Raw genomic sequence first — 53,682 nt, forward strand, 5'->3', positions numbered from 1 at the left:
GCTCGACGATTCCATGAACTACGCCGAAATCGACGTACTTGACCTCAATCAGGACTATGTGGGCACGGTGGCCTTTACGAACAACATCGACTTGGAGGCGCAAAAACGCTTGCCATTAGCGGCCGGGCCGATCAAGTTCGAGAAGCTCGATGGCAGCTATTATTTGGACGGAGAAGAAGATGAATACGGCTATGATATTGTCCGTCAACTGCCGGAAGGCCAATACATTATTTTGATGCTCGTTGCCCATCTGAATGAAATGAATGAAGTGGAAAACATCCAAAAGATGGGTTCGATGGTATATGTGCAAAATGATGTGAACGACGACGGGTCTGATAACCCGGGCAACCCGGGCAACCCAGGCAACCCAGGCAACCCAGGCAACCCAGGCAATCCGGGTCAAGGCGGAGGAGCTCCTTCGTCTGGCGGAATGGACCAGGGTGGCTCCTTGACCACGGACATGCTCGCGACCGTCGCATGGGCGGATCAGAAGGTCATCACTTTGACGGGCAAAGTCTCCAACGACGGTGGAAAAACGGTTGTTACCGTTACGGACGACGCGCTCTCGAAGGCGTTGGAGCAAGCGCAAGGCAAGCCTGCGGTCTTCGGCATTACGGCTGAAGGCGGCTCGGCAAGCGGAGCGGCTGCGCGCCTGACGCTGACCGCGGAGCAGACGAAACAGCTCGCGTCCGCACCGGCCGCAAGCTCTGTCGCATTCACTTGGAACGGAGCATCGGTTGCGATTCCGCTTGCGGCGCTGAAGAGCGAGGCCGGCCTTGCGGTCGACATCGCGCCAAATGCGAACGGCCAATCGCTGTACACCGTCGACTATCCGAAAGCAACCATCCTTGGTACGCCTTACGCGTTCGCCGCGTATACGCTCGTGGATGGCAAGGAGACACCGCTGAAGACGACTGCAGAGCAGCTGGTTCGCAAGGCGTTTGAACTGAATATGGGTATTGACGCCAGCCATGCCGGTGCGCTGTATGCAGACGGTAGTCATGCTTATCCGGTTCCAGCCGCATTCAAGAAATTATCGGATGGACACACGATTGTGACGATCGCGAATCCGGGCTTCTCGACGTATGCCGCCGCTGAACGGCAAATCTCGTTCACGGACACGAAGACGTCTTGGGCGAACGAGCAGATTCAGGCGCTCGAGGATAAATTCCTGCTGAACGGAACCTCCGCGACGACGTTTAGTCCGAAGAATAACGTCACACGTGCGGAGCTTGCGGCAATGCTGGTCAACGCGGTTGGCCTGGACAAGGTCGCGTCTAAGGCGCCGTTCACCGACGTCAAAGGCAACGAATGGTTTGCACAGGATGTTGCTGCGGCATATGAAGCCGGCCTGATTAAAGGTAACGGCGGCGCATTCCATCCGAATGATCCGATTTCGCGTCAAGACTTGACGGTGATGCTGGAGAGAGCGATGAAGCTGCTTCATGTAGAGCCGGCTGGCAACTCCACGTCCCGTCCTTATGCAGATGCTCAATCGTTCGGCTCGTATGCGCAAGCGAGCATTGAAAGTGTAACCGAAGCAGGCCTGATGCAGGGCAGCAAGCGGCAGGGCCGTTTCTACTTCGACCCTGCTAAGCCGACCACGCGCGAAGCGGCAGCGAAGGTGCTGTTCCAATTGCTTTCGGCTGCGAAGCTGATATAGCGCAAGGCTTGCCTTAACGCTGATAATGGCAAACTTTAAGCCAAACAAAAGCCCTCTATCCGTAAATCCGGATAGAGGGCTTTTCGCTATTATTCCAGCCTTGTTGGCGACCTTATTTCACTGAGGAAGTAAAGGCGTAGATATTGCCGTCAAAGGCGCCTACAACAAGCGCGTTGCCTGAGATCGCAGGTGAGGAAGCAACCCATGCCCCAATCTTGTACGACCACTGGATCTCGCCGTTTTGCTTATTCAGTGCATACAGATTGCCGTCGTTGGAGCCGATGTAGACCGTGTCGCCGGAAACGGCTGCGGACGAGATAATGCCGCCGTCTGTCGCTCTGCTCCAAAGCTTCTCGCCGGTATCGGCTTTCAAGGCTTCTGCGCTGCCGTTCGGGAAGCCCATATAGACCACGCCGTTGACGACGGCTGGCGAAGAGCCCGTTGCATCGCCTGGAATAAGCGATGGTCCGGCTTTGCTTTGGTATCGCCATACCTCGGCTCCGGTGTCCGCATCGAGCGCAACGATCAATCCGCCGCCGTAGCCCATAAACACTTTGCCGTCCGCTGCTGCCGGCATAGAGTGCATCCATCCGCCTGCAGGCTGCTTGCGCCAGAGCTCCTTGCCGTCTTTTGCATCCAGCGCGATCAAGTATCCGCCGTCTGAACCGACGTACACTTTGCCGTCCTTCACAACCGGAGAGCTCTCGGCAATCCAGCCGCCTGCGAGTTTGGCGGTCCATACTGTTTCGCCTGTCTTGGCGTTTAACGCCATGATCTCTCCGCCGTTCTTCGAGCTGTAAGCCTGATAGACGATACCGTCAGCAACAGTTGGCGAATAGTACATCCAGGCCCGATTTACGTCTTTCTCGCCAATGGTTTTCACCCACAGCTTGTTGCCTTTCTTGGCATCAAGCGCATACAGTGTGCCGCGAATGGAGGATGCATAAACGATGTTGTTCTCGACTGCAGGGGAAGCCTGGATTTGCGCATCCGGCTTGAACTCCCACTTCTTGTCGCCTGACGTAAGGTCCAGAGCCAGCACACGGTTCTGATCCGTGCCATTCTCATCTCTAGTACCGATGTACACGTTGCCGTTCACAACGGCTGGCGACGAGGTAAGGATGGTGCCATCGGTCAAATGGCTCCACGCCAGCTTCAGATCAGGCGCCAAGGCGTCAATCGCTTCACCGGTATGCTGCGCATTGCCGTGGAACATCGGCCAGTCAGCACCTTGAACAGGCAGGGCCGCTTCGCTTGCTTTAACGAGCGTAAAGGAGCTGCTCTCCGACCAGGTCTGCTTCCCGTCATCCGTCACGCGGACTTCAATGGTATGTTTGCCAAGCTTTTCTTTTCCAGCTTTCCAATCCGCCGACCAGGTCATTTCGCCGCTTTGCTTCAGCGTATGCCATTGTCCCCCGTCGATTCGATATTTTGCTTCGGTTACGCGGCTTGTCGTGTTATACGCATTCACCTGCAGCTGTACGTTGCCTTGCGGCACGCTGCTGCCCGGAGCCGGATTTACGATAACGAGATTTTTGTCCACGCCATACATTTTGTACGGATGTGTCTCCTTGCTGCCTTTGAACGAGATGACGCGGAAGCCGTTTGGCGTCTGGTCGATCGTGTAGGAGCTGGAGTTGGTCACGACATGATCAGCCGATTCGATTGTGTCGGTTGCTACGTCATTGACGTGCGTATGACCCATCAGGACGAGGCGGGTATTGTACTTGCCAAGCAAGTCGATGTACTTCTGAGCCTCGGCTGCGTCCGGCGTTTGCGGATTGTTGAATGGGCGATGGGTGATCACGACGATTTCTTTATGCTTGCCGGTCTGCTTCAAATCTTCGGTCAGCCAGGCCATCTGATCGGCTTCACGCATCCCCATATTATTTTCGAGCACGATAAAATGTTTATCCGCATAGTCGAAGGAATACCATTCCGGGCCAAGGTACGTCCGGTAACGGTCGATGCGGGCCGAGAAATCCGCGCCGCCTGTAAAGTCGTGATTTCCTACGGCAGGGTAAACGGGAAGCTTGGAAGTCGCCGAGCTCGCCAGAAAATCTTTGAATTCCGCATCCGAGGCGCCGTTCGTAATATCTCCGCTGATCGTGATAAAAGCGGGCGAACCGGTCAATGCGTTAAGCTCAGCCAATTGGCCTGTCAGCCGTTCACGGTTATTCGTTGTCCCGGCTTGAACGTGCACGTCGGCAATGCCTGCAAATTCAAAGTTTGGATTTTTGGATTGCGGAGCAGGCTGCAGCGCAAAGTTGGCTGTACGGCTTTCATTTTGCGTGAGCTGACCCAGATTTTGATAGAATTGCGGAATCTTGTTGTCGCTTTCTTGCGCCTTGTATCCGCTTGGTACGGTGACGAAGACGATGTCCGTCAAGCGTCTGTCGGGATTGACTACCAATCTGTACTTGCCTTGCTTGTCCGTAATGGAAATCGTCGCGCCATCGGATACGCTGACCCCGGAGAGGCCCTTCTCGTTCTTGTCTTGAATGCCGTTTCCGTTCTGATCGGCGAACACAACTCCCGTGACCGTCGTTTGGGGAATCTCCGCCATCGCGGGCTTGATCACGGCGGCAAGTGCGAGACCGGCCATGGTGAACGTCGTCAATCCTTGAATGGTTTTCTTGCTGCGAAGAAATTTGCGCTTGAAAGACATATTATTTTCCTCCTTCTTCCTATCTAAAATATAGATCCAGCAATCCTTATGGCGGTGGGCATCACTCCTTTCAATAACTTGGGGATAGGGCTAAAGAAAAAAGAACTTACATCATCATCCGCTCCATATACCAGTAGATACCGGAGACGAATACGAAGGCCACTGCGGCAATTTGCACCGGCCTGGACCAGCTGTACCGGCGAATATAGAGCAGGAGCGGGAACAGCAGGGAGATGATGAGCAGCTGTCCGCCTTCCACGCCGATATTAAAAGCAGCCAGTGAAAGCATTGAGCTGGCATTAATGGCACCGGTCATTTCGAGTGCACCGGCAAAGCCGATTCCATGCACGAGTCCAAAGCCGAAGACAACGAACGGCCGGGCTTTGCTGTCGCTAAGGAAGGAGGCCTCCAAAGCGACATAAGCGATGCTGAGCGCGATTAAAGGCTCGACAATTTCCGAAGGCACGGACAAAACATGGAAGGCGGACAGCCCCAGCGTCACGCTGTGGGCGAGTGTGAACACTGTTGCAATTCTGAATATGGAACGGAAGCTTTTCGACGTTAACACGAGCGCAATGACGAACAAAATATGGTCAAGACCAATCATGATATGGTGAAAGCCAAGCTGGATGAACCGCCAGGCCTGTCCGATATAGCTTGGATTGCCCAGCCCCATGTGCCGTTCTCCGCTGTTGAAGACAAATTGGCCTTCTCTGCCTTCCCATGAGTAGGCCGCAATATTGCGATGCATGGAGTCGTTATCGTCGAAGAAAATCGTGTAATCGACCTCTACGCCTTTGGCATTCGAGGGATTGGGATAGTTGAGGCTCAGATCGGCATAGTAGCGTCCCAGCTTGGATGTGATCTTCGTCTCTGCAAGCATGCCGTCAACCGCTTCTCCGTTGATATAGATTTTAAGATGAGCGTTCACGTAGTCGAGTACAGCCTGCTTGTTCTGGTCCAGCAGCGCCAGCAGCTCCGCCTCCGATTGGTCGGGACGGGCATCCAGCATAACAACACGTCCGAATTCAAAATAATCGAGCATGAGTTCATAGTTCAGCTGGCGGGATGCGGCGGATATTTTAGAGAAGCCCTCACTATTATCTGTATGGGCTGACACCTGCGACACCGGCATTAGGGCAAAGATAAGCAGGAACATAGCGATTAAAGACAGGGACCATTTTACGCGCAATTTTGACATCCTCCACACCATATGACATTTTCTAAGATTGGTATTCATATTGTGGCGGTTATGTTTGCGCATGATTAAAATCCAGTTAATATCAGGTAAATTTGGATAATCGATAGAATAGTCCTGCGTCATTCATCGTAGAGAGAGGTCTAATGATATGGATTTGGAACATGAGCGAATGAATAATTGATAGGTGAATTGGCCTGCTGGCATGTTGCTTGTCGGGAAATACTCGGGAGGGTGCTCGGGAGGCGTGAAGGTGGCGGCATACCGGTAAGGGGTAGTGGAATTCATCTCCAGCGACAATAAGTGCCCCGCCTTGCTTTTAGAGCAAGGCGGGGCACTTTATTGATGACACGCATCAATCCTGCGGTCATTTAGCTGGTTAGAGATCCGATTGGACTCTTAATGTTAAAGCAGGCGCCGTTTCCATAAGGAGAGGGCGCCTGCTTAGTTACTATCGCGATAACGGATTAGAAAGGCAGCTCAATGGCAACTTCGCGTTTAGCGGCGGAGGAGCGCAGCACGCCGTCAATAATGGCTTGCTGAATGACGATCTGCGAGCCCGGAATAGGGGCAGGACGTCCTTCGCGCACGGCTTCGGAGAAATCCCGAACCTTCTCGTTGAAGAGGTTAAGATCGGTATTCGTAACCGGAACCGGCGTTTCGGTCTGCTTGCCCATAAAGTCGTGGAACAGCTTCATCTCGCCGACGCGGCCATCCCAAACGCCGGACCAGTTGCCCGTACCGTAAGGGTTTACTTTCAGGCCGCCTTCTGTTCCTAGGAACATGGTGGAACCAAGCGTATCCATGTGCATTGCCCAAGAGATCTTGAATTGAAGCACCAGATCATTCTCGAAGCGCACAAGCGCTACTCCAAAATCCTCAACCTCGAATTTGCTCGCTTCCGGATGATGAATGGGATTAGTGCCGAAATAATTGGACGTATAAGCCGATACCGTAAGGGGCTTCGGATAACCAAGTGCATTTAGCGCCATATCGAGCGAGTAACAGCCGATATCCGCCATTGCGCCGGCCCCGGCGAGCTGCTTGCTGATAAACGTGCCCCCAGGCATGCCGCGTCTGCGGCCGCCGCCGGTCTCAACGTAATAGACCTTGCCGAGCTTGCCGGATTGGACGATTTCGTTAACGACCTTCATGTTTGGATCATAACGGGGCTGGAAACCGATCGTCAGCATATTTCCCGTTTCGCTGGCGACTTGAACCATATCAATCGCTTCTTCCAAGGTAACGGACATCGGCTTTTCGAGCAGGACATTTTTGCCTGCGCGCAGCGCGTCAACGGTTGTTACGTGATGGGAGGCATTTGGCGTACAGATGCTGACTCCATCCAGATCAAGCTCAAGGAGCCTGCGATGATCATCGAAACCGATGGCTCCCGGCAATTGCTCGCGCGTAACGAATTGATCCGCTTTGCCCGGAATCACATCGGCAACGGCGACAATCTCAACGTCCTGAAGCTGTTTGTAGGCTCTTACGTGAGCAGAAGCGATACCGCCGCTGCCGATAATTCCAATACGTTGCATTTTTGACATGAAACAAATCCCTGCCTTCTCATGAACTGTGGTCATTGGAAGCCGATCTTACTGCAGATTGATTTTTCTGATCTTCTCCATAGCAATCTTTGGCTCCCGGTTGATCGTAAGCAAGCCGTTAACCTCCTGCTGCACATCCGTAATTTGCGTGTAGCAGAATCCGCTTACATAATCGAGATTCTTGATTGCTTGTGTAATTCCTTCATAACGGGCCAAAAAATCTTCTTCGTTTTTTACTTGGTTGCCGTAGCCCCAACCGGATTCGCTTGTAAACGCGATGCCGCCGTATTCGCTAATGATAACCGGCTGGCCTTTGTAGCTGTATCCGTTAGCGAACGGATAGCGGTATTTATCATGCGCGAAGTCGTTGCTGAGCAAGGCGTCCTTATCCTTATAACGTGCCTCGAGCACAGAGCCGAGCTCCTCGTAGTCATGCAGCGTAATGATATCCGAGATCGTATGCTCCCAGCCGTCATTTACAACAACGGGTCTCATCTGGTCATACGATTTGGTCAGATGATAGATCGATTCGGTGAACTGCTGCTGCTTGCGATCCGTGAAGATTTGTCCGATTCCCCATGATTCATTGAACGGTACCCATGTCACAATGGAAGGGTGGTTATAATGCTGGCGGACAACCTCCATCCATTCTTTCGTGAACCGCTCTACGGCGTCATCCCCAAATTCGTAGGTGGCGGGGATCTCCGACCAGACAAGAAGGCCTTTGCGGTCCGCCCAGTAAAGGTATCTCGGATCCTCCAGCTTCTGATGCTTGCGCACTCCGTTGAAGCCAAGCGCTAATGTCTTATCAATATCTTCGATAATCGCTTCCTCGGATGGAGGCGTCAGATGCGTATCTTCCCAGTACCCTTGATCGAGCAGAAGGCGTTGGTACAGCGGCTGCTTGTTCAGCAGGATGCGGTCGCCTTTAATTTGAATGCGGCGCATGCCGAAGTAGCTGTATACGGTGTCGACCGGCTGGCCGTCTTTTTTCAGCACAACCTCAACATCGTACAAATTCGGATGATTCGGATGCCAGGAATGAATTTTCCATTCATTTACGTCGTTCATGACGCTTAACTCCGTCTTCAGGAACATCCGGTCTACATTCGTTTCCGAAGAACGGATCAGCTTCCCGTCATATCGGATAATCGTCTGCAGGGTCAAGCCTTCGAAGGAACGAATGGTGCTGCCCAGCTCGTATTCGAACGTAACCGACGCTTCTTCCAGCTTAGGCGTAATCTTGGCTTTGTTCACATGGAAGGTATCGACGTATTCCAGCCATACGGACTGCCAGATGCCCGTCGTCTGCACGTACCAGCATCCATAATTCTTGTCCGTCCAGCGCTGTTTGCCCCGGGGCTGCATCGTGCTGTTGCCATCCTCGGCCCGGACGGTGATGCGGTTGTCTCCGCCTGGCTGCACAGCATCCGTAATATCAAGGGAGAATGCGGCATATCCGCCTTCATGAGAGCCGATATAAACACCGTTTACCCACACCTTAGCCAAATAATCGACGGCTTGGAAGTGAAGCACCACGCGCTTGTCACCAGTCTCCTCCGGAATCGCGACATTCTGCTCGTACCAGACGCACGGATGGAATTTCTCCTCGCCGATGCCGCTTGCCTTTGTTTCGTAGGTGAACGGAACCTGAATCGAACGGTCCGCATCCAGCTGGCTGTACCATTTATTCCGCTCTCCTTCAAAGGAATCATCAAAGCGGAAGCTCCATTCACCGTTCAATAATTGCCACTCATCGCGTACCCATTGCGGGCGCGGATAATCCTTCACGTACTTGTGCGTACTGGTCATGTCTTTTCATTCTCCTTTTAGTTAACTGTTAGGTTAATATAAAGATTAAAAAGTTCATTATTCTCGTACATATTATGCTAAATATAATCCCTTACGTCAATACATAGGTTAATTAATAAATCATTTGGTTAATTGAATGTGCATTTGGCATTATTTGCACGCGAATCGGAAAGTCTAAGTTTAAGAAAATTCGGAGGTTAACCCGCAAATGATCCGATTCGAGAACGTGAGAAAAATATACGATGATGGTTTTGAAGCGTTAAAAAAGATTAATTTGGAGATAAAAGAAGGCGAATTAACGGTATTGATTGGTCCCAGCGGCTGCGGAAAGTCCACGCTTATGAAGCATATTAACCGATTGAACAATCCGACAAGCGGCAAAATATTTATCCGCGGCAAGGACATCTCGAGTATAGATCCTACCCAGCTTCGGAGAAGCATCGGTTATGTGATTCAGAACGTGGGTCTATTCCCGCATATGAATATTGCCAGGAACGTTGCCGTTGTCCCGAAATTGCTGAAATGGGATAAAGAGAATACGGCCCATAAAGTCGATGAGCTGCTTCGGATGGTGAATCTGGACCCTGATGTTTATCGGTACCGTTATCCCTCGGAGCTTAGCGGCGGACAGCAGCAGCGAATTGGCGTTATTCGAGCGCTTGCTGCCGATCCGGACGTGATTCTTCTGGATGAGCCATTTAGCGCGCTGGATCCTATCAGCCGGGAACAATTGCAGGATGAGCTGATCCGCCTTCAACAGGAGCTGAAGAAGACGATCGTATTCGTCACCCATGACATGGATGAAGCGATCAAGATCGCGGATACGATCGTTCTCATGAAGAGTGGGGAAATTGTACAGACCGGCTCTCCTGAGCATATTTTGCGGCATCCGGCAAATGAATTCGTTACGAGCTTTATCGGCAAGAAGCATCTGACAACCGATACACTTGATCCTGGTTTAACCGTTGATGACGTTATGTCGGTCAATCCGGTTACTGCCTCTCCAGAACGCGGGATGGCGGCGGCGATCCAATTCATGGAAAGACATCGAGTCGATTCCTTGATCATAGTCGGTAAAAAAAGAGAGCTGCTCGGTTATGTCTCTGTATTCAACGTTCTAAAAGGGTACAGACATGAAGACAGTCGTTTGGGGGACATCATGAAGCCATTTGTCCATGTCGTGGAATCCGGCTCGTCTGTCGCTCTTGCTTTAACGCTGATGAATGAGCACGGTTTGCCTTATGTACCTGTTGTTCGGGATGGACATCTTGTAGGACTGGTTACGAGGGGCAGCGTGGTAAGGCATATGGCAGAGATCTATAATCCCGACGATATGAGCTTGGAGGAGCTTACAGCGGAAGCGGAGAAGCTGAAGGAGGAGACGCCGCTTGAGCCTGCGGAGGAAGAGGAAGAGGAAGAAGGGGGAGAGCACGCATGATGGACTGGCTGTCTGAATATGGAGTTTTCCTAACGAGCAGACAAGGAGATATTCTGATTGCTCTTCGCGATCATATTTATATTTCCGCTCTTTCCATTATCTTCGGAGCGATTGTGGCTATCCCGGTCGGCATATGGCTGGCGGGAAGCCGGATTGGCTGGCTTAACCATTTTGTATTTACCATTGCCAATGTGCTGCAGACGATTCCGAGCCTGGCGCTGCTCGCCATTCTGATACCGCTGCTTGGAATTGGCCGTACACCGGCTGTCTTCGCGCTGTTTCTCTACTCGATTATGCCGATTATGCGCAACACGTACTCCGGCTTCAAGGCCGTTGATCCAAACGTGATGGAAGCGGCCCGCGGGATGGGCTACAGCCGCATGCAGCGATTGCTCCGCATTCAGTTGCCCCTGTCGTTCCCATACATCATGTCGGGGCTGCGCGTTACGACGGTTTATATTATTAGCTGGGCAACGCTTGCGACATTAATCGGAGCTGGCGGTCTAGGCCAGCTTATCTTCTCCGGACTAGGCGTCAATAAGAAGGAGCTGATTGTAACCGGCGCCGTTCTTGCCGTTGTTTTGGCGCTTGCGGCGGATTATCTGCTGGGACTCGCGGAGAAATGGGTAACGGCCAAGACGAAGAGCACGCCGGCATCCGGTACTGTATGACGGCAGGGGGGATTGGAATGAAAAGGCGCGTAAGACTCGCACTGCTTGTCGTTACGATCATCTCTGTCTGCAGCTTGCTGCCTGGCTGCGGCAATGGGAACACCATTATCATCGGGACGCAGACCTTCTCTGAGCCCAAGATTATCGCTAATATGTACAAATTCCTCATTGAGGACCGGACGGATATGAGGGTGAAGGTGTTGCCCGATCTGGCAACCAGCACGGTTGTTCTGGATGCCTTAACGAAGGATGACATTCAGATGGCGTCGCTCTATTCGGGAATTATACTTGATAACTACTTCCCAATTGAGCGCACGAATGATCGCGCCAGTATTTTGAAGCAGGCACAAGAGGGGTTCGATAAGCATTACGGGCTCAAATGGTTCGATTCCTATGGCTTCGAGAATACGTATGCGTTTACGGTTCGCAAGGATTTGGCGGCGAAGGAGCAGCTTCAACGAATATCCGACGTGAAGGATAAAGCACAGTCGATGAGACTTGGAGTCGATACGTCGTGGCTGGAGCGTGCGGGTGACGGCTATGAGGATTTTAAGAAAGCCTATGGCATTTCGTTCGGCAAGGTATATCCGATGGAGGTTGCGCTTGTTTACAACGCGGTGGCAACGAATAAAATGGACATCGTCGTTGCCTATTCCACAGACGCGCGATTGAAGGAATACGATCTGGTAACGCTTGCGGACGATAAGCATTTCTTCCCGCCTTACGATGCTTCACCTGTTATTCGGAAGGAAGTATTGGAGAAGCACCCGGAGCTTCAGGAGATTATTGACCTGCTTATCGGCAAGCTGGATGCAAAGACGATTATTGATCTGAACTACGAGGTTGACGTGAATAAACGCAATGAGAAGAAGGTAGCCGAGGAGTATTTAAAGAAGGTCGGATTGCTGAAATAATGGAGTGAGTCGAGATGGAATTGTTTCTCCGCTATGTTAGAGAAAATTGGGCTGATCTGCTTGTTTTCACGGGGCAGCATATTATGATGGTGCTAATCGGGCTGCTGCTAGCGCTAGTGGTTGGCATACCGCTCGGAATATTGGCTTCGCGAAACCGGGTGAGCGCGCGGATCATTCTTACGTTGGCGAATATTATCCAGGTATTCCCGAGCCTCGCGCTGCTGGTGCTCTTGATGGTGGTCTTCGGCCTTGGGACAACAACTGTTGTTGCGGGATTGTTCCTATACTCGCTGCTGCCGGTTATTCGGAATACGTATGTGGGGCTGACCCAAGTGGATAAGTCTATTATGGAAGCGGGCAAAGGCGTCGGAATGAGCCCGCTGCAGATTATGCTGAATGTGCAGCTGCCGCTGGCCCTGCCATTTATGCTGACGGGAATACGGATCGCGGCGGTTATTGCGATTGGGGTTGCTACCATTGCCCCGCTTGTAGGCGGGGACGGACTGGGGCGAGAAATTTATTCCGGAATCAATATGAATAACTCTGCTCGTCTGTACGCAGGAGCTATTCCTGCCGCGATTCTGGCTCTGCTGGCTGACTTTGCGCTGGAACGGCTGCAGAATGGAACAAGAGTTGCCGGGAGGTAGACTCCGATCGGAAGAACCATCGTCTATTTTGGCGATGGTTTTTTGTTGTATGATGGGAGGAGCAGTCAAAGAGAGGGGAAAAAACAGTGATGGATCAGCCTTTAGTAATCGTCATTAATGGATTTCCCGGCGCGGGTAAAACGACGTTAGCGAAGCGGTTATCATCGGATTTACGGCTGCCTCTTTTGTCCCGGGACGGTATATATGAAACCCTGTTTGATGCTTTAGACTGCGAGACGCACGGATCGCCGCCTATGCTGGCACCGGCGGCATTTACGGTTTTATATTCGTTCGCCGGAACATTGCTGGCTGCGGGACAATCGTTCCTTATAGAAGGCTTCTTCGGCCGGCCGGAATTAAGAAGCGCCGAATTTCTTCGATTGAAGCGGGAGCATGAGTTTGAGCCTTTTCAGATCATGTGCAGAGCAGACGGAGAAGTGCTTGTGGAGCGTTACTATGCCCGCATGGGATCAGAGGGGCGCCATGTCGGACATAACGATCGGGAATGGATTGAGCAAGAGGGGAACAAACGGCGGCTGTTACAGGAAGAGCTTGCGCCGTTATCGATTGGCGGGACGCTCGTTGAGGTGGATACAACTAACGGGTTTGACTATGAGGAGTTGCTGAGGAGCATAAATAAACCATGACGATCCCTTTGTTATTATTTCTGCACCGCCGGCAGCAAGGCTACCCGGTAATGCGGGATAACTTCGATCCGGTGGAAGACCGCGATCTCAACGCCTTCGAACCGCTCAACCTGCGCTTGGTTGACGAACGTGTGAACGGTACCTTTGCGAAGCGGGGTAATGGTCAGACGCAGCGTGGATTGCTCCAGCTCGTTGTAGAAGTCTTTTAGCCCGATGCTCCATGTCTGGCCGCAATAAATGTGGTCGGTCAGCAACCGGCTGTTCAGGAACGCCTGGGCAACGCCGCCGTCATAATCAATCTTGAGCCATACATCCTCTACATGCGAAGGCCAATTACCGGCGAATTGCACCAGTGCCGTTGTGTCCGAGGTCTGCGTTACGGTAATCTCCGGCGTATAGGCGGGTACCTCGAGCGAACACGTGTGGAACACGCCTTGCTGCTGAAAAGGTACAATCTGACTGTTATTGCTGATAAGCTCCGTCTTTGGCGCCGGGAACAGGGAAACGGTGAATGCCGGGCTTCCCGGTGATGTGCATACCAGCCGGTTATGATGAGCCACGACAGGACTGCCGCTGATCGCGACGGTTGACTGCCCCCAAAGCTCGAAACGGTAAGTCTGAAGCGCTTCGGACGTTACCCTTTCGGGGTATTCCGGAACTGAGTAGGGGATACGCCCATGTATTTCTTGAACAGCCGCGAGAAATAGTAGGGATCGGAGATGCCGAACTCGGCGCAAATTTCCTTGATGCTCAGATTGGTCAGCGCAAGCATCTGGCCGGCCCGCTGCATCTTCATGCGAAGGAAGAACTCGATGGGCGGACAGCCCGTCTCCTTATTAAACAGATAGATAAGATGCTGCTTGGACAAGCCGGTATGCCCGGCTAATTCGGGGAGGGTGATGGAGTCAGTCAGCCGATCGGTCATGTAACGGATCGCCTGCTCCATGTAATCCTCTCTTTTTTTGTCTTGAATGGTTGTCGTTAAGCCGACGTGGCTGAGAAGATGCCTGATGCTCTGGGAGACATGAATCTGCGCGGGCATGGAGTACGGCTTGTCCGACAAGAGGGAATAGCATTGCTGGAAATCCTCCAGCCATCTTGCATGCGTGGCAACAGGGAGCAGCAGGCCGGTGTCCAGCCCATAGGTTTGGATAAGCTCCAGCACATGCCGGCCATGCAGATGCATCCAATAAATCGTCCAGGGGTTGTCCTTGGACGCGCCGTAACGGTGAGGTGTTCCCGCCGGGATGACAACAAGCTGCCGGGGCGATATCTTCATCTGGCTCCCCGTTTCAAGCCAGCCCTCGCCATCCGCGCAATAAATAAGAATGTGGGAATCACAGCCCTCCATTCTCTCCCGGTAATGAAACTGAGCCTTTGGAAAACAGCCGATATCGCTGACGTACAGCGTGCTGGTCAGTTCATTGGCGGCAAGTTCCCCCAATATATAATCAGGTTGAATAAATAGCTTCTGCGATTCAAAACCGTCTTTTTTCCGGGTCTCATCCATTTGTAGTTTCCTCCATCGGTTATAAGAATATCATCCATCAAGAGCCGAGTTTCGTCAATTGGATTCAAGGCTCATCAGCTGTAAATTGGAGGTAAGTGATAAAGGAGGAGAAAATAAATGAATATACAGCAAGCCGCGTCATCCGCTGAAACAGCCGTTCGGGTGTGGGAAGAAGCCGTTGACATTCCGACGTACGGTACCGGTGAACCGGATAAGAATCCAATGTTCCTGGAGAAGCGCGTATATCAAGGAAGCTCGGGCCGCGTGTATCCGCATCCTGTTATTGATAAAATTTTGGACGAAAAAGAAGCGAAGACTTACCGGATGGTTATCCTGGAGAATGAATATGTGCGCATCGAGATCATGCCGGAGATTGGCGGCCGGATTTACCGGGCACTGGATAAAACGAACAATTATGACTTTGTCTATTATAATCGCGTTATTAAGCCCGCGCTGGTAGGGTTGGCAGGACCTTGGATCTCCGGCGGAATCGAGTTCAACTGGCCGCAGCATCACCGTCCGAACACCTACGGGCCTGTCGAGCATCTGTTCACGCAAAATGACGACGGCAGCGCGACGGTCTGGGTCAGCGAGATCGACCGGATGTACGGCACCAAAGTGACAACCGGCTTCACCTTGTATCCGGGCAAAGCTTATCTGGAAATCTCCGCCCAGCTGTACAACCGCACGCCTGAGCCTCAAACCTTCCTCTGGTGGGCAAATCCGGCGGTTGCGGTTAACGATCATACTCAATCGGTGTTTCCTCCGGACGTAACGGCCGTATTTGACCACGGCAAGCGCGACGTATCGCGGTTCCCGATCGCAACGGGCACTTACTATAAAATGGACTATTCCGAAGGCGTCGATATTTCGCGCTACAAGAATATCCCGGTTCCAACCTCTTATATGGCTTACAAGTCGGACTATAACTTCGTAGGCGGCTACGATCACGGCGTTCAAGCGGGATTATTGCATGTCGCGAACCATCATGTATCTCCGGGCAAGAAGCAGTGGACATGGGGCAACGGGGAATTCGGCCAAGCCTGGGACCGCAATCTGACGGATGAGGACGGTCCGTACATCGAGCTGATGACGGGCGTCTTTACGGATAACCAGCCGGACTTTACGTGGCTTCAGCCCTATGAAGAGAAGACGTTTAAGCAATATTTCATGCCTTATAAAAACATCGGCGTCGTAAAGAACGCTTCCATCGACGCAGCCGTGAACCTGGAGGTTGACGAGGCTGCCCGCACGGCGGTTGTGATGGCTTATGCCACATCGGTCTTTGTGGATGCGGTGATTGAGCTGAAAGGCTCGAGACGCACTTACATTCAGGAGACGATTAACCTGTCGCCGGAATCGACGTTCAAAACCGTCATTACTCTGGACGAGGACGATCAGCCGCATCATCTGCAGGTTGCCGTATACGACTCGGCTGGTCGCAGCCTCATTTCCTACCGTCCGGCCGAGCCGTCCATTGAACAGGTTCCGGATGCGGCTAAGCCTCTTCCGTTGCCGGAGGAGCTTAACACAAACGAACAGTTGTATCTGGCTGGATTGCATCTTGAGCAATACCGTCATGCAACGTTTGAGCCGGAAGCGTATTATCTCGAAGGTCTGAAGCGCGACAGCTCGGATATTCGCATCAACGTGGCTTACGGAACGTTGTTATTGCGCAGAGGACAGTTCCAGGAAGCGGAGGCCCTTTTCCGTGCGGCAGTCAAATCGTTGACCTGGCGCAATCCGAACCCATACGACAGCGAAGCTTATTACCAGCTTGGCGTAGCATTGAAGCTGCAGGAGAAGAACAAGGAAGCCTTCGCGGCCTTTTATAAGTCGGTATGGTCGGCAGCCTGGCAGGACAGCGGATACTTCTCCCTGGCTCAGATCGCAGCAGGTCAAGGGGGATGGCTTGAGGCATTGGAGCTTGTTGAACGTTCGCTGATCCGCAATGGCCGCAACTATAAGGCGAGACATTTGAAGGCAGCGCTGCTGCGGAAGGCAGGCAGACTGAACGAAGCGCTGGCTTTTGCGGAAGAGACCCTGAAGCTGGATGTTGCGGATTTCGGAGCAGCTTACGAGCTTGGCTTGATTCTAACCGGGCTGGGCAGAGAAAAGGAAGGGGCAGAGGCGTTGAATAACGTGGCGCGTTTGCTGCGCGGCGATGTTCATAACTATATGAATCTGGCAGCGGATTACGCGGGAAGCGGTCTCTATGCGGAGGCAGGCGATGTGCTGGAGCAAGCGATTCTGAGCCAAAGCAATCAAGCTTACCCGTTAGTCCACTACGCGCTGGCGTATGTTTACGAGCAGGAAGGAAGAAGCGAAGAGGCTGCCGCCCAGCGCCAGGCGGGTCAAGCCGCACCTTCGGATTACTGCTTCCCGAACAGCCTGTTCGAGCTGCAGATTCTGACAAGCGCGCAAGCTATTCATCCAGCGGATGATAAAGCCCATTACTATCTGGGCAATCTGCTCTACGATAAGAAACGCCATGAAGAAGCGATCCGGCATTGGGAGATTTCAGCGTCTCTGCAGGATAAGTTCCCAACGGTCCATCGGAATCTTGCGCTGGCCTACTTCAACAAACAGAACAAACCGGAGGCTGCCCGTAAGTCCCTGGAGAAGGCTTTCGCTAACAACGGGGCAGACGCGCGCGTCTTCTATGAGCTGGATCAGCTGTACAAGAAGATCGGCATGTCCGCTCAGGAACGCTTGTCGCGTCTTGAACAGTATAAGGAGCTTGTCGATAAACGGGATGATTTGTATCTGGAATTCGTGACGCTGCTCAATCTTCTCGGACGGCATGAAGAGGCGCTCGAAGCCTTGCTCTCCCGTCAGTTCCATCCATGGGAAGGCGGCGAAGGAAAAGTAACCGGTCAGTATGTGCTTGCTCTTGTGGAGCTTGGCAAGCATAATTTACAGCAAGGAAACGGCAAAGAGGCGGTTGCGCTATTCAACCGGGCATTGAAATATCCGGAGAACCTGGGAGAAGGCAAGCTTGACGGCGCCCAGGAAAACAACGTTCATTACGGTCTTGGCCGTGCCTATAATCAACTTGGCGATGAAGCAAAAGCCGCCTACCATTGGGCGATTGCTTCGCAAGGGCTTGAGGAGCCGGCAAGCGCCATGTATTACAATGATCAGCCGCCGGATATGATCTTCTATCAGGGCAAGGCATGGCTTGAACTGGGCAATGAGAAGGAAGCAAAGCGCAGATTCAACAAGCTGATCGACTATGCGGAGAAGCATCTGTTCGATGAAGTGAAGATTGATTATTTTGCCGTATCGCTGCCGGATTTCCTCGTATTCGAGGATGACCTGAACAAGCGCAACCGGATTCACTGCCTGTATATGATGGGGCTTGGTCTGCTTGGACTTGGCCGAACGGCCGAAGCGAATGAACGGCTTGCGGAAGTGCTGCAATCGGAACCGAATCACCAGGGAGCTCTTCTTCATCAAAAAGGGTAAGGGAGGAGCTTATGTCCAGAACGTTGTGGAGCATTGCGGAAGAGCAGGGATATACCGTGCTGCAGGGAGAGAACGATCTCCTTCTAGTACGTCTCGTCCCCGAGCGCGGCGGCAAAGTAATCTCGCTGATCAATAAGAGAAGCGGGAAGGATTGGATTCACCGGACGGAACGTCCCTGGACGGCGCTGCATTACGGGATGAACTGGGAAGAAGGCGATCAAGGCGGCTGGGATGAGATGTTCCCGACGATTGAAGCCTGCGCTTGTCCGGATGAGCCCTGGCAAGAGAGGTCTTATCCCGATCATGGCGAGGTCTGGTGTATTCCTTGGACGTACGCGATTGAAGGCGAAAGCTTGCGCTTAATCGTCGAAGGCAGACAGGTACCTTATCGTTTCAGCAAAAAGGTATCCTTAGCAGGCAGTGAGCTGCTTCTTGATTATGAAGTGGTTAACCCCACGACGCACGCGTTCTCTTATTTGTGGGCAGCCCATCCTCTGCTCAATATCCGCGCAGGGATGAAGCTGAACGTTTCCCCTTCATTAAGCGAGATCGAGATCGCTTATTCGCAAGACGAGAGGCTAGGACGGATGCGGGATACCAATACGTTCCCGATAGCGTCCGGTCGGGATGGCGTTGCCGTGGATTTGTCCGTGCTGGAGGATAAGGACAAGAACGCAGCCGAGAAATATTACTTCACTGCACCGCTGCAGGAAGGCGACGTGCAATTAACGGATCCTTCGTCGGGCGACAGCATGCGGTTCCGGTTCTCCCCCGAGGACGTGCCGTACTTGGCGATGTGGGCCAATTACGGCGGCTATGGCGATTACACCTTCGCCGTAGAACCGGCAACCGGCTACATGGACAGCGTTTATCGCGCGCATGAGCTTGGCAAAACGAAGCAGGCGCAGCCTGGATCGACCAACGCGTGGACGCTTCGCGTAGAGATTTCCTAATGAAAAGTGCTCAGCACAGCTAAGCTGCGTTGAGCACTTTTTTTTGATTCGCGAGCAGGAAAAACGGGCTGTATTGAGAAAAGAAGGGGATGGATATTTATTTCCCGTATGCCCTAAAGGAGACATGGATGAAGAAAAACATAGTCGCGCTTGGAGCAATCATCTCTGCCGCGGTTCCGGTGCTCCATTGGCTGTTTCTTGAATGGTGGAGCATAGCAGATAGCAACGAAGGAAACGACCAGGAGGCTGCTGTTTTTGGATTTGCTCTGGATGACGGAGAGGGCTCCGGAGAAGCGACATTATTCTGGTATGATTTTGGACTTGTTGCTTTTTTGTTTGAGTTTGTCATTTGTTTTCTGTGTTTTACAGGTATCAGCATAATCATCAGTAAGTATAGAGGCAGAAAGAAGACAAACGGTGAGACTTCTCTTTAGATCTGTTACAATAACGACTAAAGAGGTGAGACCATGCTGGATTCGATCGATAATCATATTCTACTGAAGCTGTCTCAGAACAGCCGGATTTCATATACCGATTTAGCTAAGGAAGTGGGCTTGTCGGGGGTTGCGGTGAAGGAGCGGATCGACAGGCTCGTGAATCAAGGCATTATTGAGCAGTTCTCCATCGTGATTAATGCCGAGAAGCTGGGGAAGAAAATATCCGCCTATCTGGAGCTTGAGGTGGAGCCCGCGCATTTGGATGAAATTCTGGAGTCGCTTAAGGCGAATGAACGCGTCGTTGTTCTCTATGAAATGACAGGGCCATGTCTGCTTCACGTCCATTACCTGGTGGAGGATATGGATGAGGTGGACCGGTTCATGCACGAATCGATCTATTCGCTGAAAGGGATCCTGCGCGTCGAGAACCAGATTCTGCTGAAACGGCATAAGAATCAGGATGGCTTGAATATTTAAAGGAACCGCCGGGGCTTGAAATCCGGCGGTTCTTTTTTTAGAAAATAAGCAATGAGTGCCGATATTATTTATTGGTCTTCGATAATACGGATTTGTAGAAGCTTGCAAAGTAGTCGCTTACTACGGCTTTTTCATTCGCCAGCTGAACAGGAGCGATGAGCTTGATGTTTTCTCCGTTGTACGATGCGGTTGTTTCTCCGAGCTTGATCTCCAGCTTGTTGCCGTTATAGCTGATGATGACCGATTGCTTGGCGTTATTCCAGCCAACCTTGCCGCCAAAGCTTTCAAAGCTGCTTCGCAGTCCTACCGTCTTTTGCTCCGACTCGCCAAACTGTTCCTTGCCGATGACGGCATGAACGCCCCAGTTGCCGTCGACAACCTGCGTAATGCCAAAGTCCGTGGAGACCGACATGAGGGAGTAGGCTTCGTCTTCGGTCAAATTCATGCCTTTCATCAGGAAATCCTTCGTTTTATGCGCGGCGTCCTTCATCGCTTTATCAATAGAAGAGTTGTTGTAGATGTCCTTCTGCGCATTGTCTCCAAGCTCTGCCAGGTGGTTGGCGTAGCTGAAGCCGTGCACGACCCACTCATTCTCATTCTCGAGCAGCGGGTAATTGAGATCGCTCAGCTTTTTGTCCAAGTCCGCCTTCTTATGAAGAATAACTTGAATATCCCCAGTGACCGATGTCTCGATCGCCGTTCCGTTAATCTCCGAATCGCCTTGGCCGGCATGCGGATCACCCACGGAAAGCAGAGCGCCCGGCACGGACACCGGGTAGTACATGCTTGCGCCTTCGGTAACGCGCCAATCGTCGACATTGCCGCCGAAGTAGGATGGAGGGACGGAGTCCACGATATCCGCTTCCTTCGGAGCGACGCCCATTGTGCCAAAATGCAGCCTTACCGGAACCTTCACGCCTTTAAGCACATTGAAATTCTCTTCAACCGTATCATGGTCCACGATGACGCCCGGATAATCGATGGTCGGATGGACTTTGCCGTCCGGATCGGTTTGCGGTGTCCACTTGAAGCTGTATAAGGCCGTAGCATAATCCGTTACGCCGTCCGACTCCATCTCGTAGATGGTGACGACTTCCCGTTTCTTTGGTTCCTCTACCATGTCACCATACAAGTAACCCCAATTGGCGGCTGCGTTGACGCCATAGGTTTTGCCCGCATATTTCTCATTGCCGTTAGGCCGAAGCTTCATGTCCAGAATCTTGACCTCCAGCACGTCACCCGGCTCGGCTCCTTCGACAGCGATAGGTCCGGTCATAATATGTACGCCGGGTCCGCGCAAATCCTCGTTCTTCTCTACGCTGTCCCAGTGGAAAATATCCTCTACGCCGGCATCGCCTTCAATCATTCTCTCGTAATCATCGCCGGAATGATGGGTGATGGCTTCGACCGTTACGATGTCCCCGGAGTTGACCGTAAGCACCGGATCTCCCTTGCCGATATTCCCCCAACGGACATTGTCCGCATTAGCGGCGAGATAATGGGTTTTTGGCAGTGATTCCGTGTTAGCATTCGCAACATAGAGTGGCGATCCAAGCACCGTAAATGCGGATAAAGCTAGGCCAACCTTCCATGACATACGTTTCCCCATACTGAAATCTCCCTCTCTCTTGTTTGTGTGTGAGTTTTCCTAACATGTTAGTGAGACCGAGTATAGCAGAAGAATATGGAATTAACAATATAAAGTTTTCAATACTTTTTTGTTTGATATTTAAAGTTTAGATCGCTTAATTGTTTGGAAAGTTAGTTTTCTGTAGTGTGTTGCATGACGGACACGTTGCGGGAGGTCTGCGAAAAAAAAGCACGATAGGTCAATTCCTAGCATAATAAGGGCTTATCAAACGGCCGCTCTTACCGGATAATTGAAGCTGGAGAGCATTTCTTTTTAGGAGGAAGACAACATGTCATTGGATTATAAAGCTTATCTTTTTGTGCATTTTACCGGTGAGCATGAGGATGGAGAGCAGGTCTATTTCTCTGTCAGCCGGGATGGACTGCACTGGAATGATCTGAATGAGGGTAAGCCCGTCTTGCAATCCGGGATTGGGGAAAAGGGAGTGCGCGACCCATTTGTCATCCGTTCTCCGCTTGATAACAAGTTTTATATCATTGCGACCGATTTGCGGATTGCGAGCGACAAGGGCTGGGATGCTGCGCAGCACCGCGGCAGCCGCTCCATAATCGTTTGGGAATCTTTTGATCTCGTGCATTGGTCGAAGGAGAGAAGCGCGGAGATTGCTCTTCCGTATGCGGGCTGCGTCTGGGCGCCGGAGAGCATCTTTGACGAGGAAGCCGGGGAGCATCTGATGTTCTGGGCCTCTATGGTGAAAGAGGGAGACAACGAACCTAAGCAGATTATATATAGCTCGAGGACGAAGGATTTTACGGCCTTCACGAAGCCCGAGAAATACATCGAGCGGGGCAATCATGTGATCGATACGACGATTATCCGCGAAGGGGATGCGTATTACCGTTATTCGAAGGATGAAACAACAAAATGCATTACGGTTGAGAGCAGCGGCTCGCTGTCTCCGTCGACATTCTCGGAGCTGCATTCTCCTGTATTGGACAACCTGTTTGGGGTAGAAGGGCCCGAAGTATTCAAATTCAACGACCGCAACGAGTGGTGTCTGATGGTTGATCAATACGCAACGGGCAAAGGGTATCTGCCGCTTATTACCGAGGATTTGTCGAGCGGACAGTTCCGTATTCTGAATCCGGAAGAGTATAACCTTGGCGCAACGAAGAAGAGACATGGCTCCTTCCTGAATCTGACCGAAACGGAATATAACGCGTTAACCGAGGCTTGGGGCACAACGGGCAGATAAGACAAAAGCTTGGCATGGAGTCATCCATGCCAAGCTTTTTTTTCGTCCAGCCTTTAGCCGGCCGCAACGATTACCTTAATCTCGTATTCGGTGCATATTTTGCGGAATGGAGCGGGAGGCTCGGCATCGGTGATCAGAATATCAATGTCGTCAAACGGGCATACGCGGTGGAACAGCGTTTTCTCAAACTTGGCGGAGTCGGCCAGCAGAATGACCTGATTCGCCCGTTTGATCATTTCCCGTTTCAGGTATGCTTCTTCTACCGTAGGGGTAAATAACCCTTCGGCCGAAATGCCGCATGTACCCAGAAAGAGCTTGTCTACGCGGATGTCGCTTAGCATCTCAATCGTGCGCGGGCCATAGGCGTACCGATGCCAGGCATGAAGCATGCCGCCAAGCAAATGCGTGGTTGTCTGCGGCTTGTCGCAGAGGATCGCGGCAATATCGATCGAATTGGTCACCACAACGTTGCCCGTGGTGGACATGAACTCGGCGATGAATTGCGTCGTTGTGCCCGTATCCAGCATCATGTAATCGCCGTTCTGGATAAGTCCTGCGGCAGTCAGGGCGATGGAACGCTTGCTCCCGGCATCGGCGAGCCGCTCCTTGTAGCTGTTAATATGCTTGGTCATCGTAGGCAGTATGGCGCCGCCGCGCACGCGGACGATTAAGCCGTCGGCTTCCATCCTGACCAGATCGCGTCTTGCTGTATCATAAGAGACCTCGTACTTCGTACAAATGTCTTCCATGCTTATATTCTGATTCCGTTTCAAATAATCGACGATCGATTGGATCCGTTCCTCTTGCGTCATCTTATGCCCACCTTATAAGCGCATTCTTATCCCATTATAAGCATCAGGGGAATGGGGATACAAGAAAAACATGACCTGTTATAAGTTTTATGCTTGTTAACTTAAGTTTAATAATTACAAATGATTGTAACTATGCATGCCATCGCTTATACTGATTAAAGAATTGGCGGAGAAGGAGTGCTCGAAACAATGAATAAAGTAAACGTGGGTTTAGTCGGATTCGGATTATCGGGACAAGTTTTTCATGCTCCAATCGTTCAGTCCATAGATGGAATGGAAATCGTGAAGGTAGTATCAAGCAACCCTGGGAAAGTGGGGCAATACTTGCCGGACGCCGCTGTTGTAGACAAGCTGGACGATTTGCTTTCCGACGAAAGCATCGAGCTTGTCATCATTACGTCGCCTAATCAGACGCATTATCCCTATGCCAAGCAGGCCTTGCTGGCCGGCAAGCATGTTGTAGTCGAGAAACCTTTTGTCATCTCTTCGGAAGAGGCGGAGGATCTGATTGCGACAGCCGAGCGGCAGAACAGAAAGCTCAGCGTGTATCAGAACCGGAGATGGGATAATGATTTTCTTACCGTAAAGGGCCTTATTCAATCCGGCAAACTCGGGGATATCGCCTCCTACGAAACGCATTATGACCGTTACCGGCCGCAGGTATCGGACAGATGGAGAGAACAGGCGGGTCCCGGCTCCGGCATGCTGTACGATCTGGGATCGCATTTGATCGATCAGGCCTTGCATTTGTTCGGGAAGCCGTCCAGCGTATACGCGGATCTTCTCCAGCAAAGAGCGGGCTCCGAGGTCGTTGATTATTTCCATCTGATCTTGACGTACGAGAACATGCGGGTCATTCTGCACAGCGGATCGCTTGTCCTGCAGCATGGTCCAAGGTTCCAGGTGCACGGCAGTCTGGGCAGCTTTGTCAAGTACGGTCTCGATTCGCAAGAAGAAACGTTGAGACAAGGCGGCTTGCCGGGACAATCCGATTGGGGCAAAGACCGCGAAGAATGGCACGGCGAGCTTACCCTAATGGATGACGGCCAAGCGGTTGCTAGCAAGGTGGCAACCGAGCAAGGCAGCTACGAACGCTTCTATGAAGGCATGCATCAAGCGATAACGGAAGATAAGCCTGTACCGGTGGATGCGGCCGATGCCAGAAATACGATTAGAGTAATTGAGCTTGCGATGCTAAGCAGCGCGGAGAAACGAGCGTTACCCTTCGCGTAAGCTGTAAGCATAATGCTTATGGACTGTTCCGAAAGCCTGCCGGCGCGGACAGTCTTTTTTTTTATTCTAACGAACAGAACGCAGTTGCCTTTAACGGGTTTATCGCTTAAGATACTGAATAAATGTTCAGTATGGTGACCGGAGCTTAAGCGGGGTGAGACGAAGTGAATAAAAAAAAGCAGCAAACCGAGCAGACAAAGAGAAAAATAGCAGACGCCGCGCGGGCTTTATTCGTGCAGAAGGGCTATAAAGGGACATCGATCGAAGATATCGTGAAAGCAACAGGCTGCAGTGCCGGCAACATCTATTATCACTTCAAGAGCAAGGAAGGGCTGTTCCTGCATCTGATCGAGGACTGGAATACGGAGTGGGAAGAGACCTGGCTGGCGAAGGAGCCTCAATATACGACCACGGTCGATAAGCTGTACGGCATGGCGGAGCATCTTGCGCATGATCAGCTTAATCACCCGCTTACGAAGGCCGTTGACGAGTTTTTCTACAATGCGGAGAAAAATCCGGAAGTGGAAGAGCGCATTAATGAGATGGTAAAGGGTTATATTGACTTTAACCGGAATTTGCTGCAGCGGGGCATCGACAACGGCGAATTCGAATCCGCGAATGTGACCGGACTCGCCATTATTCTGGACAGTCTGATGTATGGCCTTAATCAGCATACGCGAAGAATGGAACGGGATGAAGCTCTGGCGGCTTACCGGCTGGCTATGGACGTGTTCCTGCATGGCATTGCCAAACCGGCCCGCTAGGCCTTTTTTTCTGCAATAATCTAGAATGAATATTCAGTATTATCACAGCATGGGAATCGGGGGAATAAGGAATGACTTTATTGCTTAAGAATCGGGGAGCTCTGCTCATCCTGATGTTTAATTTATTGCTAGTGTTCACGGGGATCGGGCTTGTTATCCCGATTATGCCAAAGTTCATGGAGACGCTCGGCATTACCGGAGGGGTTGTTGGCCTGCTTGTTGCGGCCTTCTCGCTGACGCAGCTTCTGTTCTCGCCGCTTGCCGGCCGGTTATCCGATAAGTTCGGCAGGAAAAGGATGATCGTCATCGGCATGATCGTGTTTGCCGGATCCGAGGCGCTGTTTGGGGTCGCGGAATCTTCCGTCTTATTATTTGTATCCAGGCTGCTTGGCGGCATTAGCGCCGCCATGATTATGCCGGCCGTTATGGCGTATGCGGCAGACATTACAACCAAGGAAGAACGGGCTGCGGGCATGGGGTTTATTAACGCGGCCATTACCACCGGCTTTATTATTGGTCCCGGCATTGGCGGATATATCGCCGAGTTCGGGATCCGGGTGCCCTTCTATGCGGCTGGCGTAGCGGGATTGATTGCCGCTCTTATCAATTTGTTTGTGCTTCCCGAATCGAAGCCGGCGCAGGAGGAAGAAGCAGCTGCAGCTCCGGCGGCAGCCAAAGAGAGAAGCGGGCTTCTTACGCAGCTGCGGTATGCGTACCGTGAGCCCTACTTCCTAAGCTTGATCATCGTGTTTGTCATGTCCTTCGGGCTGGCGAATTTCGAAACGGTATTCGGATTGTTCGTCGATCACAAGTTTGGCTATGAGCCTAAGGATATCGCCTTTATTATCACGTTTGGCTCCATTGCCGGCGCCGTCGTTCAGCTCACCATCTTCAGCTGGATCCTCAGGACCTTCGGAGAACGGAACGTGATCTCGGTCTGCCTTCTGTTCGCGGGTATATTTATTGTGCTTACCCTGTTTGTCCATCAATTCTGGATGGTGTTCGCCGTTACGTTTATTATCTTCCTCGCGATTGACATATTGCGTCCGGCGATCAGCACTCAGATGTCGATGGTGGCCAAGGACCAGCAGGGCTATGTGGCGGGCCTCAACTCGGCGTTCACCAGTCTTGGGAACATTGCAGGTCCAATTATCGCCGGATTTCTGTTCGATGTGGATATTAATTATCCGTATACGCTGGCCTTCCTCGTTCTGGTCGTATGCTTCGGTTTGACATTAAGCGATCGCAAACGCAGTCTGCAGGAAGCGCGATCCTAAGCTCGTTGATATTCTTCCATAAAGCTGATGTCGTTTTTTTAAAACCGATGTCAGCTTTTTAAATTTAATGTCGTTATCAAAAAAAAAGAGGAACTTATCTAAAAAAATGAGGCGCTTACCGCTCAAGAGACCGCATTTGCCTTTGACGGCAGTGCGGTTTTCTTTTGCCCTATCAGTCAAAAGTAATTAAGCAATCATTGAAAAAGATGGGCCGCTTCGGCAGAATTAGAGCATCTGCTGTATGGCAGTGCAGTTTGGAAGGAGCAGCCCATGAATCGAATTAGGAAGATTATTAAAAGCAAAGCGTTTATTTTGCTTGTTTTATTCGTAGTTTTGGTATTTTTGAATAATACCTCCTTGTTCAGCAAACCGTCAGGCAGCGGTCCGGCTTTACTTGCCCACCGCGGACTGGCGCAAACCTTTACGATGGAAAACATTCAGAACGATACTTGCACGGCGGAGCGAATCTATGAACCGGAGTACCCCTACCTGGAAAATACGATAGACTCCATGGAGGCTGCTTTTGATGCCGGCGCTGATATCGTTGAATTTGACGTACATATCACGAAAGATGACCAATTTGCCGTCTTTCATGACTGGACCCTGGACTGCCGAACCAACGCGAAAGGCGTCACCCGGGATTATACGATGGAGGAATTGAAGCAATTCGATATTGGCTACGGTTATACGGCTGACGGAGGCAAAAGTTATCCGTTCCGAGGTAAAGGCGTTGGCCTGATGCCTTCGTTAACAGAGGTATTAACTCATTTTCCGGATAAGTCGCTGCTTATCGATGTAAAGAGCAATGATCCCGAAGAAGGGAAACTCCTGGCTCGCTATTTGTCCGAGCTTCCGGAAGAACGCAGAAGCAAGCTGGCCGTCTATGGAGGCGACGAACCGATCGCTGCTCTGAAAGAAGAGCTTCCGGATATGCGGGTGATGTCAAAGGCTACGATGAAGAAATGCTTAATTCCTTATCTGGCCGTTGGATGGACGGGATACATGCCCGCTGCGTGCAAAAACACGGAATTGCATATTCCCGAGAAGATTGCACCTTTCCTATGGGGATGGCCGGACAAGTTTATAGATCGGATGGAAAAAGCGGATACCCGGGTTGTTATAGTCGGAGGGGACGGCAGCGATTTTTCAAGCGGCTTTGATACATTGGAAGATCTGAAGCGCTTGCCAGACGGATATTCGGGCGTCATCTGGACGAATCGGATAGACCGGATTGCTCCGGCTTACAATCGGTGATTAATCAAATTAAGATAGGAAGCTCTGTTCGCAAGTTGAACGGGGCTTTTTCTTTTGGAATAAATCCGATTAAAAGGGTTGGAGAAAGAGAACAACTTTAGCCCGGCTACATATGCTGAGGATAAGCAACACATTGTGGCAGCACGAGAGGAGCATGCGTACAGATGGGCAGAGAGTTTACGGCACTGTTTGACGAATGGTCGGAGTCCTATGATCGCACGGTTGCCGGAGAAGATGTGGAATATCGGGAAGTATTCGAAGGGTATGACCGCATTCTTGAAGCGGTAGCGGAGAGAGTCAGCGGCACAGTGGTTGAGTTTGGCGTTGGCACGGGCAATTTGACGGAAAAATTGCTTAAGCGGAGCGATAAAGTATACGGAATCGAACCCTCGGAAGGGATGCGCCGGGAGGTATCGAAGCGGGGGCTGCCGGTTGAGGTTTTGGACGGCGACTTTCTGGAATTTCCTCAGCTGCCGGTTCAGGTTGATGCGATCGTCAGCACGTATGCTTTTCACCATTTGACCGATGCGGAGAAAGAACGGGCTGCTGCGTTATACAGCGAATTGCTCGCGCCCGGCGGGCGTGTTGTATTTGCGGATACGTCCTTTGCAAGCGCGGAGGAACGGCAGGAGATTGAACAGAATGCTCTTGATGTGGGCTTCCTAAATTTATATCGGGATTTGCGCACGGAATATTATACGTCTCTCGAAGTTTTGAATAAGCTGTTTACGGAGCATGGCTTTACCGTCAGCTTCACCCGGCTCAATCGTTATGTATGGCTGCTCGAAGCGGTCAAGCTGGCCTAAATCAAAACCTCTAGACGGGAACAGCAGAGGAGAGATGTTTACATGGCTGTATATCGCAATGTGCATGAGCTGATCGGAAATACGCCAATCGTTGAACTGACTCGTTTTGCATTGCCTGCAGGCGTACGCTTATTCGCCAAGCTGGAGCTGATGAATCCCGGAGGAAGCGTGAAGGACCGTCTGGGACTCGCCCTGCTGAGGGATGCAGCGGAGAGCGGTGCGCTGAAGCAGGGAGGAACCATTATTGAGCCGACGGCAGGCAATACCGGAATTGGTCTTGCGCTTGCTGCTATCGGATTAGGCTATAAAGTGATGTTTGTTGTACCGGAGAAATTCAGCATGGAGAAGCAGACGCTTATGCGCGCGCTTGGAGCGGAGGTCGTGAATACCCGAACGGAGGAGGGAATGCTTGGTGCCATCCGCAAAGCGGAAGAGCTTGTGCAGTCTATTCCGGGAGCGTATACACCGGCGCAATTCTCGAATCCGGCTAACCCTTCCGCTTATTATTACACGCTTGGTCCGGAGCTTTGGCAGGAGCTGGACGGGAGAATCGATATCTTTGTGGCGGGTGCGGGAACGGGCGGCACTTTTATGGGGACGGCGCGTTATTTGAAGGAACAGAACCTTTCCGTTAAGACGGTAATCGTGGAACCGGAGGGCTCGATATTGGCGGGCGGCAAGTCCGGTCCCCACCGGACGGAGGGAATTGGCGTGGAAAAGCTGGCCCCGTTTATGGATGCCTCTTATTTCGATGCGATCCATACGATTACGGATGATATTGCGTTTGCCCGCGTGAAGGAGCTCGCTCGGCTGGAAGGACTGCTGGTCGGAAGCTCCTCCGGTGCTGCGCTTGAAGCGGCGCTGAGGGAAGCGGAGCTTGCACCGTCCGGCAGCCATATCGTTACGGTATTTCCGGACGGAAGCGAGCGCTACCTCAGCAAGCAGATATATGGGGAGTAGAGGAGGCGCTTGGGTTGAAGCGATTAACGAAGCTGATTCACGGCGGTACGCCGATGGACCCGCATACGGGTGCGGTAAACGTGCCGATCTACCAGACGAGCACGTATAAGCAGGACGATATAGGCGTTCACCGCGGCTACGAATATTCCCGTACGGGCAATCCGACAAGGCATGCGCTAGAGGAGTTGATCAAGGAACTGGAAGGGGGAGCTCGCGGGCTTGCCTTCAGCTCGGGCATGGCGGCTATTCATACGGTGCTGTCCCGATTGGACAGCGGGGACCATCTGCTTGTCACCGATGATGTTTATGGCGGAACGTTCCGGATCGTCACCCGGGTACTGTCGCGCCTTGGCATTGAAGCAACCTTTGTGGATACGGCCGATCTGGATGCATTGGGGCAGGCGGTACAACCTAATACGAAAGCATTGCTGGTGGAGACGCCAACCAATCCGCTGCTGAAGCTTACGGATATCGCTGCCGTATCAAGTTGGGCCAAAGCGCATAGCCTGCTGTTTATCGTTGACAATACATTTGGCACGCCGTATTGGCAGACGCCGCTAGAGCTCGGCGCAGATGTGGTTGTCCATTCGGCAACCAAATATTTGGGCGGACATAGCGATGTTGTTGCCGGTCTGGTTGTAACGGCAGATGAGAAGCTGGGCGAAGAGCTGCATTATATTCAGAACGCGGTCGGGGGAGTACTTGGCCCGCATGATTCCTGGCTGCTGATGCGCGGGATGAAGACTCTGGGACTGCGCATGCAAGCGCATGAGTCAAATGCCCGCGCGATTGCGGGATTTCTGGCGGAGCATCCGGCTGTCCGGAAGGTATACTACCCCGGCTCGCCGGAGCATCCCCAGCATGAGCTGGCGAAGCGGCAGGCGCTTGGCTTCGGCGGGATGATCTCCTTCGACGTCGGAAGCGAGGAGCGGGCGGCGCAGGTGCTGCGGAAGGTTCGGTATTTCACGCTCGCCGAAAGCCTAGGCGCCGTCGAAAGCCTGATCTCCGTTCCGGCGCGCATGACGCATGCGTCCATACCGAAGGAGCGGAGAGAGCTGCTTGGCATCACCGAAGGCTTGATCCGCATCTCGGTCGGAATCGAGGACCAAGAGGATCTGATCGCCGATTTGGCGCAGAGCTTGGAATAGCAGTAGCGAAGCTGCCGAGGGTATCCCGGCAGCTTTTAAGCCTACGCCTTCATTCGCCGCAATCATCTCGGCACCGATAAGGGCCAGATACGAATAATTCCGACAAGTCAAGTGGTATTTAGCAAAATAATAATTACGCTTTATGCATTTCCCTGAACTGAAGCGGTGTCATTCCCTCCAGATCCCGGAAGCACTTGCTGAAATAGCTGGTTTGGGAGAAGCCGGTTTCGAGGGCAATAAGCTTGATGGACAAGCTGGTTGAAGCCAGCAGCCTCTTTGCCTGAAGAATACGGGATTCGACGAGGAAATCCGAAAAAGATTTGCCAAACGTCTTATTGAACCTCCGGCTGAAATAATGCGGGCTGTACCCGGCGATAGCTGCGGCCTGCTCCAATGTGAAGGGCTGATTGCAGTGGGCTCGAACATAATTGGCCGCCGCGCGGATCTTGTCCGCCGCTTGATGAACGGAAACATTAAGCTGGCTGGCGGTTGTCTGAATCCTTGTGAGCAGCTCGTAGAGAGTGGATGCGGCAGCAAATTCATCATCCACTTCATAGCTTCTGCCAAGCTCCAGCAGCCGCTCCAATAAGGGCTCGACCGGAGCGAGATCCGGCAGCTGAAACAGCCAAGGCTCATCAAGTCCTTTTCCATCGAGCAGCTCCTCCGGCCTTGCGCCGAAAAAATGCACCCATCTTATATTCCAAGGATCCCTCGCATCGGAATGATAGGTTTGCCTAAGACCCGGCCCGTACAGAAAACCTTGTCCCTGCGTGAGCTCATAGGTCATATTATCCGTTTGCAGGTAACCTTTGCCGCTAAGCACGATATGCAGATTGTAATAGCGGTCAAGGTTATTTTCTGTGGTCGCATACTCCCGGTTAACGGCATGCTCGGCGAAGCCGCTGTAGCCTCCGATAAAGTCCGGGAAGCAGGTGTGCCTCTGGAATAGCGGCTTGGGGAGGAAAATATGTTCTTTCATCGGGCACCTCTATATAACGCAATATTTTCACACGGTAATGATAAATAAGAGTAAATACAGCAATTCGCTGTAATAGATATGACAATATTTTAATACAGTTCGCATCTTTTTGTCATATCATTGGGCAGAATCGTCAACTAGAATGGAGGTAGATAAAACATAAGTCGGGAGGCTGTCAGAATGGCAAAATCAATTCGCATGGACGAGTTAACTTTAGGGGTGTGTTATTATCCGGAGCATTGGCCGGAAGGGCTGTGGGAAGATGATTTCCGGCGCATGAGAGAGATGAATATATCCGTCATTCGGATGGCGGAATTCTCATGGGCGATGCTTGAACCGCAGGAAGGCGTATTTGATTTCAGCTTTTTCGCGCGGGTAATGGACCTGGCGCACAGCTATGGCTTAAAGGTGATTCTGGGTACTCCAACCGCAACGCCGCCCGCATGGCTGACGCATAAATATCCGGAAGTGTTAAATGCCCGTCAGAACGGTGAGCTCATCAAGCATGGCATGAGACGTCATTACAATTATTCCAGTCCCAAATACCGGGAGCTTTGCGAGCGTATTGTGCGCAATATGGTTAGCGCTTACAAGGACCATCCATCGGTTATTGGCTGGCAGCTGGATAACGAGTTTAACTGCGAGAAGAACGTGTTCTACGCGGAAGCCGATCATGCCAAGTTCCGGGTATGGCTGAAGGAAAAGTATGGTACGCTGGACAATTTGAATAAAGCGTGGGGAACGGTCTTCTGGAGCCAGACCTATACGGAATGGGAGCAATTGCATCTGTCCCAGACGGATTCGCCGAATCCGCATCTGGCTTTGGATGAGAAGCGGTTTATTTCGGATAATGTCATTTCATTTGCCAGGCTTCAAGCTGACATCATCCGCGAGCTGGCGCCGCAGCACTGGGTAACGACAAACGGATTGTTCGGCCATCTGGAGAATCACGAGATGACAGATGAGCTGCTCGATTTCTTCTCGTATGATTCGTACCCGCAGTTCAGCACGATTTTCTACAAGGAAGACGAGATTAATCCGCTGCAGGACCGGCAATCCAGCATTAATCTGACGAATGTCAGGTCGATATCTCCTAACTTCTGTGTCATGGAGCAGCAATCCGGGCCGGGAGGCTGGGTGGACCGGATTGAGATGGGAACGCCAAGACCGGGTCAAATTCGGTTATGGTCCTATCAATCCGTCCTTCACGGAACGGATCTGCTCGTCTACTTCCGCTGGCGCACAGCGACGTTTGGCACCGAAATTTATTGGCATGGCATCAATGACTACCACAATCAGCCGAATCGAAGAGTCCGGGAAGTAGCGCAGGTTGGCGGCGAGTTCGCGAAGATCGGCTCTTTGATCGCGGGGACGACCTACCGGGCGGAAGTAGCTTTTCTGCAGGATTACCCTAATAACTGGGATGCGGAGCTGGACGTGTGGCATGGACCGCTTCAGTGGCAAAGCATGCGCTCCTGGTTCAAGCAGCTGCAATACCGGCATATCCCGGTTGACTCTCTTTTCTTGCGTTCCCATACAAGTCTCGAGGATTTAGCCAAGTACAAAGTGATCGTGTATCCGCATCCGGCGATTATGACCGATGAAACGGCGGAGCTTCTGACCCGTTATGTGGAACAAGGCGGCCAGCTGTTCTTTGGTGCCCGTACAGGATATAAGGATTTGAACGGGCAATGCTACATGCGTCCATTCCCTGGTCCGGTAGCCGGACTGTGCGGCATTACGGTTGAGGACTTCACGCTCGTTAAAGGTAAAATCAAGGCTGCGGAACTGAACTGGGAAGGCAGATTGTCCGAAGGAACAAAGACGGTTGGATTCAACGAGATCCTAAGCGTTCAGAATCCGGAAGCGGAGGTTGTAGCCCGGTATTCCTCCGAGTATTACAAAGATGCTCCAGCCTTAACCCGTCGTACCTACGGCGAAGGTCAGGTGTGGTATTACGGCGCAGCTTACAGCGAGCCGGTAGTCGATGCGCTGCTGGATGAGATCGGCCTGATTTCTCCGCTTGCTGGCCGGATCGAGGCACCTGCTGAGGTTGAGATGGGTATCCGTGCCTCCGAGGATGCGGCTTACGCTTTCCTGCTGAATTACATGGAACACCCGGTAACGGTTATAGTGAAGCAAAGCGCGACAGAGCTGCTGACTGGAGCAACGGTTGAAAATGAAGTGGAAATGCCGGCATACGGCGTTATGATTGTAAAGCTCTAAGCTTAAAATGAAAGCCCCCGCGAGACTTGTAATGCAGGGGCTTTCCGCATAAAAACAAAAAGGCCTGCGGCAATCAGCCGCAGGCTACAATAGAGAATATATAAAGGGGGGTCTTGTCCTTTATTATAGGAGCCGATAATGAAGGGAACCTGAGCGGAATATTACAGGAAGGTTACAATTTGAATTCTTGATAAGTCTAGGGAATGCTGCTGATGAGGGAAAATAAAGTTCTTTAATTGAAAATAAAGTTGTTTAATGAAAAATAAAGTTCTTTAATCGATAGGGAATAGCTAATTGTCTGTGAAAATAAAGTTCTTTAATACTGCTTATAGGTGGAAATTTCCCGCGCTCACGGGTACAGAGTGAGCTTGGAAAACAAGAACATCTACATACCACGGGAGTCGCATAAAATGCGACTTTTTATTTTTTTATGTATGATCGTGGAGATCGTTTCTTAGTAAAAAATTCCTGTAGAGTTGCACGAATTATTAAGCTAACGGGAGGATAGCGCAACTACAGCCCACAATGAGCGTATATATTGGAATAATAAGTAAGTATTATATATGTGATTATGGGAGTGCGTAGCAGATGAAAAAGTGGATCATATCGTTCAGCCTAATTGTGTTCATCATTGGTGCAGCTTGGGTAATATATCTAAAGTACCCCCGAACCATTGATTTAGAACTGATAGGCGTTAAATATCAATTAGGTTCCGAAGGTGCAAAGTCGGCAACGGAGCCAGCTACGGTTGTCATTAAGGGGAAGTTACATAAGAGCTTAAAAGGTGAGCGTGTATTCAAGGGTTACATTACGATAGTCGGGGAAGTGATTCCAGTACCGAAAGACCAGAGGAAGCTGGCAATTCATTTTTCAAGCGACGGTTGGGGAGTGATGAATTACCCCTACGGTATTTTTGACAAGTATGGAGAGCAGGGATCCAGAGCAAAACCTGGAATTTACCAGTCACATATTATATTTGCAAACAAAGATTTCAGACAAGTCACGTTGCTTCTAAAAACACCTGACCAACAGTCCGAATATGAAAATGGAGATTCTCAAAGTGTATGGAACGCTGAGAATGGAAAGATGTTATCTGCCCCCGCAACAACACGTGAAGAAGCTTTGACATTATCCAATAAGTTAATGCGTGAATTCCTGAAACTATATGGGAAACCCTTACAATAACTTGTCCATTATATGATTAAGCTAAACAATCCTGTAGAGCTTAAGAAATGAGCTTTGTAAAAAAAGGAGCTCCTCGGTATGATGGGTTTGTCGAGAACACATCAGGGAGGAGCTCTTACTATGAAGTTTAAGGAAATAGACGCACAAAATCAACGGGTTGAACAAATTACTACCTCGCATCTTGTAATAGGGATCGATATGGCGAAAGAAATACATGTCGCACAAGCTACAAATTTCCGCGGGATAGTGGTTTCCAAACGCCATCTCTCATTTTCCAATAGTATTGAAGGGTTTGAAAAACTGAACCGCTGGATGAGTGAATTACAGCAGAAACATCGATTGAATAGGCTCATCATCGGCATGGAACCAACCGGGCATTACTGGTTTAACCTGGCCAACTGGCTAGCAGATAAAAGCGTGCATGTAGTCATGGTTAATCCAGCAACGACGAAGAGAAATAAAGAAAACCGAGATAATAGCCCGTCAAAGAATGACCCGAAAGATGCACTGACCATTGCAGATTCCGTCAGCCGAGGTTTCTACTACGAGTACACGCGTCAGTCACATGAGTTCCAGCGCTTGAAGACCTTGATGAGTGACCGAGAATTTTGGGTGACGAATAGTGTACGGCTGCAGAATCGAATCGTCCGCTGGCTGGACATTCGTTTCCCGGAATATCCTTCGGTGTTCAAAGACTGGACCTGTAATCGTTCAATGGCGACTCTCAAGACCTTCCCTTGTCCACAGGATCTTGAGAAGTATACGGTATCGGATATCCTTAGTGCATGGCGAGTCCATATGCAGCGTGCTGGAGGCACTACGGGAACCGAGAAGGCCGCGCAACTGATCGCACAAGCAAAACGAAGTATTGGAGAACGGGTTGCTGTTGACGAAGCGAAAGCAGATTTAAAACGGCTCATTGAAGAGTTTGAGCGTGTAACCTCCATGCTAGAACAGATCGAAAAGGACATCGAAGCGCTGCTTTCGGAGATTCCAATGGCGCAGCAGCTTCGCACCATAAAAGGGTTAGGGAAGATTTTTACCGCGGCCATATTGGCTGGTACAGGGGATCTAAGGCAATACGCGCACGGACGCCAGGTTTTACGGAAGGCAGGCCTTAATTTGGCCCAAAGCACGTCCGGAAAGCGCAAAGGACAGATTGTTCTTTCAAAACGAGGAGACTCTGCCTTGCGAAAATATCTCTATCTAGCGACCGTTCAGCTTGTTTGGAATAACCCTGTTTTTCGCCATCTGCATGAACATAATGTGCAGGAAAAGAAGATGAAAAAGCAGCAGTCCATCTTTAAGTTAATTGGAAAACTAGCACGGATCTTGGTTGGTATTGTTCAAAGAGGAGAAGAGTTTACGCCAGAGAAAACGGTTATGAATTGGACTGAAGCAGCTTAAGTTTTTATGAAGATACATCACGTATATTGACTCGTTCGCGGGATTTCACAAAGAAAGCACGGAGAACCGAGTTCGTTCCTCTTAAGGGCTAAGACCCATCCGCTAAACGCGATCGGTATCCACACCTTGGACAAGTATAACGAAGGATTGTAAGGGCAATGACCCGTTGAGTCATGGGAGGGTGAACGCCAAGGGATCAGTGGAGTATGTGTGCAGTAGAAACTGATTGGGGAATATTTCCTAATAGTCCTCTATTTCCACATGCCCAGCCCGCCATCTCAATCCGGTTCATCTGTTCACTATCCTAAGATTGATCTGATCTAAGGTGTTGAAATCCTGCGAATGAGTGAGTATATGTGAGATAAACCCTTAAAACCGAGGGACGAGGAACTATAGCGTAACAATGGGACAGCAGCCGGCGTACAACGATCGGTTGCTAAAGGGCAGTTCACTTCCACAGAACGGATGAATTGGTGGTAAAATTAATATTAAAAGAAGTAACAGTTATAACGAAATGAGTTGATTATCCTGCTCGATTTTATTGTTCGAGGTAAACAAGGTTCTTTTATACGAATCACTTTAGATGAGATATTCGGTTTTCCGACAACGACAAGCCATTTTGGTGGTTATGATGTTAAAGGATCCACAGAAATCAAAAGCGGGAGCTATTATGTTAATGGCGAAGTATGGTTTTCAACTGGTGATACATACGAGTTCTACAATCAAATAGTTCGTTGTTATACGGAATTAGACGGAACAGCTATATTTTGTTCAACTGAAGAAAACCTCAAATTTGAAGTTAAATTTTACAATCGAGGGCAAGTCGTTATAGAAGGGTGCTTTCAGGAATTTGCACACGAGGACAATGAACTGAAGTTTGAGTTTGAAAGCAATCAAAGTTTTTTTGTGGAAACACTCGATGGATTAAAAAAAGTGGTTAACCAGTATGGGGGACTAAAGGGAGTTCGTTCTGATTGACTCTTTGTTAAGCTATAGGGAGACGTTAGTTGAGAACAACAAAACGGCAGCTGATCCCGATGATCAGTTGCTATTTTTGTTGAAGTAAAGGGCAGGATAGTTGAATGACTTCGCGAATAAATTTAAGTACGAAGTTCGCAGTAAAGACGTTGTAAGAAATTCCCGCAAAGTCGATACAATTATTTTTGAGGTGATAATTTGAATAAGAACATAAATATAAAAACAATTAAATCTACCCTAATTCCTATAAGTCTTATTTTAATTATTTGTTGGTATCTATTTGATACTACAACTGGGGAGAGAGTTACTTTATTAGTAGCTGGTAGCCATAATATACTTATACAAGATAAAGATAATCATATTAGCGAAATATCTATAAGTATTGATCTTTCTGATTTAATAACTGAAAGAAAAAAACTATTTGACATAGAATATAAAGAGAGATTATTTCAACGTCCACGTCTTATTTCAATTAAACCAGTAAACTAAAAAATTGATCGTAACACCATAACTCCATTGGGCATTCGACAAAGTTCATTATGCTAACGGGAAACGCTAGTTTAATACAACATGCAGATTAAAACCTCTCCTTAGAAGCAAACTAGATTTAATAGCTTCTAAAGGGAGGTTTTATTTATTAACTTAAGTGACTTATGGAAGTTGTATGAAGCGGATAAACGTATTCAAGGATTCAGTCCAAAAACACTGAAAGCATACTCGCTTCAGCACAAAATGTTGATATTGGAATTAGGCGACCTGGCTATAACAGAAGTAACGTTAACAATGCTGAAGGAGTACTTAGCAAAACAAGCAGACAGATTGAAACCAAGCAGCCTAGGCCATCGAATCCGGTTTGTTCGATCTCTTTTCCGTTACGCTTATGAAGAAACATATCTGACTTCGAATCCCTCTCTCAAACTAAGAGAACCAAAATTAGATAAGCGTATCCCTAAGTTCTTAATTGAGGAAGATGTTATACACTTGAAGATTTCATGCCAGTCGCTAAGGGAAAGAGCACTGCTTGAGTTCCTTTACTGTACCGGTTGCCGTGTCGGGGAGATGGAGAAGATCAACATCGAGGATCTGAACTGGGAGAACAGCTCAGCAATCGTTAATGGCAAGGGATCGAAACAGAGAGAAGTTTACTTTACGACAGAGTGCAAGGTATGGTTAAAGAAGTATCTGGCCACCCGGAAGGACTCCTGTAAAGCCTTATTTGTAACAGATACTCGTCCAACTAAACGAATGTCAATACCTACAATAGGATGGGCATTAAAACGCCTTGCAGACCGTGGAGAGATTGAAGCAAATGTATACCCCCATCGTTTTCGGCATACCTATGCGTGCCAACTACTTGATAATGGAGCCCCTCTGGATTTCATCCAAGGTATGCTCGGCCATGAGAAGGCATCAACCACGCAAATCTACGCACAGCTCCGCGGAGAGCGTAGGAGAGAGCTTTATAAACGCTTTTTTTAATGCTTGGCGGCGGATCCAATAATCACTCCGCCGCTATTCAACGAAAGGGCAGTTTAGCGTAAGAACTAAGGTTAGATAAAAGGAGTTTGAAAGTATTAGGCGAAACCTTTTCTATAATAACTTTAACTGATTTTCAGTAACTGAGAGCTTGGTGAAAAGATTATGTCGATGACAGATGACCAATTCGATGAATATTTGGATTATTGTTACGAGAACTTAGAGGAAAAACAAGAAATACTAAATAAAGAGTACGGAATTGGGGACTTTCAAGAGTATTGGTATGACCAAGAAACAAGTAAGATTCAGTTTAAAAATGATGGTAAAGTATTGCTTGAATTTAGCGTTGTGTTTATTGGTTCATGGTCAAACAAAAGTAATACTTGGTTGTGGGCATGGGCAAACAATAGCATGACAGATGAAGTAAAAGAACAGTCCTCAATTTTGAAAGAATTAAAATCCATTACAGGGTTCGATATCTTTACGAAGGAATATTTTGACTGTGACGAAGCAATGGCACACGAATTAACTGCTTTCGCTGTCGAACATTTAAGAGCAAAAGGAATGTATATATCTCCAGATGATAAAAGAAAATTATTCATGGCTTTAATACATCCATTACCCTAACTGGGAACTTTAATTCAACAACACTAAAGTAGCCGCATGACCGGCTGCGGTAGTATTCTATATCTCATGTAACTGAAGATGGGGGAATTATGGAAGACGAATGGTTTTGTCCGGCGGTAAAAAAGGTTATAGCTCATGGTTTATGTTGGGAATATTTCTTCGCTGGGCGTGGTGGTCCCACAGATACTGCGGAAGAATTACGAGAATGGATTAAACGAACGGGTGCTTTCAAGGATTTAGATGAGTTCCAAATTGTTTGTGAAACATGCGGATATAAACATGGATGACTCGGCAAGCTTTTTCAGCTAACGTAAGAACGTTAGTGAAATAAATATTTATCAGAACGGAGGACAGTTTGATGCTATTCTCTTACGATTTAGAACCTGTCGGCTGGGCAAGTGTACAGCTGGAAATTAATAGTCAACGACTTTTTATTAATCCCAGCTATCTTTCTGAACCACTAATTGATCTAATGAATGGCGTTATGTCTCTTCTGCCTGAATGTGTACCAGAAGATGAAGTTAAGAAACAATCTGTATTTGAGTGGGATTCGGAACCAGCGATACATAAGTGGATTCTCACCAGGCAGAGTGACACTAACCTAGGTATAAAAGTATGGCTTTATAAGGATGGTAAAATTGGCGAAGAGGGTAAGGTTGTTTTTGATCAAGTATGTGCATTGAATGATTTCATAAACCTATTGGTTGTTTCTCTCGAAAATATGCTTTGCAAATATGGAATTGTTGGATATAAGGCAAATTGGCTTGCTGCTGATTTTCCTCTAAGTGGTTACTTGAAATTAAAGTTTTACGTCAAACAGAAATGTGCGTTTCCTATTCAGCAATTAAACAAAGAAGAATGGAATGAATATTGGCATAGTAACCTTGATCAAGAATTTGAGATGTTGAAAAATTTATTGAGCTAACGTAAGAACTATAGCTCAACAACAACACGACAGTAGCCGGTATATAAAGATCGGCTGCTTTTTGCTGAATGAATGGGCAGGATAACTAAATTGGACTAACGAATAAGTTTCATAAACAAGGAGAGGAAGAAGAAATTGCCTTCTTACTTACCAGATTACGAAAAGTTATACGAATGTTCAGATGTTTACTCAACAAGACCTTTTAAGGCAGGTATTGAAGCCGATTTTGAATATTCCTGCGCTTTGTTACGTGGTGATATAAAGCCTTCTGAAACAATTGAAGTTAGACATATGAGGGGAACACACACACCAGCGCTTGCTATCCATACCGGATTTTCCTTATTGCTGCACGATTCGATTATTGAGGCGTTCATCCAAAACCAGATTACTGGCTGGGAAACGTTCCGAATAGCTCTCTACGGAAAAAATGATGAAATCATTCCTAATTATTCAGGAGTTTCCATTACAGGCAGATGCAATCCGCTCGACTATTCCCGCAGCGAAATTGTGTACAGGGAATATCCTGGGGGGATTTTTCCTAGATTTAAAGGTAGCTATTTTAAGGATGATTTTTGGGATGGGACGGATTTGTTCATGGATAATCCTGATACAAGAGGATATACCCTGAATAAGTATGTTTCAGAAAGGGTAAAGAATATTTTTGACAACCTTAAAACTAAAAATTTGGAGTTTACGAATCTCACAGGGACCGAGATTGATGTAATGATGATTGCAAAAGAAAGAAGACCGGAACACTTGAGATAATATCTGTACAAGAGGCAAACTTAAGCGAGGAACGATTTTCGATAGACCGAAGGCTTACGCTATCGGAGAACTATAGCTCAATAAACAAAGCGGAAGCGGATCAAGGATCTGCTGCCGTTTTATTAATGTAAAGGGCAGCGATTCTCGATAGAGGGAGGATAGTTTATTGGATCGTCCCTGAGACTGGATTTATAATGACAGGTAATAGTACTAAATATGAGGTGCTTTAATGTCCGAATATTCTCAAATACAAACTTATATCAAGAGTGTGCCGGAAAATTTCAAAGACATAATAAGGCAGTATGCAGATTGTTAGATTCTCTTGGATTAGAATCTAAATACTTTACATCTGAGCAGAAATGGGGACTCTTACACACTTTGTGGTTAGGTGGTGATGCAGAGGAACAGCTATTCAATAATGGCTGGTGCCAACTTCATATACGTCCATATGTGACGGGCTGGATCCCTGAGGAAAGAGATGAACCCCAAGATACTTGGTTAGAAGTTAGTTTATTATTTTTAACAGTAGAAATTGAAAATCCAAAAGATGAGATCAAGTCTCTCTTATGGGGAATTATGAAAAAGTTTTCGGATAAGTTTCCTGATAGTAGTGGAGTGTATCTCACAAACGAAGTAACGGATGGAAAACCGTGGGAAGTATTAACTTATGGGGAAGAAGGCATATGGGAGTTTGATGCTGCCATTCTGCCTAAATATTTGTCTTTTGATTATAAGGATTATCCTGCTGATGAAATGTTCACTAAAATTAATGAACATTCAATCTTTGTTGCAAGGAATGCTATCTGGCAAACTGAGCCTTGGTTGATAATTGATTGAGCTAACGAGGAACATTAGTTTCAAAGCATGCATAATACGGCTGTAGATTAGAGATCCGCTGCCGTTTTTTATGGAGTAAAAGAGGTTAACTCAACAAATTATGGAGGAGAAGGTATGACCATAATAAGTATCGAAGGTGCTAGTGCTGTAGGAAAAACAAGCACATCCTCTGAACTGGCTGCCATTCATGGGGCTTTTCATATCCCTGAAATTAATACCTGGTGGAAAGAACGACCTAACCCTGAATATAGAGAATGGTGGTTTGAACGTCAGGCAGATCGATGGAGAATAGCCTTGGAAAACAGGAATAAGCACTCATTTGTTGTTATAGACATCGATTTATTTCAACCCTTTTGGTATAACTGGGCGTATGATTTTACTTTATTTGATAATCAGTCGTTAGAGTTTATAGCCGATTACTATCGGAATCTGATTCTAGACCAAAAAATCGGATTCCCTGACAGATATTATCTACTCAGCTGCAGTAAGGATGAACTAATTAAACGGAAAGAATCGGATTCTTCGAGGAAACGAGGGGGCTTTGATATGAATTTACAGTTCATCAAGCCACAAAAAAATTACTTCGAAGCGCTTAATAAAGAGGTTCCCGGTCTAGTCCATTTTATAGATTCCGTGAGCGTTGATAGAAATATTGGGGAAATTATTACATCGATTCCGAGTACCCAAAATAAGCATACTTACTCAATCGAGTTGTTTGATTTTATGGTGGACTGGCTATCTCGAAATAAAGCTGATCAGTTCAGATGAGCCGTTACGCTAACGGAGAACTTTAGTTCAACATTTGAAGAAGCAGCACTCGACTCACAATAGTTTCTTTTTGTTAAGTTATAGTGCGATTTGAGGTGATTATTTGGCTGAATTTATTTGGGATTCAATAGAAAATATTTATTCTCCTCTAGAAGAACAACTTCAAAATGGGATGACACTAGAGATTATAATGATATGTAATGAATCACTTGAAGGACTTAACGCTACTATTCTTAATGATCTATTTCGCACATGGACATATGGTTATAATGGAAGGTATATCAATCCATTTAAATTACTTGAATTTAAGAGCTTTGAGAATTACATCAAAGCGCAGGTTAAAATAAAGAATAAAAATAAAGAAGTAGATGAGCTTAGGCTCTTTATCCAAGATCTGCTCCACTTTCTTAATTCCGACGACATTCATATTACAAACTTAGGACTAAAAATTATGCAAGAGTGATACAGTCCCGTTCTTTAATCTACCCCGAAAATTACTCTTAGCACAGACCCAAAAATGGCAGCACGAAACTAAGCCCAGCTTTTATGTTTTTTAAAAACTGTGCTTCTTCGAAAATAGGAGAGATTAGGACTTGTTAAGAGGCTTCTGAGGCAGAAAGAGCAACCTGAAAACCAAGACTCTCAAGCCTGCGAACAGCTTGCTTCATAATGGTTTCTTGCTGTCGCTTGTTCAAAGTAATGACTGCCTAAATCTCTGTAGTCCTCTTTGCGTGTGAGAAGGTAATACACAATAGCCATGATGGAGTGGGCGACAGCGACAGCTGCTCGGTGTCGGCCTTTACGTGCGGCGATACGCCGGTACTGAGCTCCCAAGTAATTATCGGATCTGCATACGGAGTGGGCGACTTCAATGAGTGCCGCTCGGAGATACTTATTGCCTTTGCGAGTTTTCGAGGATTTTCGTTTTCCGGCACTTTCATTTTGCCCTGGCACAAGGCCAGCCCATGAGCAGAGATGAGCGGCAGAAGGGAAGCGAGAACCAACATCGGTTCCAACCTCAGCCAAGATTTGTTCCGCCGTACGTCGGCCAATTCCCGGGATGGTATCTAATCGCTCAATGTCTTGTTGAAAAGGGTCGAGCCGTTTGGCTACCTCCGTGTCCAACTCAAGGATTTGTTCATTCAGAAAGTCAACGTGAGTAAGCATCGTTTTCAGCATGATCCGCTGGTGTGCACTCATGTTACCCCGTAAGGCTAATTCTAGCTCTTCTTTCTTTTTCTTTAAGGTTCGTCTTGCGAAGGCAGCCAGCTTTTCCGGATCTTCTTCACCCTCGATCATGGCCCCCATCATATCGCGGCTGCTCACGCCCATAATGTCGGAGACAACAGCAGCGAGCTTAATATTGGCGCCTTCCAGAACCTTCTGGACTCGGTTGTGTTCACGAGATCGTTCCTGAATCAGACTGCGACGGTAACGAACCAATTCACGAAGTTCGCGTTGGTTACGGTCAGGAATATAACTCGGCTTAAGCAGCCCGTGACGCAGCAAGTTGCAAATCCATTCTGCATCTTTCACGTCTGTCTTCCTGCCGGGGACGGCCTTGATATGCTGGGCGTTAACGACAAGAAAATGAATCTCCTCGGCTTCAAGCAGATTGACGATGGGTTTCCAGTAGACACCGGTACTCTCCATGGCCACATGTGTACAGCGATGCTGCTTGATCCAGTCGATCAAGTCGAGCAAGAAAACCGTGTGCGTACGAAACGTCTTAATCTCCTTTCCTTCGGGAGTCACGATGCAAGCGGTGATGGACTTCTTGTGAACATCCAAACCGCAAGCGCGTTCGATGAGGACAACCATAACATTCACCTTTCTACGGCAATTAGAGTTGAGGACTGGGCAACAACCAGAAAAGGATTAATCTACCCCGCGTGCTTCCAAAAAGGAGCGACATACCGTGGTGCACCATGATCGTTGGAGTCAGACTAACGGGTGGGTTCGCGACACCATAGCTTAACGACCTTCCTCACCAGCCGTAAGAATAGTATAAAACGCCGCATCAAAATTTTCATTACTCTGTGGTGCCCCGAGAGGGGCATGGATGGCTAACGGGAAACAACAAGCTGCCGGGTAACGATCGGCAGCTTTGTTACGTTAACGGGAGTTTAGCGCAACAAGTCATGGGATTTTCACTTAAAATGTATGGTGAAAACTAAAAGAAGGGGGAGCTCTTGTGAAAGTAAAATATACATTAGTATCTCTTATCCTGCTAGTCGCAATAGTTGTTGTTTACATTACAGTACTTACTCATGCCAGATCAATAAATACGACGATTCGTGGAGTAAACTTTCAACTAGGAACTAAACATATCGATAACGTGCAACCAGAGGTAGTAAGTATTAAAGGTTCTTTGTCTAGAAGTTTGAATGGCTTACGAACATTTAAAGGCTCGATAACGTTCGAACATGATACGATTCCCATCCCGAAAGAGAATCGGGATACCACCATTCATTTTGACAAAAACGGATATGGTTCGATCGTTTACGGTTATATCGAGAATTCAGGAACAAAAGATGCCCAAACCAAAAACTTTTTCCAACGGTGTTTTATTTGCGAACTCTGATTTCAGCTCAATTACGTATCTACCGCGTGGTGGATGGGATGGTGAAGATGGCCTGATGTTTGCAGGACCCGCTATTACCAGGGAGCAAGCTCTAATCATTTCTAATGAAGTTATGAAAAAATTCATTAAAAACAGTCGATACTGGCGATGGTCCCTATGTCTTAAACTAACAGATGGCCACCTCAATCGGCTGCCGTTGTTCATTGAAGTAACAGGCAGTTTAGTGACAAAATGTGGTATATTGTTGGGGAATTAATATTTGGGGGGAAGTCCATGAAAATAATAAACATTTCGGATACAGAATACTCCATCGAAGGATTAAGCGTAAGTGATTTATTAAGTAAAAGGTATTGTGCATTTGATTTAGAAGCTACAGGTCCCAATCAAGAGGAAGAACATATTACGCAGATGGGTGCAGTAATTATTGAGAATAATCAAATTGTAATAAATAAATCATTCAACTCTCTTGTGAAATCACCTAAACAAATACCTCAATTAATTGAAAAACTTACTGGAATTATGAATGATGAAATGAAAAGAGCGCCTGTTTTTTCAAGCGTTTATCAAAGGTTTAATGAGTTTATAAATGGTTGCGTACTTGTAACTCAAGCTGGATATGAATTCGATTACCCGCTATTAATTAAAGAATGTCAACGTAATAATTTGCCAATGATTGATAACGTTGCATTAGATACGAAAGTTGTGTTCTCTTTTTTGCATCCTGAGGTCCAAGAGAGAATTACTACAAATTACCTAATAGATTTTTATAATATAAATGATTCTGACATCAAAAGACATGATGCCTTGGGTGATAGTATATTGATAGCTAGAATTTTTATAAAGTTACTTGAAGAATTAAAAGTAAGGAACATTAATGAAGTCATTATAAACAAGCCAATTATCATTAAGAAAGTACAGCTTGCTCCGTTAACATAGATTAATGTAACGGGAAACTATAGTTCAATCAACTAAGCTGCAGCGGATCGGAGGATCTACTGCAGCTTTGTTGAAGTAAAGGGCAGGTTTCCTTAAATGGGAGGCGAAATCCTTGTTCAAAGAAAATAAAGTATTAGACTGGCACACGTTGATTAAAGGGCAGAAGAGTTCAATAAGAACAATAAGAAAGCTCTCAATCGGCTGAGGAGGATTTCCATTTTTTGTTTGAATCTGGATTTACAAGGACCTCTTTATACGTGTCGATTTTGTAATCAATCATCCTTTGCGTCTCCAGTAAGCTCTCGATCTCGTTCTGAATTCTATTCTTGTGTTCGATCAGAAGAGAGACTCTCTCGGGGAGCGTGACTTCACCCCTTTCGTAAAGCTTACGGAAACGCTTCATTTCTTCAAGCGTCATTCCGGTCGCTTTAAGTCTCGTTAAAAAGACCATGCCATCCAATTGATGTTTACTGTACGTTCTGTGTCCGCTTGTTTTGCGGTCGGCATATGGAAGCAAGCCGATTTTCTCGTAATAGCGGATCGTATCTTCCGACAGGCCCGTGAATTCAGCCGCCTGTTTAATCGAGCTTGCGGTTTCGGGAATGTCCATCGCTTTGCCGCACCTCCAGACGTATTACCATGGTATCACGCCGTTCTCATCAAAGAAACCGCCGTTCGGTCCATCGCTCGGAAGGGTGGTGAGTTTCACGACGATGAAAGCGCCCTGTTCAACGGTACGATAACCCGTATGCCCATTCAAATCCGTAGCCGTGTACCCTGGATCGGCTGAATTTACCTTGATCGGTGTATCTTTTAATTCTTTGGCAAACAAGACGGTTAGCGCATTGACGGCCGTTTTCGAACTCATGTAGGCGAGCAAATTCAATCCGTATTTTTCGGCATCTGAGTCCGGGGTATTGTACTCGGTCAAGGAAGCCAAGCCGCTTGAAAGGTTTGCGATTCTGCCGGCAGGCGATTTTTTAATCAAAGGGAGCATGGCCTTCATGACAGAAAAACTGCCGAAAACATTTGTCTCGTACGTATTCCTTAGAACCGTTAATTCCAGTTGGCTCGGAGGAAGAACTCCTTCAAAGCACACGCCAGCGTTATTGATCAGAACATCAAGCGCTCCATACTGATCGTCAATTTGCTCTACTGTGGATTGTATGGTATTCAAGTCTGTTATGTCCAGAGTAATTGCCTTTGCATGTATGTTCTCGGCCGTCAGGGTAGCCGTCGCTTCCCGCCCGCTTGCTTCATCTCTTGAACCGAGCAATATCGTGAATCCTAGCTTGCCCAATTGCCTAGCAGTCTCAAGGCCGATCCCTTTGTTTCCGCCAGTGATCAAAACGATTTTTGATGTGCTCATGATTACGCCTCCTATAAGTGATAGTTACTTGACTCACGATCACTCTACAACTTGGAGTTCACTCCAAGTCAAGAGCAACATGCAAGATTAGAATGTCTTGTTATTGGACTATTGTAGGGAGTTCAATAAAACAGCAGCAGTCTAGGAACGATCGGTTGCCGCCATTGAAGTAACGGGCAGGATAGCGTGGAAAAATCAGCACGGTGGTAGGTAATTTGATTTATCTGATGAACTAATATGAATGATTATTTTTCACGAGGAGACATGAGCTATTGAAGCTTTTTACAAAGGAAGTTAAGAAGATTATAGTCAACGATTACGAGTTTCTTTGCGTAATTGACCAAAGATCTGAAAGGGAATTTATTAGTTTTAAAATATACCCGTCCAACACGAAAACGTCATGCTTTTCAATAATGTTCTCTTGGAAGGCCAATTGGGAAACCAATCTTTGTCGACCAATGGTTTGTGCAAAGTTAATTCAACATGCCATAAACAATGGCTGGAACTATAATATTAAAAATGCTGTAGCTAAGATCCAAGATAGAGACAACTTAATTCCGAACTTAAGTTTAGATGAGTTAGAATAATGTCTTTAATCGGTTAAACGGAGAACGTTAATTAGAAAACACCTACGGCAGTAAGCTTTACAGTAAACAAACTATATTCGGAGGTGAAAAATGTCTATTTTGAGAGCAATAAAAAAAATCGTAGAACCCCAAATATCAGAGTTGCATTTTAAATATGCAGGTAAAACTGATTCTATAAGCTGGATGTTTTCCCGTAAGTATGGGGATGTCGAACAGTATATAACATTTGAAAAAATTCATAATGAGTATATGAGGTTTATTCTTAAAACTTCAGTGAATTTGAAGACTATTGATCATAGAATAGGTATGGATTTAGAACAGTACCCATTTGGAATTAAGTTTACAAATGAGGATTCATTACTTCAAGCACTAGAGGTTTTATCGGATATTATTATGAATAAGGGGATTGAATGGCTTAATTTTATGAGCATCCCTGACATAGTACCAAAGCAAGAGGAATACAATCCGTTTATTAAATATGTCTCCGATCCAACAAATAACTCATCAAAGTGGGACCTTACTAACGATCAATTTATTGAGGAACTGGAAAAAGATATAATTAATCGTTCTAATAATGGTGTTGAAAAACCAGATTGGCACTACATTATGGAATCGGCAAAAGCAATTGGTGATTTTATTAATTTGAAGTTAGGAGGAAGATGGATAATAGACGACTCCGGTATAGCAAAACCGCTTGTTTCGCAGATAGGTGGTAGACCGACTGTTAGTGCAAATCCTTTTTTTGCTGTATCTCGCTACTGGGGAAGACCTTATCATGAAACGTACTCATTAGTAAGGTGGTTTAACTTAATTAAAAAGAGAACATGTAATTAACCACTTATAAATGCTGAAATATTAGACTAATTTATTGCGCTAACGAAAAACGCTAGTTGAATACAAGCAGTTTAAAACCTTCTATCTGAAGCAAACTAGAATTAATTGCTTCAGTAGGAGGTTTTGTTATGATTATAAGCGAGCTTTGGCGTCACTATGAATCGGATAAGCGAATTCAATGGTTTAGTCCCAACACTCTAAAAGCATATGCCTTACAGCTTAGAATGCTGGTTAGAGACCTCGGAGATTTAGAAATTTCTGAAATTCCTCGTGAGGGCAAAATAATCTGTTCACGATACTCTGCAAAGAAAAGATACAACTTTTACTTTTAAACCTCTTGCACCTTACGAAACGTAATGTTTTACACTAATTACACCGGTGATCAGCTAGCGCCAAAGTAAGGAGTGGATTATGCACCCGCACTGGAAAGTGGGAGATCTAGCGAAAATGACTGGACTTACAGTCCGTACCCTACTATATGAACAGATTGGATTATTTTCCCTGTTTGGGCATTTCGAAATCGGACATCGGTTGTATAACGAAGCCGGTATCGGACGGCTGCAACAAATCTTGTCTCTAAAAGATTTGGGCTTATCGCTTGAAGAAATTTAGTCGGTGCTTAAAGGACATAGGTATACGCCTTCTGCCATCGTGGATATTCAAATTGAACGGAATTCGTAAAAATATAATTACTCAGCAGAAACTTCTGGCTGAACTTGAACGTGTTGCTGAACTGATGAACCGTCAGGAGCCGCCTTCCGTCGATGAATTTATTTCATTACCGGAAACAATGAAGATGAGCCAAGAAAATTTTATCATTGCACATCGGCTGAACTGGGAAAAACATCATCTTGATTAGCTTGGGGATTTTCTAAACAATAATTGTGTTCGGGAGGATTCTTCTTATGAAAACACGATTTACAACTCACGCTACATTTCAGATTGAACGCATTTACTATGCTTCTCCTGAACGCGTTTTTGCGGCATGGTCGGGCCGAAATGCCAAAGCGCGCTGGTACCAGCCTGCTGAAGTATTCGACTTCCGCATCGGAGGTCAAGAGTTTAGTCAGGGTGGTCCTAAAGGTGGACCTGTCTTTACCTTTGAAGCTTATTACCAGGAAATCGTCCCTAATAAACGGCTGGTGTATTCTTACAGTCTGGACCAAGGCAATACTCGGATATCGGCTTCCATCTCAACCATTGAATTGATGCCAACCAGCGAGGGTACGAAGCTGGTGTTTACAGAGCAGGGAACGTTTTTCGACGGTCATGATACGTCGGAACAGCGTGAGCAGGGGACCAAAGAATTGCTGGACCTTCTGGGAAAATCTCTTGGGGAAAGTAACCCCGATACCTTTGAACTTGTGTCTCGTCGAAAGCTTGACGCCCCTCGGAACTTGGTCTACCGCGCTTGGACGGAACCGGAACTGCTTGCACAGTGGTGGGGACCGCACGGTTTCACGAATACGTTCCATACATTCAATTTAAGGCCCGAAGGCGTCTGGGAGTATACGATGCATGGCCCGGATGGAAAAGACTATCCGAACCGCAACGTTTTTCAAAAAATCGGGCCTGAACGTATTGTGCTAAGACATGAAACTTTTCATCATTTTACTGTGACTGCTACATTCGAGGAGGTTGACGGTGGGACGGAAATTACTTTCCGACAGACGCTCGCATCGAAGGAAGATTACGATAATCTCAAACCCATTTGTGAAGAAGGGAATGAACAAAATTTAGACAGGTTAGGATCGCTCTTAAAGAGACTTCTCGAGCAATAACGTCTTTTAATTTTAATACGTATACTCTGTTTGAAGGGTATAAAATCGTATTTGAAAGCAAGGACAGGAGCTGTCTAATGTTCAACCGAGGGAGGGACGGGAAACTATAGCTCAATTAGAACAGCACAGAAGCCGGTCATTATTGACCGGCTTCTGACATTTCTTAACTAATGGGTAGGTTAGTTCCAATATGTGTTAAAATGAAGGGGGCTAAAATTAGGAGTTGAATCAATGACAATTAGCAATAAGGGGTCAAGAAAGATTGTTGTAGACCAAGAATCATACAGATGGGTAATCACTGCATTATCAAAAGGTATTATTACGTTAACCGTTCAGCATGATGAAGTGAAAGGGCAATTGCTAAGGGTAGATATAGAGTCAGACATCAATGAATTTTGGGTAGAATTTCCTCATGTTGAGTCACTCAATAACAAGATCGTGACGCCTGCTGAGATAGCATTAATCATTACTGAATCAATTAGACAAGGATGGAAATCTAGAGAAAAAGGCGCGGTATTAAGTTTTAAACTATCTGAAAGCAAGCTTGTATCATTAAATTAACGGGAGACATTAGTTCAATCAATAAAGCTGCAGCAGATCAGAGAATCAGCTGCAGCTTTCGTTGAAGTAAAGGGCAGATAGTTCCAATATGTGGTATTTTCCCGCCGCGGCAGTTGCTCCATGCCAATTACCCGTTAATCAAAAATTTAGTAGATAGGAAGATTGTATTAAATGATGAAGCAAACTAAACTCACTGTGCTAACTCTAACACTAGCCGCAGCTTTAACGATTCCAGCAATAATTAACGCTGATTCTGCCGAGGTAATACAGACAGAATCCATTCTTCCATTTGTAACTCCAGCCACTTCGACAGAATCACCTAACGATTTCATTGTTATTGTTCCACTGACAAACTATAGCAGTACTGATACTAGCGCTGGCTCTGCTTTCGTAGTGACAGGTGGTTTCGGCTATGGAAAACTTCACTTTCACAACGTAGGTAAAGGCGCGGTAACTGTTACGGTACAACACGTTGCTACAGGCTTAGAATATGTAGCAGTAACTATAGCTCCAGGAGCAGAGTATACGTGGAGAAGCACTACCAATTATCCGCAAGGTATGCGCTCTGGTGATTATAACGTCCAATTTCACTCTTCCACCGCTGCTGTAAGCGTGGATTTTGATGGATACGCATCCAATAGTGTAACTTGAAGGAACTACACTGAATGAAGCTCTGGGGTTTATAAGGGGATGTCGGATGAATTGGTATCTTCACTTTTTATCGTTAGACGAGGAACGATAGCATTCCTGTAGAGCGTTAAATTTCCGCTTTGCAAAAAAACGAGCGCCTCGGTACGATGGAAGTACGCAACGGGTCATAGCCCTAAAAATTCCATCATCCTGGAGGACGCTCTACTATGAAGTTTAAATCGCAGGACAAACAAAATCAACTCATTGAAAAAATTACCGCACAGCATCTTGTCGTGGGGATCGACATTGCACAACAAACACATGTCGCACGTGCAGTTAACTTCCGTGGAATCGTTATCGGTAATCCAATATCTTTCTCAAATGATGAAGAGGGCTTTCAACTCCTTCTTCGGTGGGTTCATTCGCTGCAAGCACACCATAACCTTAGCTCGGCTATTGTTGGCATGGAACCTACCGGTCATTACTGGCTTAACGTCTCTAGGTGGCTCTCTGAACATCAATTTGAAGTGGTTCTCGTCAATCCTCATCTCGTGAAAAAGAATAAAGAAAACCGCGATAATACGCCATCTAAGAGCGACAAAAAGGACGCTCTCGTCATTGCGGACATGGTCAAAAACGGTTATTACTCTTTCGTTCGCAGCACGCCTGAGGCATTTGAGGAGCTGCGTGTCTTCCTCTCAAATCGCGATTCTGTTGTGACGAGACTTGTTAGTGCGAAGAACCAAATTCATCGCTGGGTTGATGTCGTGTTCCCTGAGCTTAGGCAAGTCTTTAAGGACCCTGTGTGCAGAGGATCATTGGCCACACTACGTCTTTTCCCGACACCAGAAGAACTCAGTAAGTTGGAACCCCAAGATGTGGTACACGGGTGGAAGTCCCTAATGAAGCGTCAACCGGGCGAGAGAAAAGCTAAAATCCTTATAGCTCTTGCTAGTCATTCTGTTGGTTCCAAACAGGCTACGCACGCGTACAAGCTCCATTTAAAGCAGCTACTTGCTGAATATGACCTTGCTTGCCAACAGTTGCAAGTAGTAGAAGCAGAGATTATTGCTG

At 47.9% G+C, this 53,682-nt stretch carries 51 protein-coding genes and 1 pseudogene (1 of these 52 only partly in view); 40 read left to right on the forward strand and 12 right to left on the reverse strand.

From position 1 onward, the window contains the following. Positions 1 to 1,663, forward strand: partial view of a S8 family serine peptidase gene (locus M3194_RS24715; RefSeq protein ID WP_251656759.1) — the final stretch only. It extends 2,624 nt beyond the left edge of the window; only the last 1,663 of its 4,287 coding nucleotides appear in the window; the start codon falls outside the window, past its left edge; it ends in the stop codon at positions 1,661 to 1,663. A gap of 112 nt (positions 1,664 to 1,775) precedes the next feature. On the opposite strand, the gene M3194_RS24720 is transcribed toward M3194_RS24715, so the two are convergent. The 4 genes from M3194_RS24720 to M3194_RS24735 form a co-directional block, all read right to left on the reverse strand. Continuing rightward, positions 1,776 to 4,331, reverse strand: a complete 2,556-nt coding sequence (locus M3194_RS24720) for an outer membrane protein assembly factor BamB family protein (protein WP_251656760.1) — start codon at positions 4,329 to 4,331, stop codon at positions 1,776 to 1,778. A gap of 106 nt (positions 4,332 to 4,437) precedes the next feature. Next, positions 4,438 to 5,523: a HupE/UreJ family protein gene (locus M3194_RS24725; protein ID WP_251656761.1), complete on the reverse strand. Its 1,086-nt coding sequence runs from the start codon at positions 5,521 to 5,523 to the stop codon at positions 4,438 to 4,440. A 473-nt stretch (positions 5,524 to 5,996) separates the two neighbouring features. Then, a complete protein-coding gene (locus tag M3194_RS24730) occupies positions 5,997 to 7,079 on the reverse strand; it encodes a Gfo/Idh/MocA family protein (RefSeq protein WP_251656762.1) in 1,083 nt (360 codons plus the stop codon). A 48-nt stretch (positions 7,080 to 7,127) separates the two neighbouring features. After that, positions 7,128 to 8,891: a glycoside hydrolase family 2 protein gene (locus M3194_RS24735; RefSeq protein ID WP_251656763.1), complete on the reverse strand. Its 1,764-nt coding sequence runs from the start codon at positions 8,889 to 8,891 to the stop codon at positions 7,128 to 7,130. Between the two features lie 208 nt (positions 8,892 to 9,099). Between M3194_RS24735 and M3194_RS24740 the strand changes: the two genes are divergently transcribed. The 5 genes from M3194_RS24740 (at position 9,100) to M3194_RS24760 (ending at position 13,208) form a co-directional block, all read left to right on the forward strand. Then, positions 9,100 to 10,329, forward strand: a complete 1,230-nt coding sequence (locus tag M3194_RS24740; RefSeq protein WP_251656764.1) for an ABC transporter ATP-binding protein — start codon at positions 9,100 to 9,102, stop codon at positions 10,327 to 10,329. After that, a complete protein-coding gene (locus M3194_RS24745; RefSeq protein ID WP_251656765.1) occupies positions 10,326 to 11,000 on the forward strand; it encodes an ABC transporter permease in 675 nt (224 codons plus the stop codon). The genes M3194_RS24740 and M3194_RS24745 overlap by 4 nt, the downstream gene beginning before the upstream one ends. Before the next feature lie 17 nt (positions 11,001 to 11,017). Continuing rightward, positions 11,018 to 11,914: a glycine betaine ABC transporter substrate-binding protein gene (locus M3194_RS24750; protein ID WP_251656766.1), complete on the forward strand. Its 897-nt coding sequence runs from the start codon at positions 11,018 to 11,020 to the stop codon at positions 11,912 to 11,914. 14 nt (positions 11,915 to 11,928) lie between these two features. After that, a complete protein-coding gene (locus M3194_RS24755; protein ID WP_251656767.1) occupies positions 11,929 to 12,561 on the forward strand; it encodes an ABC transporter permease in 633 nt (210 codons plus the stop codon). 89 nt (positions 12,562 to 12,650) lie between these two features. Further along, a complete protein-coding gene (locus tag M3194_RS24760) occupies positions 12,651 to 13,208 on the forward strand; it encodes a P-loop nucleotide/nucleoside kinase family protein (protein ID WP_251656768.1) in 558 nt (185 codons plus the stop codon). A 14-nt stretch (positions 13,209 to 13,222) separates the two neighbouring features. Here M3194_RS24760 and M3194_RS24765 read toward each other — a convergent pair whose 3' ends face one another. Together M3194_RS24765 and M3194_RS24770 are read right to left on the reverse strand one after the other, a co-directional pair. Beyond that, the gene (locus M3194_RS24765) at positions 13,223 to 13,768 is read right to left on the reverse strand and encodes a hypothetical protein (protein WP_251656769.1); all 546 of its coding nucleotides are present in this window, start codon (positions 13,766 to 13,768) and stop codon (positions 13,223 to 13,225) included. Positions 13,769 to 13,842: 74 nt separating this feature from the next. Further along, entirely contained in the window at positions 13,843 to 14,718 is an 876-nt protein-coding gene (locus M3194_RS24770; RefSeq protein WP_251656770.1) for an AraC family transcriptional regulator, read from the reverse strand. Between the two features lie 117 nt (positions 14,719 to 14,835). On the opposite strand from M3194_RS24770, the gene M3194_RS24775 reads away from it, so the two are divergent. From M3194_RS24775 to M3194_RS24790, 4 genes are all read left to right on the forward strand, one after another. Next, complete coding sequence (locus M3194_RS24775; RefSeq protein WP_251656771.1) at positions 14,836 to 18,186, forward strand: DUF5107 domain-containing protein; 3,351 nt, start codon at positions 14,836 to 14,838, stop codon at positions 18,184 to 18,186. 11 nt (positions 18,187 to 18,197) lie between these two features. After that, on the forward strand, positions 18,198 to 19,139 hold the full coding sequence (locus M3194_RS24780; RefSeq protein ID WP_251656772.1) for a DUF5107 domain-containing protein: 942 nt from the start codon (positions 18,198 to 18,200) through the stop codon (positions 19,137 to 19,139). A 128-nt stretch (positions 19,140 to 19,267) separates the two neighbouring features. After that, positions 19,268 to 19,573 (forward strand): hypothetical protein, encoded by a 306-nt coding sequence (locus M3194_RS24785; protein ID WP_251656773.1) that lies wholly within the window; start codon positions 19,268 to 19,270, stop codon positions 19,571 to 19,573. Between the two features lie 33 nt (positions 19,574 to 19,606). After that, positions 19,607 to 20,053, forward strand: coding sequence for an Lrp/AsnC family transcriptional regulator (locus M3194_RS24790; RefSeq protein ID WP_251656774.1), 447 nt, complete (start codon positions 19,607 to 19,609; stop codon positions 20,051 to 20,053). A 64-nt stretch (positions 20,054 to 20,117) separates the two neighbouring features. Here M3194_RS24790 and M3194_RS24795 read toward each other — a convergent pair whose 3' ends face one another. Beyond that, positions 20,118 to 21,662, reverse strand: coding sequence for an acetamidase/formamidase family protein (locus M3194_RS24795; protein WP_251656775.1), 1,545 nt, complete (start codon positions 21,660 to 21,662; stop codon positions 20,118 to 20,120). A 310-nt stretch (positions 21,663 to 21,972) separates the two neighbouring features. Between M3194_RS24795 and M3194_RS24800 the strand changes: the two genes are divergently transcribed. Beyond that, a complete protein-coding gene (locus M3194_RS24800) occupies positions 21,973 to 22,899 on the forward strand; it encodes a glycoside hydrolase family 43 protein (RefSeq protein ID WP_251656776.1) in 927 nt (308 codons plus the stop codon). A gap of 53 nt (positions 22,900 to 22,952) precedes the next feature. On the opposite strand, the gene M3194_RS24805 is transcribed toward M3194_RS24800, so the two are convergent. Then, positions 22,953 to 23,711 carry a DeoR/GlpR family DNA-binding transcription regulator gene (locus tag M3194_RS24805; RefSeq protein WP_251656777.1) on the reverse strand — a complete coding sequence of 253 codons (759 nt, stop codon included), beginning with the start codon at positions 23,709 to 23,711 and terminating at the stop codon, positions 22,953 to 22,955. Positions 23,712 to 23,900: 189 nt separating this feature from the next. Between M3194_RS24805 and M3194_RS24810 the strand changes: the two genes are divergently transcribed. The 7 genes from M3194_RS24810 to M3194_RS24840 all read left to right on the forward strand — a co-directional run bounded on the left by M3194_RS24810 (position 23,901) and on the right by M3194_RS24840 (position 31,153). Next, positions 23,901 to 24,944 (forward strand): oxidoreductase, encoded by a 1,044-nt coding sequence (locus M3194_RS24810; protein WP_251656778.1) that lies wholly within the window; start codon positions 23,901 to 23,903, stop codon positions 24,942 to 24,944. A gap of 164 nt (positions 24,945 to 25,108) precedes the next feature. Beyond that, the gene (locus M3194_RS24815; RefSeq protein WP_251656779.1) at positions 25,109 to 25,708 is read left to right on the forward strand and encodes a TetR/AcrR family transcriptional regulator; all 600 of its coding nucleotides are present in this window, start codon (positions 25,109 to 25,111) and stop codon (positions 25,706 to 25,708) included. A gap of 71 nt (positions 25,709 to 25,779) precedes the next feature. Next, positions 25,780 to 26,985: an MFS transporter gene (locus M3194_RS24820; protein ID WP_251656780.1), complete on the forward strand. Its 1,206-nt coding sequence runs from the start codon at positions 25,780 to 25,782 to the stop codon at positions 26,983 to 26,985. A gap of 270 nt (positions 26,986 to 27,255) precedes the next feature. Continuing rightward, complete coding sequence (locus M3194_RS24825; RefSeq protein WP_251656781.1) at positions 27,256 to 28,239, forward strand: glycerophosphodiester phosphodiesterase family protein; 984 nt, start codon at positions 27,256 to 27,258, stop codon at positions 28,237 to 28,239. Between the two features lie 164 nt (positions 28,240 to 28,403). Further along, complete coding sequence (locus M3194_RS24830) at positions 28,404 to 29,045, forward strand: class I SAM-dependent DNA methyltransferase (protein WP_251656782.1); 642 nt, start codon at positions 28,404 to 28,406, stop codon at positions 29,043 to 29,045. Positions 29,046 to 29,087: 42 nt separating this feature from the next. Continuing rightward, the gene (locus M3194_RS24835; RefSeq protein WP_251656783.1) at positions 29,088 to 30,005 is read left to right on the forward strand and encodes a PLP-dependent cysteine synthase family protein; all 918 of its coding nucleotides are present in this window, start codon (positions 29,088 to 29,090) and stop codon (positions 30,003 to 30,005) included. Between the two features lie 14 nt (positions 30,006 to 30,019). Further along, the gene (locus M3194_RS24840) at positions 30,020 to 31,153 is read left to right on the forward strand and encodes a bifunctional cystathionine gamma-lyase/homocysteine desulfhydrase (protein WP_285889542.1); all 1,134 of its coding nucleotides are present in this window, start codon (positions 30,020 to 30,022) and stop codon (positions 31,151 to 31,153) included. 133 nt (positions 31,154 to 31,286) lie between these two features. On the opposite strand, the gene M3194_RS24845 is transcribed toward M3194_RS24840, so the two are convergent. Next, positions 31,287 to 32,132, reverse strand: a complete 846-nt coding sequence (locus M3194_RS24845; RefSeq protein WP_251656784.1) for a helix-turn-helix domain-containing protein — start codon at positions 32,130 to 32,132, stop codon at positions 31,287 to 31,289. A gap of 180 nt (positions 32,133 to 32,312) precedes the next feature. Between M3194_RS24845 and M3194_RS24850 the strand changes: the two genes are divergently transcribed. The 13 genes from M3194_RS24850 to M3194_RS24910 all read left to right on the forward strand — a co-directional run bounded on the left by M3194_RS24850 (position 32,313) and on the right by M3194_RS24910 (position 43,789). Next, a complete protein-coding gene (locus tag M3194_RS24850; protein ID WP_251656785.1) occupies positions 32,313 to 34,358 on the forward strand; it encodes a beta-galactosidase in 2,046 nt (681 codons plus the stop codon). A gap of 588 nt (positions 34,359 to 34,946) precedes the next feature. Next, positions 34,947 to 35,543 (forward strand): hypothetical protein, encoded by a 597-nt coding sequence (locus tag M3194_RS24855; RefSeq protein ID WP_251656786.1) that lies wholly within the window; start codon positions 34,947 to 34,949, stop codon positions 35,541 to 35,543. A gap of 120 nt (positions 35,544 to 35,663) precedes the next feature. Further along, a complete protein-coding gene (locus M3194_RS24860; RefSeq protein ID WP_251656787.1) occupies positions 35,664 to 36,950 on the forward strand; it encodes an IS110 family RNA-guided transposase in 1,287 nt (428 codons plus the stop codon). 519 nt (positions 36,951 to 37,469) lie between these two features. After that, a complete protein-coding gene (locus M3194_RS24865; RefSeq protein WP_251656788.1) occupies positions 37,470 to 37,928 on the forward strand; it encodes a WapI family immunity protein in 459 nt (152 codons plus the stop codon). A 198-nt stretch (positions 37,929 to 38,126) separates the two neighbouring features. Beyond that, entirely contained in the window at positions 38,127 to 38,417 is a 291-nt protein-coding gene (locus tag M3194_RS24870; RefSeq protein WP_251656789.1) for a hypothetical protein, read from the forward strand. A gap of 171 nt (positions 38,418 to 38,588) precedes the next feature. Further along, complete coding sequence (locus M3194_RS24875) at positions 38,589 to 39,407, forward strand: tyrosine-type recombinase/integrase (protein ID WP_285889543.1); 819 nt, start codon at positions 38,589 to 38,591, stop codon at positions 39,405 to 39,407. Positions 39,408 to 39,569: 162 nt separating this feature from the next. Then, entirely contained in the window at positions 39,570 to 40,031 is a 462-nt protein-coding gene (locus M3194_RS24880) for a DUF6882 domain-containing protein (RefSeq protein WP_251656790.1), read from the forward strand. A gap of 89 nt (positions 40,032 to 40,120) precedes the next feature. Beyond that, entirely contained in the window at positions 40,121 to 40,318 is a 198-nt protein-coding gene (locus M3194_RS24885) for a hypothetical protein (protein ID WP_251656791.1), read from the forward strand. 71 nt (positions 40,319 to 40,389) lie between these two features. Then, on the forward strand, positions 40,390 to 40,956 hold the full coding sequence (locus M3194_RS24890) for a hypothetical protein (protein ID WP_251656792.1): 567 nt from the start codon (positions 40,390 to 40,392) through the stop codon (positions 40,954 to 40,956). Positions 40,957 to 41,091: 135 nt separating this feature from the next. Then, a complete protein-coding gene (locus M3194_RS24895; RefSeq protein ID WP_251656793.1) occupies positions 41,092 to 41,721 on the forward strand; it encodes a hypothetical protein in 630 nt (209 codons plus the stop codon). 309 nt (positions 41,722 to 42,030) lie between these two features. Next, positions 42,031 to 42,558: a hypothetical protein gene (locus M3194_RS24900; RefSeq protein WP_251656794.1), complete on the forward strand. Its 528-nt coding sequence runs from the start codon at positions 42,031 to 42,033 to the stop codon at positions 42,556 to 42,558. A 114-nt stretch (positions 42,559 to 42,672) separates the two neighbouring features. Continuing rightward, positions 42,673 to 43,326, forward strand: coding sequence for an ATP-binding protein (locus M3194_RS24905; protein ID WP_251656795.1), 654 nt, complete (start codon positions 42,673 to 42,675; stop codon positions 43,324 to 43,326). Positions 43,327 to 43,429: 103 nt separating this feature from the next. Then, the gene (locus M3194_RS24910) at positions 43,430 to 43,789 is read left to right on the forward strand and encodes a hypothetical protein (protein WP_251656796.1); all 360 of its coding nucleotides are present in this window, start codon (positions 43,430 to 43,432) and stop codon (positions 43,787 to 43,789) included. Between the two features lie 133 nt (positions 43,790 to 43,922). Here M3194_RS24910 and M3194_RS24915 read toward each other — a convergent pair. Then, positions 43,923 to 45,147, reverse strand: a pseudogene (locus tag M3194_RS24915) (IS110 family RNA-guided transposase). Between the two features lie 373 nt (positions 45,148 to 45,520). On the opposite strand from M3194_RS24915, the gene M3194_RS24920 reads away from it, so the two are divergent. Both M3194_RS24920 and M3194_RS24925 read left to right on the forward strand, forming a co-directional pair. Next, positions 45,521 to 45,910 carry a hypothetical protein gene (locus M3194_RS24920; protein ID WP_251656797.1) on the forward strand — a complete coding sequence of 130 codons (390 nt, stop codon included), beginning with the start codon at positions 45,521 to 45,523 and terminating at the stop codon, positions 45,908 to 45,910. Between the two features lie 273 nt (positions 45,911 to 46,183). Beyond that, positions 46,184 to 46,846 (forward strand): 3'-5' exonuclease, encoded by a 663-nt coding sequence (locus M3194_RS24925; RefSeq protein WP_251656798.1) that lies wholly within the window; start codon positions 46,184 to 46,186, stop codon positions 46,844 to 46,846. A 193-nt stretch (positions 46,847 to 47,039) separates the two neighbouring features. Here the strand turns inward: M3194_RS24925 and M3194_RS24930 are convergent, their stop codons facing one another. Further along, positions 47,040 to 47,456 (reverse strand): MerR family transcriptional regulator, encoded by a 417-nt coding sequence (locus M3194_RS24930; RefSeq protein ID WP_251656799.1) that lies wholly within the window; start codon positions 47,454 to 47,456, stop codon positions 47,040 to 47,042. Between the two features lie 24 nt (positions 47,457 to 47,480). After that, positions 47,481 to 48,215, reverse strand: coding sequence for an SDR family oxidoreductase (locus M3194_RS24935; RefSeq protein ID WP_251656800.1), 735 nt, complete (start codon positions 48,213 to 48,215; stop codon positions 47,481 to 47,483). 677 nt (positions 48,216 to 48,892) lie between these two features. Here M3194_RS24935 and M3194_RS24940 point away from each other — a divergent pair. From M3194_RS24940 to M3194_RS24970, 7 genes are all read left to right on the forward strand, one after another. After that, a complete protein-coding gene (locus M3194_RS24940; protein WP_251656801.1) occupies positions 48,893 to 49,636 on the forward strand; it encodes a hypothetical protein in 744 nt (247 codons plus the stop codon). Positions 49,637 to 50,083: 447 nt separating this feature from the next. Then, entirely contained in the window at positions 50,084 to 50,248 is a 165-nt protein-coding gene (locus M3194_RS31730; RefSeq protein ID WP_397334381.1) for a MerR family transcriptional regulator, read from the forward strand. 52 nt (positions 50,249 to 50,300) lie between these two features. Beyond that, a complete protein-coding gene (locus tag M3194_RS31735; RefSeq protein WP_397334382.1) occupies positions 50,301 to 50,495 on the forward strand; it encodes a hypothetical protein in 195 nt (64 codons plus the stop codon). Between the two features lie 46 nt (positions 50,496 to 50,541). After that, on the forward strand, positions 50,542 to 51,417 hold the full coding sequence (locus tag M3194_RS31520) for an SRPBCC family protein (RefSeq protein ID WP_311291969.1): 876 nt from the start codon (positions 50,542 to 50,544) through the stop codon (positions 51,415 to 51,417). Between the two features lie 231 nt (positions 51,418 to 51,648). After that, positions 51,649 to 51,978 (forward strand): hypothetical protein, encoded by a 330-nt coding sequence (locus M3194_RS24960; RefSeq protein WP_251656802.1) that lies wholly within the window; start codon positions 51,649 to 51,651, stop codon positions 51,976 to 51,978. A gap of 171 nt (positions 51,979 to 52,149) precedes the next feature. Then, the gene (locus M3194_RS24965) at positions 52,150 to 52,629 is read left to right on the forward strand and encodes a hypothetical protein (protein WP_251656803.1); all 480 of its coding nucleotides are present in this window, start codon (positions 52,150 to 52,152) and stop codon (positions 52,627 to 52,629) included. Positions 52,630 to 52,835: 206 nt separating this feature from the next. Continuing rightward, a partial coding sequence (locus M3194_RS24970; protein WP_251656804.1) for an IS110 family transposase occupies positions 52,836 to 53,682 on the forward strand: 847 nt, incomplete at its 3' end.

Origin of the sequence: Paenibacillus glycanilyticus, from assembly GCF_023715145.1 — a bacterium.
Classification (GTDB): Bacteria; Bacillota; Bacilli; order Paenibacillales; family Paenibacillaceae; genus Pristimantibacillus; species Pristimantibacillus glycanilyticus_A.

Coding starts and splice junctions, on each gene's coding strand:
- M3194_RS24720 (WP_251656760.1), bottom strand. CDS start 4,331: ATGTCTTTCAAGCGCAAATTTCTTCGCAGCAAGAAAACCATTCAAGGA.
- M3194_RS24730 (WP_251656762.1), bottom strand. CDS start 7,079: ATGTCAAAAATGCAACGTATTGGAATTATCGGCAGCGGCGGTATCGCT.
- M3194_RS24735 (WP_251656763.1), bottom strand. CDS start 8,891: ATGACCAGTACGCACAAGTACGTGAAGGATTATCCGCGCCCGCAATGG.
- M3194_RS24740 (WP_251656764.1), top strand. CDS start 9,100: ATGATCCGATTCGAGAACGTGAGAAAAATATACGATGATGGTTTTGAA.
- M3194_RS24745 (WP_251656765.1), top strand. CDS start 10,326: ATGATGGACTGGCTGTCTGAATATGGAGTTTTCCTAACGAGCAGACAA.
- M3194_RS24750 (WP_251656766.1), top strand. CDS start 11,018: ATGAAAAGGCGCGTAAGACTCGCACTGCTTGTCGTTACGATCATCTCT.
- M3194_RS24755 (WP_251656767.1), top strand. CDS start 11,929: ATGGAATTGTTTCTCCGCTATGTTAGAGAAAATTGGGCTGATCTGCTT.
- M3194_RS24760 (WP_251656768.1), top strand. CDS start 12,651: ATGGATCAGCCTTTAGTAATCGTCATTAATGGATTTCCCGGCGCGGGT.
- M3194_RS24770 (WP_251656770.1), bottom strand. CDS start 14,718: ATGGATGAGACCCGGAAAAAAGACGGTTTTGAATCGCAGAAGCTATTT.
- M3194_RS24775 (WP_251656771.1), top strand. CDS start 14,836: ATGAATATACAGCAAGCCGCGTCATCCGCTGAAACAGCCGTTCGGGTG.
- M3194_RS24780 (WP_251656772.1), top strand. CDS start 18,198: ATGTCCAGAACGTTGTGGAGCATTGCGGAAGAGCAGGGATATACCGTG.
- M3194_RS24785 (WP_251656773.1), top strand. CDS start 19,268: ATGAAGAAAAACATAGTCGCGCTTGGAGCAATCATCTCTGCCGCGGTT.
- M3194_RS24790 (WP_251656774.1), top strand. CDS start 19,607: ATGCTGGATTCGATCGATAATCATATTCTACTGAAGCTGTCTCAGAAC.
- M3194_RS24795 (WP_251656775.1), bottom strand. CDS start 21,662: ATGGGGAAACGTATGTCATGGAAGGTTGGCCTAGCTTTATCCGCATTT.
- M3194_RS24800 (WP_251656776.1), top strand. CDS start 21,973: ATGTCATTGGATTATAAAGCTTATCTTTTTGTGCATTTTACCGGTGAG.
- M3194_RS24805 (WP_251656777.1), bottom strand. CDS start 23,711: ATGACGCAAGAGGAACGGATCCAATCGATCGTCGATTATTTGAAACGG.
- M3194_RS24810 (WP_251656778.1), top strand. CDS start 23,901: ATGAATAAAGTAAACGTGGGTTTAGTCGGATTCGGATTATCGGGACAA.
- M3194_RS24820 (WP_251656780.1), top strand. CDS start 25,780: ATGACTTTATTGCTTAAGAATCGGGGAGCTCTGCTCATCCTGATGTTT.
- M3194_RS24825 (WP_251656781.1), top strand. CDS start 27,256: ATGAATCGAATTAGGAAGATTATTAAAAGCAAAGCGTTTATTTTGCTT.
- M3194_RS24830 (WP_251656782.1), top strand. CDS start 28,404: ATGGGCAGAGAGTTTACGGCACTGTTTGACGAATGGTCGGAGTCCTAT.
- M3194_RS24835 (WP_251656783.1), top strand. CDS start 29,088: ATGGCTGTATATCGCAATGTGCATGAGCTGATCGGAAATACGCCAATC.
- M3194_RS24845 (WP_251656784.1), bottom strand. CDS start 32,132: ATGAAAGAACATATTTTCCTCCCCAAGCCGCTATTCCAGAGGCACACC.
- M3194_RS24850 (WP_251656785.1), top strand. CDS start 32,313: ATGGCAAAATCAATTCGCATGGACGAGTTAACTTTAGGGGTGTGTTAT.
- M3194_RS24855 (WP_251656786.1), top strand. CDS start 34,947: ATGAAAAAGTGGATCATATCGTTCAGCCTAATTGTGTTCATCATTGGT.
- M3194_RS24860 (WP_251656787.1), top strand. CDS start 35,664: ATGAAGTTTAAGGAAATAGACGCACAAAATCAACGGGTTGAACAAATT.
- M3194_RS24880 (WP_251656790.1), top strand. CDS start 39,570: ATGTCGATGACAGATGACCAATTCGATGAATATTTGGATTATTGTTAC.
- M3194_RS24885 (WP_251656791.1), top strand. CDS start 40,121: ATGGAAGACGAATGGTTTTGTCCGGCGGTAAAAAAGGTTATAGCTCAT.
- M3194_RS24890 (WP_251656792.1), top strand. CDS start 40,390: ATGCTATTCTCTTACGATTTAGAACCTGTCGGCTGGGCAAGTGTACAG.
- M3194_RS24905 (WP_251656795.1), top strand. CDS start 42,673: ATGACCATAATAAGTATCGAAGGTGCTAGTGCTGTAGGAAAAACAAGC.
- M3194_RS24925 (WP_251656798.1), top strand. CDS start 46,184: ATGAAAATAATAAACATTTCGGATACAGAATACTCCATCGAAGGATTA.
- M3194_RS24930 (WP_251656799.1), bottom strand. CDS start 47,456: ATGGACATTCCCGAAACCGCAAGCTCGATTAAACAGGCGGCTGAATTC.
- M3194_RS24935 (WP_251656800.1), bottom strand. CDS start 48,215: ATGAGCACATCAAAAATCGTTTTGATCACTGGCGGAAACAAAGGGATC.
- M3194_RS24940 (WP_251656801.1), top strand. CDS start 48,893: ATGTCTATTTTGAGAGCAATAAAAAAAATCGTAGAACCCCAAATATCA.
- M3194_RS31730 (WP_397334381.1), top strand. CDS start 50,084: ATGACTGGACTTACAGTCCGTACCCTACTATATGAACAGATTGGATTA.
- M3194_RS31520 (WP_311291969.1), top strand. CDS start 50,542: ATGAAAACACGATTTACAACTCACGCTACATTTCAGATTGAACGCATT.
- M3194_RS24960 (WP_251656802.1), top strand. CDS start 51,649: ATGACAATTAGCAATAAGGGGTCAAGAAAGATTGTTGTAGACCAAGAA.
- M3194_RS24965 (WP_251656803.1), top strand. CDS start 52,150: ATGATGAAGCAAACTAAACTCACTGTGCTAACTCTAACACTAGCCGCA.